The organism is Pseudomonas sp. CFBP 13727 (assembly GCF_014841915.1).
In the GTDB taxonomy this organism is placed as follows: domain Bacteria; phylum Pseudomonadota; class Gammaproteobacteria; order Pseudomonadales; family Pseudomonadaceae; genus Aquipseudomonas; species Aquipseudomonas baltica.
In genome coordinates, this window is record NZ_JACYUT010000001.1 from 1,608,569 (window position 1) to 1,666,239 (window position 57,671).

Here is a 57,671-nt window from a genome sequence, read left to right on the forward strand (position 1 = left end):
ACAAGGGAGGCGGAGTATTTGCTGGTCCACGTGTTGCGTAGCGTTTTCGTTACAGCCGTTGCCGATCCTTGATGGGGGTAATTTGCCTGGAGCCCTTGCAGCCTGTGACTTTGGGAAATCTGGCAACCATCTTGCTAAGTAACCCTCATTGCTGAACCCCAAATCATTGCGGAGTTTCCATGAGCGAGTTGCGTTTCACCGTCGAACACGAATGGCTGCGCCTCGAAGCCGACGGTAGCGTCACGGTCGGTATCACCCCATTTGCCCAGAATGCTTTGGGCGACGTGGTTTTCGTGCAGTTGCCCGAACTGGCCCGCCATGCGCGCGATGCCGAGGTTTCGGTGCTGGAATCGGTGAAGGCCGCCAGCAGCATCAACATGCCGCTGGATGGCGAGATCGTCGAAGTCAACGCGGCACTCGATGCGGCTCCGGAACTGGTCAACCAGGACCCACTGGCCCAGGGCTGGTTCTTCCGGTTCATTCCCGACGACCTCGAACAGGTTCGCGCCTTGCTCGACCAGACCGCCTACGACAACCTGATCGCCGCCCAAGGCTGAGGACCCACCATGACTCGCGCCATTGCATTGCACACCGACAATGAATTCATCGCTCGCCACATCGGCCCAGGCCCGGCCGACGAGCAGGCCATGCTCGATTTTCTGGGTTTCGACAGCCTCGATGCCCTGAGCGCCAGCGTCATCCCCGAAAGCATCAAGGGCACCAGCGTGCTCGGTCTCTCTGCCGGGCAGAGCGAAGCCGATGCCCTGGCCGCGATCAAGGCCATCGCCCAGCAGAACCAACTGTTCAAGAACTACATCGGCCAGGGCTACTACAACACCCACACGCCGGCGCCGATCCTGCGCAACCTGTTGGAGAACCCCGCCTGGTACACGGCCTACACGCCGTATCAGCCGGAGATTTCCCAAGGCCGTCTGGAGGCGCTGCTCAACTTCCAGACCCTGATCAGCGACCTGACCGGACTGCCCATCGCCAATGCCTCGCTGCTCGATGAAGCGACCGCCGCCGCCGAGGCCATGACCTTCTGCAAACGGCTGAGCAAGAACAAGAACAGCCAGCGCTTCTTCGCCTCCAGCCATTGCCATCCACAGACCCTGGCCGTGCTGATCACCCGCGCCGAGCCGCTGGGTATCGAAGTGGTCATCGGCGACGAGCATGAGCTTGCCGACACCGACGGCTTTTTCGGCGCCCTGCTGCAGTATCCCGCCAGCAACGGCGACATTTTCGACTACCGTGAACTGGTCGAGCGCTTTCATGCCGACAATGCCCTGGTAGCCGTGGCGGCTGACCTGCTCGCCCTGACGCTGCTCAGCCCTCCTGGCGAATTCGGTGCCGACGTCGCCATCGGCAGCGCCCAGCGTTTCGGCGTGCCACTGGGTTTTGGTGGCCCACACGCGGCGTACTTTTCCACCCGTGACAGCTTCAAGCGCGACATGCCTGGGCGTTTGGTCGGCGTGTCGGTGGATCGCCATGGCAAGAGTGCGCTGCGCCTGGCCATGCAGACCCGCGAACAGCACATCCGTCGCGAGAAGGCCACCAGCAACATCTGCACGGCCCAGGTGCTGCTGGCCAACATCGCCAGCATGTACGCGGTCTACCATGGCCCGGCCGGCCTGATCCAGATCGCGCGACGCACCCACCAGCTCACCGCCATTCTGGCACGTGGCCTGACCCAATTGGACGTGCGCGTGGAGCAGCAACACTTCTTCGACACCCTGACCCTGGCCACTGGCAGCGCGACCGAGCGCCTGCACGAGCAGGCCCGGGCTGCGGGCATCAACCTGCGCGAAGTCGACGCGCAGCGCGTGGGCATCTCGCTGGACGAAACCACCCGCCAGGCCGACGTGGAAGCCTTGTGGCAGCTGTTCCACAACGCAAGCACGCAGGTAGTATTCCGGACCCTGGCCGATGAGGTCGGCGATCAACTGCCCGAGCCGCTGCTGCGCCAGTCGGCGATCCTGCAGCATCCGGTGTTCAATCGCTATCACTCGGAAACCGAGCTGATGCGCTACCTGCGCCGCCTGGCCGACAAGGACCTGGCCCTGGATCGCACCATGATCCCACTGGGCTCCTGCACCATGAAGCTCAATGCCGCCAGCGAAATGATCCCGGTGACCTGGGCTGAGTTCGGTCAGTTGCACCCCTTCGCGCCGGCTGCGCAGAGCCAGGGCTACCAGCTGCTCACCGACGAATTGGAGAGCATGCTGTGCGCTGCCACCGGCTACGATTCCGTGTCACTGCAACCCAACGCCGGCTCCCAGGGTGAATACGCCGGCCTGCTGGCCATTCGTGCCTACCATCAGAGCCGTGGCGAAGCGCACCGCGACATCTGCCTGATTCCATCCTCGGCGCACGGCACCAATCCGGCGACCGCGCACATGGCCGGGATGCGCGTGGTGGTCACCGCCTGCGATGCACGCGGCAACGTCGACATCGAAGACCTGCGCGCCAAGGCCATCGAGCACGGTGACAAGCTCGCCGCACTGATGATCACCTACCCGTCCACCCACGGCGTGTTCGAGGAGGGCATCCGCGAGATCTGCGCGATCATTCATGACCACGGTGGCCAGGTGTACATCGATGGCGCCAACATGAACGCCATGGTCGGCCTGTGCGCTCCAGGCAAGTTCGGCGGCGACGTGTCCCACCTGAACCTGCACAAGACGTTCTGCATTCCCCATGGCGGTGGCGGCCCAGGTGTCGGGCCGATTGGCGTGAAAGCGCACCTCGCGCCGTTCCTGCCCGGCCATGCCGCGCTGGAGCGCAAACAGGGTGCGGTCTGCGCGGCGCCGTTCGGCAGCGCCAGCATCCTACCGATCACCTGGATGTACATTCGCATGATGGGCGGCGACGGTCTCAAGCGTGCGTCCCAGGTGGCCATCCTCAACGCCAACTACATTGCCCGGCGCCTGGAACAGCACTACCCGATCCTCTATGCCGGCAGCAACGGACTGGTGGCCCACGAGTGCATCCTCGACGTACGCCCGCTCAAGGACAGCAGCGGCATCAGCGTCGACGACGTCGCCAAGCGCCTGATCGACTTCGGCTTCCATGCCCCGACCATGTCGTTCCCGGTGGCAGGTACCTTGATGATCGAACCGACCGAAAGCGAGTCGCTGGAAGAACTCGATCGGTTCTGCAACGCCATGATCCAGATCCGCGAAGAGATTCGCGCCGTCGAGGAAGGCCGTCTGGATCGCGAAGACAACCCGCTGAAAAACGCGCCGCACACCGCCGCCGAACTGGTCGGTGAGTGGAGCCACGCCTACAGCCGCGAACAGGCTGTCTACCCGCTGCCGACGCTGCAGGAAAACAAGTACTGGCCACCTGTAGGTAGGGTCGACAACGTTTTCGGCGATCGCAACCTGGTGTGCGCCTGCCCTTCCATCGAAGCCTATCAGCAAGCGTGACGACTGCGGCGCGCGGCGTTGATCGCTGCGCGCCCTGCCTCGCAAGGAACAAACAATGTCCGATGCCACTTTGCAAAAAACACCCCTGCACGCGCTGCACCTGGAACTGGGCGCGCGCATGGTGCCGTTCGCCGGTTACGACATGCCGGTGCAGTATCCGCTGGGCGTGATGAAGGAGCACCGCCACACCCGTGCCCAGGCCGGGTTGTTCGACGTGTCGCACATGGGCCAGATTCGCCTGACCGGCGCCGATGCCGCCAAGGCACTGGAGACGCTGGTGCCGGTGGACATCATCGACCTGCCCGTGGGCATGCAGCGCTATGCCATGTTCACCAATGAACAAGGCGGCATTCTCGACGATCTGATGGTGGCGAACCTGGGCAACGACACCTTGCTGCTGGTGGTCAACGCCGCCTGCAAGGATCAGGACCTTGCCCATCTGCAACGCCATCTGCACGGTCACTGCGAAATCGAGGCGTTGTTCGACGCACGTGCGCTTTTGGCACTGCAGGGGCCAGCAGCGGTAACGGTGCTGGCACGCCTGGCGCCGGAAGTCGCAGACATGACCTTCATGCAGTTCGCCAACGTGAAGCTGCTGGGCGTTGAGTGCTACGTGAGTCGCTCGGGCTACACCGGCGAAGACGGCTTCGAGATTTCCGTGCCCAGCGGCGAGGCAGAAGCGCTTGCGCGTGCCCTGCTGGCCGAGCCTGAAGTGGAACCGATCGGCCTGGGTGCACGCGATTCGCTGCGCCTGGAAGCGGGCCTGTGCCTGTATGGCCATGACATGGACAGCGAGACATCGCCGATTGCGGCCAGTTTGCTGTGGGCCATCTCCAAGGCGCGCCGTGCCGAGGGTGCGCGCGCCGGTGGCTTCCCAGGTGCTGACATCATCTTTGCCCAGCAAAGCGAAGGCGTTGCACGCAAGCGCGTCGGCCTGCTGCCGCAGGATCGCACTCCAGTGCGCGAAGGTGCGTCGATCATCAACGCTCAAGGAGTGGAAGTCGGCCGCGTGTGCAGCGGCGGGTTCGGCCCGACACTGGACGCGCCGGTTGCCATGGGCTACGTCGACGCCAGCGCCGCTGCCTTGGATAACGAACTGCAGGCCATCGTGCGTGGCAAGCCTGTGCCCTTGAAAGTTGCCAAGATGCCCTTCGTTGCTCAACGCTATTATCGTGGGTGAATGAAAGACCGGATATCCCTGCGAGTGCGCAAACAGTCGCTGCTGGTAGATAAAAACTATGACGCGTCTATAAAGCGTCATGGTTCCACCGCACTTCGGCCTATGATTGCCACCGCTTGAATCCATTGGCGTCAAGGGAATACAGCGTCGTGCACGATCGTGGAGCAACGCGGCGGATACGGCCTGAAATGCGGCAAAAAAAGCTCGAAATGCGCAGGTTGCGAGGGCTTGTTTTTCTCGCTGAAGTTAGCGTAAAGTTTCTCCACTGTGTTTGCATGGGTCGCTTGGATCGTGACCTGGGCAGTAGCTCTGATCATTGCTACAACCCGTTCGACGTCTCTTACTTTCCTGCAAATCAGCCCAGTGATCTTTCATGTGAAAGACGCTGTTAATAATTCTAGGTTTCAAGGAAATTAAGCTATGTCGAATCGTCAAAGCGGTACCGTCAAGTGGTTCAACGACGAAAAAGGTTTTGGTTTCATCACCCCTGAGAGCGGCCCGGACCTGTTCGTACACTTCCGCGCCATTCAGGGCAACGGCTTCAAAAGCCTGAAGGAAGGCCAGAAGGTCACCTTCGTTGCCGTGCAGGGCCAGAAAGGCCTGCAGGCTGACGAGGTTCAAGCCGAGGCTTGATTCGAGCGTCGCCGAAAAGCCCCAGCGCTGATAGCCTGGGGCTTTTTTGTGGCCGCTCGGCCGACGTGACCGGCCAATTCTGCCCAAGGATCTTCGATGGCGCCCATTGCAGCGCACAACCTGCAGCCGATACCGGCGAGCCTGGCTCGGCGCCTGGCCGCAGCGACCTACGACCTGATCCTGTGTCTGGCGCTGCTGATGGCTGCCGCCGCGCTGTACAAGCTGGCCCAGATGGGTTGGTACGGTGAGGCCCGTCTGCGCGTCCTTTCCGAGGCGGGTGCGCTGGATCGCGATCCATGGCTGTCGCTGCTGCTGACGAGCCTGTCGTTCGCCTTCTTCGCTCGTTTCTGGACCCATGGCGGACAGACCCTGGGTATGCAGGCCTGGGGCATTCGCGTGCAGAACGTCGACGGCAGCACCGTCAGCCTCGGCCAGGCGCTGCTGCGCTTCGTGCTGGCACTGCTGTCCTGGCTGTGCCTGGGGCTCGGTTGGTGGTGGATGCTGATGGAGCGCCGCCAGCGCACCTGGCACGACCTGGGTTCACGTAGCCAGGTCGTGCGGGTTACCAAAGAAAAAACCGGCCACTGAGGGCCGGTTCGAAGTTGATCGCCAGGCGCTAGCCGGCGCGTCGCAGCAGCCAGAGTCCCGCCACCGCGCAGATCGCCGCAGGCAACACCACCGCCAGTAGCGGCGGAAAGCCGAACACCAGGCTCGAAGGCCCGAGCAGGTCCTGGGCAATGCGGAACACGAAGCCCACCAGCACACCGGTGAACACGCGCTGGCCCAGGGTGACCGAGCGCAATGGACCGAAGATGAAGGAGATGGCCATCAACACCAATGCCGCCGTTACCAGCGGCTGCAGCACCTTGACCCAGAACGCCAGCCAGTACTGACCGTTGTTGAGGCCCTGGTCGGCCAGGTAGTGGATGTACCCCCACAGCCCGGAGATGGACAACGCTTCGGGTGCGACGATGACGGTGCTGAGCAACTGAGGTGTCAGGGAAACATCCCAGCGCTCCTCGGGAGCCTTGACCACTTCACTGCGATCGGCGTGAAACAGCGTGGTGGTGACCTCGCTCAACTGCCAGTGATCGCCGTCGTATTGCGCCTTGCGGGCAAAGCTGGCGCTGAGCATGTGGCGCTGATCATCGAAACGGTAGCGCGTCACCCCGTACAGCAGGCCGCGTGGCTGCACCGTGTTGATGTGGATGAACTCGTCACCCTGGCGGTGCCACATGCCGTGCTTGCCGCTTTGCGCATCGCCACTGCCCAGGGCCAGCGAGCGCTCGGCCTGAGCCTTGTTCTCTGCCGGCGGGGCGACGTATTCGCCCACCAGTACGCCGACCACCATCAGCACCAGCATCGGCTTCATCACGGCCCAGACGATGCGCCCCACCGAGACGCCCGCCGCACGCATGATGGTCAACTCGCTGCTGCTGGCCAGGCTGCCGAGGCCGATCAGGCAGCCGATCAGGGCCGCCATCGGCAGCATGTCGTAGACCCGCCGCGGCGCGGTCAGGGCAACGTACTTGCCGGCATCGAGCAAGGTGTAGCTGTAGCTGATGTCGCCCATTTCGTCGATGAAGGCGAACAGCGAAGCCAGCCCGAGAATGATGCCCAGCACCGCGAGGATGGCGACCGCCACGCTCTTGCCGATGTAGCGATCAAGCTTGACCATGGGTCACCCCCTTGGCGCGACGGCTGGCACGGGCCAGCTTCATCGGTTCCCAGTACATCAGCAGCAGGCCGATGGCCAGGAACAGCACGTGCACCCACCACATGCCCAGCGCTGCAGGCAGGCGGCCTTTTTCCATGGCGCTACGCGCGGCGATGAGCAGAGTCAGGTAGGCCATGTACAGGAGGATCGCCGGCAGCAGTTTGAGGAAGCGTCCCTGGCGCGGGTTGACCCGTGACAACGGGACCGCCATCAAGGTCACGATGAATACCAGCACCGGCAGTGACAGGCGCCACTGCAGCTCGGCGCGCGGCCGTGGATCGGTGCTGCCCCACAGCTCGCCGGTGGGGATGGCTTCGCGGTCGGTGATGTCGCTGCTCACGTCGGGCTTGGGCAGAAGCACGCCATAGGTGTCGTACTGGATGGCGCGGTAGTTGGCCTCGCCCGGATTGCCGTCGTAGCGGAAGCCGTTTTCCAGGATCAGGTAGCGGTTGCCGTCGGCGCGCACTTCCTGGCGGCCCTTTTCAGCCACCAGCACGGAGATCCCGCGGTCCTTGGCCTTGTCCTGGGACATGCGCTTCTCGGAAATGAACACGCCGCTGAGATCGACGCGGTTTTCCGAGAGGCTCTGGGTGTAGGTGACCCGCGTGCCATCGCGCAACGCCTGGAAGCGACCGGGCACCAGGGTGTCGAATTCGGTCATGGCGTCCTGCTGGTTGATGATCGTGGCGACCTGGGCAACGCCCTGCGGAGCCAGGCTCAGGCTCAACCACGCCACCAGCAGGGCGACCAGCGTCGCCGGAGCCAGGGTGATGGCCAACAGGCGCTGCTGGCTCATGCCGGTGGCGGAAAGCACGGTCATCTCGCTTTCCAGGTACAGCCGCCCATACGCCAGCAGGATGCCCAGGAACAGGCCCAGCGGCAGGATCAGTTGCAGGAAGCCCGGCAGGCGGAAGCCCATGATCATGAACAGCACGCCGGGGTCCAGGATGCCGGACGCCGCCTGGGCCAGATACTTGATGAAGCGCCCGCTCATGATGATCACCAGGAGCACGGCACTCACGGCGCTCATTGTGATCATGACCTCACGGGACAGATAACGGAAAACGATCAAACCAGACACTCCAGGGTCGTCGCGCGCAGGCAGCCCGACAGGGGAACGTAGCAGCCAGGACAGGGGCCGGCCCGCGTGAGCGGGCCAGGTAAAAAGTCGCCGCATTATCCTGTGAAAGGCTGTGCCTGTCACTTAACAGCGGCATCGGGTGGACAATTACCGCCATGCAAAGGTTGCGAGCGGGCTGGGGCTGGGGTCAAACTGGCTGCTTTCGCGCGAACCGTCTTGCGCAAGCATCGACCTAGAATCAGGGGTTCTGGATATGGAATTGGTTGTAAAGAGCGTTGCTGCCGAATCAGTTAAAACCGCGACCCTGGTCGTCGCCATTGGCGAAGAACGCGCCCTGGGCGCCATTGCCAGCAAGATCGACGGCCTGAGCGGCGGCTTGATCAGCGCTGCACTCAAGCGCGGCGACATCGCCGGGCGTGCGGGCCAGACCCTGTTGCTGCCGGGCGTGCCAGCGCTCAAGGCCGAGCGCCTGCTGCTGGTGGGCAGCGGCAAGGACGACGAACTGGCCGACCGCCCGTGGCGCAAACTGGCCAGCGCTGCCTACGGCGTACTGAAGAACCTGGGCGGCAGCGATGCCGTGTTTGCCTTCGACGAACTGACCGTCAAGGGCCGCGATGCCTATGGCAGAACGCGCCTGTTGGCAGAAACCCTGCTCGATGGCGAGTACGTGTTCGATCGCTTCAAAAGCAAGAAGGCCGATCCACGTGCCTTGCAGAAGATCACCCTGCTGACCCAGAAATCCAGCCAGGCCGACGTCGAACGCGCCGTTGCCCACGCCAAGGCGATTGCCAGTGGCATGAGCTTCACCAAGGATCTGGGCAACCTGCCACCCAACCTGTGCCACCCCAGCTTCCTGGCCGAAGCCGCGAAGAGCCTGAGCAAGGCGCACAAGAACCTCAAGGTCGAGATTCACGACGAGAAGAAGCTCAAGGAACTGGGCATGGGTGCGTTCCTGGCCGTCGCCCAGGGCAGTGCGCAGCCACCGCGGTTGATCGTGCTCAACTATCAAGGCGCGAAGAAATCCGAGCAGCCGTACGTGCTGGTCGGCAAGGGCATCACCTTCGACACCGGCGGCATCAGCATCAAGCCAGCCGCCGGCATGGACGAGATGAAGTACGACATGTGCGGTGCTGCCAGCGTGTTCGGCACCCTGCGCGCCGTGCTGGAGCTGGAGCTGCCGATCAACCTGGTGTGCCTGATGGCCTGCGCCGAGAACATGCCCAGTGATCGCGCGACGCGCCCTGGCGACATCGTCGAAACCATGAGCGGGCAGACCGTGGAAATTCTCAACACCGACGCCGAAGGCCGTCTGGTGCTGTGCGACGCGCTGACCTACGCAGAGCGCTTCAACCCGCGCGCGGTGATCGACATCGCAACCTTGACCGGTGCTTGCGTTGTGGCTCTGGGTGGCCATACCACGGGCCTGATGAGCAATAACGAGGCCTTGGTCGGCCAACTGCTGGAAGCCGGCAAGCAGGCCGACGACCGCTGCTGGCAGCTGCCGCTGTTCGAGGAGTACCAGGAGCAACTGGACAGCCCGTTCGCCGACATCGCCAACATCGGCGGGCCGAAGGGCGGCGCCATCACCGCGGGCTGCTTCTTGTCCCGTTTCACCAAGGCCTACGAGTGGGCGCACCTGGACATTGCCGGCACGGCATGGGTCAGTGGCGGCAAGGACAAGGGCGCCACCGGTCGTCCGGTGCCTCTGCTCACCCAGTACCTGCTGGACCGCGCCGGGGTGTAATGCCTCAAGTCCGCGTCGGTCTTTTCGCGGGCAGAGCCCCGCTCCCACACAAGCATGCTTCCTGTGGGAGGGGGCTCTGCCCGCGAAGAGGGCGACTCGGTCTCAAGCACCAGGAACACACCATGCCCCAAGTCGACTTCTACGTTCTGCCCACTCCCCTGCCCGCGGCTCGCCTGGATTTCGCCTGCAAGTTGGCCGAGAAAGCCTGGCGGTTGGGTCACCGGGTGTACGTTCATTGCACCGACGCTGCCCAGCGCGAGGCACTGGACGCACGCCTGTGGAGTTTCAAGGGTGAAAGCTTCGTGCCCCACAGCCTTGAAGAGGATGGCCCTCACGCGCCCGTCACATTGGGCATCGCAGCCCAGGCGGCAGGCCATGACGATCTCCTGATCAATCTGGCCTTGAACGTTCCAGGCTTTGCCAGCCAGTTCGCGCGCGTCGCCGAAATCGTCGTCGAAGACCCTGCTATTCGTCAGGCCGCCCGGGAGAGTTTTCGTTTCTACCGTGAACAAGGCTATTCTCTGCAAGACCACCGCTTATCGCGACTTTGAGCCCAAGATGGACAACAACACCAAGCCTTTGCCCAAATCCGTACACCTGCTGGACGACCTCGAGTCGATTCGCAAGCTGCTCGGCGACGACACTCTGCAACCACCGTTGCTGACCGACGCCGTGGTTCGCAGCGAGCCCGAGGTGCCGTTGCTGTTCGAACTGCACGACGAACCCGTGGCCACTGCACCGGCGGCCCTGCCGTCGGAACCGGCAGCGGCACCCAGCCCGGCGCAGAATCGCCAGGATACCTTGCTGCACCTGGACGCCGAACTGCGCGCCGCGGCCCAGTTGATCATGCAGGATGTGATCGACGACTTCGCGCCTCACATCGAAACCGAAATCAAGCGCCGCCTCGAAGCGCGCATGGAAAGGTTGCTCAACCAGGGCTGATACCCTCCCCCGCGCCTTCGTGGCCACGGACCGCTCGCCTACCACCGTAGGAGCGGTCATCGGCCGCGAAACAGGCGCTACGGTGTGTCAGACATACCTGGTCGCGCCTTTCGCGGCCACCGACCGCTCCTACAGGGTGCGCGTCCCTCCCATAGCCGCCATATCCCCGCTATACTTCCCGGCTTTCTTTGAATAAATGCCTTATAGGGTCCCGCCGCGCATGGATAAGACCTACCAGCCGCACGCTATCGAAACTTCCTGGTACCAGACCTGGGAGGCCGAGAACTATTTCGCCCCGCAAGGTGCCGGCGACTCCTACACCATCATGATTCCGCCGCCGAACGTGACTGGCAGCCTGCACATGGGCCATGGCTTCAACAACGCCATCATGGACGCGCTGATCCGTTTTCGTCGCATGCAGGGCCGCAACACCCTGTGGCAGCCTGGCACCGACCACGCTGGCATCGCTACGCAGATGCTGGTCGAGCGTCAGATCGAAGCCCAGGGGCTGAATCGCCATGATCTGGGCCGGGAAAAATTCCTGGAAAAGATCTGGGAATGGAAAGACCAGTCCGGTGGCAACATCAGCCGCCAGATTCGCCGCCTCGGCTCATCGGTCGATTGGAGCCGCGAACGCTTCACCATGGATGACGGCCTGTCCGAAGCGGTCAAGGAAGCGTTCGTGCGCCTGCACGAAGACGGCCTGATCTACCGCGGCAAGCGCCTGGTCAACTGGGACACCAAGCTGCACACGGCGATCTCCGACCTGGAAGTGGAAAACCACGACGAAAAGGGTTTCCTCTGGAACCTCAAGTACCCGCTGGCAGACGGCGCCAGAACTGCCGAGGGCAATGACTTCCTGATCGTCGCCACCACGCGTCCGGAAACCATGCTCGGTGACGCCGCCGTCGCGGTGAACCCGAACGACGAGCGCTACCAGGCCTTGATCGGCAAGTTCGTCGAACTGCCATTGGTGGGCCGTCGCATTCCGATCATCGCGGATGACTATTGCGACCCTGAGTTCGGTACCGGTTGCGTGAAAATCACCCCGGCCCACGATTTCAACGACTACGAAGTCGGCAAGCGCCACAACCTGCCGCTGCTCAACATCTTCGACAAGAATGCCCAGGTGCTGGCCAGTGCCCAGGTGTTCAACCTCGACGGGACCCTGAACGACAGCGTGGACGGCACCTTGCCCGGCGAATACGCCGGCCTGGACCGCTTCGAGGCACGCAAGCAGATCGTCGCCGCGTTCGACGCCGCCGGCCTGCTGGTCAGTGTCGACGACCACGCTTTGAAAGTGCCGAAGGGTGATCGCTCCGGTACGGTCATCGAGCCTTGGCTGACGGACCAGTGGTACGTGTCCACCAAACCTTTGGCGGAGCCAGCCATCGCTGCCGTGGAAGACGGACGCATCCAGTTCGTACCCAAGCAGTACGAAAACATGTATTTCTCCTGGATGCGTGACATCCAGGACTGGTGCATCAGCCGCCAGCTCTGGTGGGGCCATCGCATTCCAGCCTGGTACGACGAGTCCGGCAAGGTCTATGTCGGCCGCAGCGAAGCCGAAGTGCGCAGCAAGCACGGCTTGGGCGCCGACGTGACGCTCAACCAGGACAACGACGTACTGGATACCTGGTTCAGCTCGGGCCTGTGGACCTTCTCCACCCTGGGCTGGCCGGAACAGACCGAATTCCTGAAGAAATTCCACAGCACCGACGTGCTGGTCACCGGTTTCGACATCATCTTCTTCTGGGTCGCCCGGATGATCATGTTGACCATGCACCTGGTCAAGGACGAAAACGGTACGCCGCAGGTGCCGTTCAAGACCGTCTACGTACATGGCCTGGTGCGTGACGGCCAAGGCCAGAAGATGTCCAAGTCCAAGGGCAACGTGCTTGACCCGCTGGACATCATCGACGGTATCGAGCTCGAAGCCCTGGTGGAAAAACGCACCAGCGGCCTGATGCAGCCCAAACTGGCGAAGAAGATCGAAAAGCAGACCCGCGACGAGTTCGAAGGCGGCATTGCCAGCTACGGCACCGACGCCTTGCGCTTCACCTTCTGTTCGCTGGCGTCCACCGGTCGCGACATCAAGTTCGACATGGGCCGCGTCGAAGGCTATCGCAACTTCTGCAACAAGATCTGGAACGCGGCGCGCTACGTGCTCGACAAGGGCGAGGATTGCGGCCAGAACGGCGAAGCCTACGAGCTGTCGCTGGCCGATCGCTGGATCATCTCGCAACTGCAGCGCACCGAAGCCGAAGTGACCCGGCACCTCGACCAGTTCCGTTTCGACCTGGCCGCCCAGGCGCTCTACGAGTTCATCTGGAACCAGTATTGCGACTGGTACCTGGAGCTGTCCAAGCCTGTGCTGTGGGACGAAAACGCTCCGATCGAGCGTCAGCGCGGTACTCGCCGCACCTTGGTGCGCGTGCTTGAAGTGGCCCTGCGCCTGGCGCATCCGTTCATGCCGTTCATCACCGAAGAAATCTGGCAGCGCCTGGCGCCGCTCGCCGGTGTGCAGGGCAAGACGATCATGCTGCAGCCTTGGCCGGTGGCCAACGAAAGCCGCATCGATACGGCGGCCGAAGACGACATCGAGTGGCTCAAGGGCCTGATGCTGGGCGTGCGCAACATTCGTGGAGAGATGAACATCGGTCCAGGCAAGCCGCTGGCCCTGTTCCTCAAGAACACCGGCAGCCAGGACCAGCGTCGCCTGCAGGAGAACGATGCCTTGCTGCGCAAGCTTGCCAAGCTGGAATCCATCACTGTGCTTGCCGATGGCCAGGAGGCGCCTCTCAGTGCCACCGCGCTGGTCGGCGAGATGGAAGTGCTGGTGCCCATGGCAGGCCTGATCGACAAGGACGCCGAACTGGCGCGTCTGGACAAGGAGATCCAGCGTCTGAATGGTGAAGTGGCACGCGTGGGCGGCAAGTTGTCCAATGCGGCCTTCGTCGACAAGGCGCCTCCCGCCGTCATCGACAAAGAGCGCGCCAAACTGGCCGAAGCCGAACAGGCATTGACCAAGCTGGCCGAACAGCACGCGCGGATCGCCAGCCTGTAATTCGTCTTGCGGGCCTCATCACGGGCGCTGCTCGCCCCCACAGAGATCTATGCAACCCAGTAGATCCCTGTGGGAGCGGGCTCTGCCCGCGAAGAGGCCGGCAGCCTCACCGGTAACCTCCCCATGTCCACCCCGCAAAAACCCACCCTGCACCCGCGCAATCGCCACCAGGGCCGCTACGATTTCCCGCAACTGATCAAGGCCCACCCGGACCTCGCCCGGTTCGTCATTCTCAACCCGTATGGCAAGCAAAGCATCGACTTCGCCGACCCGGCAGCGGTGAAGGTATTCAATCGGGCCCTGCTCGGAGCGTTGTACGGCATTCGGCACTGGGATATTCCGGCGGGTTACCTCTGCCCGCCCATCCCCGGGCGCGCCGATTATCTGCATCGCCTGGCGGACCTGCTGGCCGAAAGCAACGGAGCAGAGATTCCCAGAGGCACTGCGGTCAAGGCACTGGATGTAGGTGTGGGCGCCAACTGCATCTATCCATTGCTGGGGCACAGTGACTATCGCTGGCAGTTCGTGGGGTCCGACATAGACCCGGTGGCGTTGGCTTCGGCCAATACCATCGTCCAGGCGAACAAGCTGGGCAAGGCCATCACTCTGCGCCTGCAGGGCCAGCCACGGCAGATTCTGCAGGGACTGATAGGCGCCGAGGAACGGTTCGCCGTGACCCTGTGCAACCCACCGTTCCATGCTTCGCTGGAGGATGCCACGCGTGGTAGCCAGCGCAAATGGCGTGCACTGGGCAAGGCCGATCCCAAGCGCAAGCTGCCGGTGCTGAACTTCGGTGGGCAGAACAACGAGCTGTGGTGTGAAGGGGGCGAGATTCGCTTCGTGACCCAGTTGATCAACGAAAGCGTGGCGCTGGGCAAGCAGGTGTTGTGGTTTTCTACGCTGGTGTCCAAGGCTTCCAACCTTGCGGCCATCCAGGCGACCCTGGGCAAGGTCCAGGCGGCGCAGGTACGCGTGGTGAAAATGGGTCAGGGCCAGAAGCAAAGCCGCTTCGTCGCCTGGACCTTCCTGCCCGAACAGGCGCGTAACAGCTGGTTTACCTCACTACAAACATCGTAGGAGCGGCCATCGGCCGCGAAACAGGCGCTGCGGTGTATCAGGCGTACCGCGGCGCGCCCTTCGCGGGCAGAGCCCGCTCCCACAGGGTTGGGTACATTCCGCGGGCACAAAAAAACCGCGCCCGGGTTGACCCGCGGCACGGTTCGTCGAGCCGTTACAATTACTTGTTGACGGAATCGGTCAGCACTTTGGCTGGGACGAACTTGACGACTTTCTTGGCAGCGATTTCGATGGCAGCGCCGGTCGAAGGGTTACGGCCGGTACGGGCAGGACGCTCGGTGATCTTCAGCTTGCCGATACCAGGCAAGGTGATCTCGTTGCCATTTTCCAATTGATCGGCAACGATCTGGCCCAGCTGCTCGATAGCGTTGCGCGCGGTGGTTTTCGGCGCGTCGATAGCTTCAGCGATATCGGCGATCAGTTGGTCTTTGGTTAATGCCATGGTGGTGTACCTTCCCTATCAAATTCAATTGGATTGCAAAGTGCAGCGTAAGTCGGAGCCGGGCGTGCGACGTCCGCCGGGGCTCACGTTTCGGTCATGCCAATCGCCATTGTAGATACCCAGAATGGCGTTTGGTTCGACTCGAAAGCCGCTCTCTGCGGGGCTTCACGGCCTTGTGGGCCGCAAGACCGGGCAAAACTAGCACAGAGCCAGACAAATATCCGCCACAAGCGGTCCTTTTATTCAGCTTTATCATGGGTTTGGCCGAAAAGTAGACGATTTCGTCGTTTCAGCGCACGCGCCCGTCACCAGCAAGCCGTAAAACCCCTATCTACGTTACACTTCGCCCCTTTGCCGCACGGCCCGCCACGTCCACCGTGCCCGTCAAACAGACCAGCCGAGAAGCCCATGCCGATCCGTCACTGCATCGTCCATTTGATCGACAAGAAACCCGACGGCACACCCGCCGTGCTTCACGCGCGCGACAGCGAGCTGGCCGAGTCCAGCGCCATCGAACATCTGCTTGCCGACCTCAATGAAAGCTACAACGCCAAGCAGGGCAAGGCCTGGGGCTTCTTCCATGCCGAGTCCGGCGCGCACCCTTTCAGCGGCTGGCTCAAGGACTACCTGGACGAGGGTCGCGACTTCACCCAGTTCAGCCGCACGGCCGTCGAGCACCTGCAGAAACTGATGGAAGAATCGAATCTGTCCACAGGCGGGCATGTGCTGTTCGCGCACTACCAACAGGGCATGACCGATTACCTGGCCATTGCGCTGCTGCACCACAGCGAAGGCGTGGCGGTGACCTCCGAGCTCGACGTCACACCGTCGCGGCACCTGGACCTGGGGCAGTTGCATCTGGCGGCCCGCATCAACCTGTCGGAGTGGCAGAACAACAAGCAGTCGCGGCAGTACATCTCGTTCATCAAGGGCAAGAACGGCAAGAAGGTCTCAGAATATTTCCGCGACTTCATCGGCTGCCAGGAGGGCGTCGACGGTCCGGGAGAAACGCGGACATTGCTCAAGGCCTTCAGTGACTTCGTCGAAAGCGAAGACCTGCCCGAAGAGTCCGCACGGGAGAAAACCCAGACCTTGGTGGACTACGCCACCAGTCAGAGCAAGATGGGCGAGCCGGTGACGTTGAAGGAGTTGTCGGGCTTGATCGATGAAGAGCGCCCGCAGGCCTTCTATGACCATATCCGCAACAAGGATTACGGTTTGTCGCCCGAGATCCCGGCGGACAAGCGCACCCTCAACCAGTTTCGCCGCTTCACCGGGCGCGCCGAGGGGCTGTCGATCAGTTTCGAAGCCCATTTGCTGGGTTCCAAGATCGAATACGATGAAGAGGCCGGCACCTTGATCATCAAGGGCCTGCCCTCCCAACTGACCGATCAACTCAAACGCCGCAAGGACTGACCTGACCCTACAGCGGTGCGCCTGCACCCCGTAGGAGCGGTCACCGGCCGCGAAGCAGGCGCCGCGGTGTAACGCGCTGAACGTAAGGCCGTTACTGCTTCGCGAGGGCAAAACCGACGCGTGGGAAATGCACATGCACCACGCCGGCGCGCTCGTCTTCGCGCCTGATGATCAATTCCTCGGCCCCGGCAAACAACAACTCTCCCCGCACGGGATCGACGCCATAGTCCACTGCCGCCACGCTTACCTGATCACCAGCCTTGAACCCATTGGGGTCTTCGAACGTTTCCGTAGGCAAGGCGGCTGGAGTAGCAGCCTTGGCTATCGCCAGCGCCTCATCGGCACTCAGGTCACTGTAGGTGCCGTGGCCAAAGCCCAGCACGCGGCCCAGCCAGGCATGAATGGCGGGATAGATATCCACCAGCGGTGCAGTGACCGGCGTGCCCTTGAGAAACCACAACAGGTGGGCCATGGAGAAATCTGCCAGAGTAGGTTCGCCAAACAGGTAGTCGCCTTCTGCGTCCTGCAGTTGCTGTTCCAGGCGCGTCATGAACGTCGGCCACTGGTGCTTGGCCTGCTCGACCGACAAACGAGTGGCCGTACCACCCTGGAACAGCGCCATGCGATCGGCGATGAACGCCTTGGCAGCGTCTTCCGGCAGGCGCGCCAGACGGGCACTGATGGACTCGGGTTGAAATACCAGGCTGACCGCATGCTGGAACAGCACAGAATCGGCCCAGGCGGCGAAGGTGGCGACAGTCAGTTCCTGGCCTTGGGGCAACAGCGACGGGAAGGCTTTTTCCTGGTCCAGACGGCGAGCGATCAGGGCCGTGTCGCAATACACATCGGCGCCCACCTGCAACACCGGGGTCTTGCGGTAGCCACCGGTCAACGCCGTCAGATCGGGTTTGGGCATGATCGGCGAGATCAGTACCGAGCGCCATGCGAGCCCTTTGAAGCCGAGCATCAGGCGGGCCTTTTCGGCGAACGGCGAGGTCGGATAGTGATGCAGGATCAAGTCGGACATATCGGCTCCAGCAGGGTGGGAAAGCTCACAGCTTACTCGCCCGCGCGCAGAGCACATACCCCTGTAGCAGCGGCGCAAGCCGCGTCGGCGGTGTATGCGGTGTGCCTGAATGAACGCGCTGCCACCGGACGCGGCTCGCGCCGCTGCTACAGGGATTGCGTGCTCTGTAGCAGCGGCGCAAGCCGCGTCGGCGGTATTCGCGCTGTGCCTGAATGAACACGATACGGCTGGACGCGGCTCGCGCCGCTGCTACAGGGATTGCGTGCTCTGTAGCAGCGGCGCAAGCCGCGTCGGCGGTGTATGCGCTGTGCCTGAATGAGCGCGCTGTCACCGGACGCGGCTCGCGCCGCTGCTACACGGATTGCGTGCTCTGTAGCAGCGGCGCAAGTCGCGTCGGCGGTGTATGCGCTGTGCCTGAATGGACGCGGTGCCACCGGACGCGGCTCGCGCCGCTGCTACAGGGATTGCGTGCTCTGTAGCAGCGGCGCAAGCCGCGTCGGCGGTGTATGCGCTGTGCCTGAATGAACACGATACGGCCGGACGCGGCTCGCGCCGCTGCTACAGGGATTGCGTGCTCTGTAGCAGCGGCGCAAGCCGCGTCGGCGGTGTATGCGCTGTGCCTGAATGAACGCGGTGCCACCGGACGCGGCTCGCGCCGCTGCTACAGGGATTGCGTGCTCTGTAGCAGCGGCGCAAGCCGCGTCGGCGGTGTATGCGCTGTGCCTGAATGGACGCGGTGCCACCGGACGCGGCTCGCGCCGCTGCTACAGGGGGCGGAAAGACGCTACCAGATGCTCCTTGGCAACTTTGCGCAGGCGCTTGATCAGCCGCTCGTGGCGCAGCGCTTCACCTTTGCTGGGCCAGGTTTCGTAGTACACCAATGCCACTGCCGGGCTTGAGAGAAAAAAACGCGCGCCCTTGCCACTCTGGTGCTTGGCGAAACGGCGCTGCGGGTCGTCGCTGATGCCGCAGTAGAGCGAGCCATTCGCCGCGCGGACCAGGTAGACATACCAGGGCTTGGGTGGCGTGATGTCGGTCATTGATTCAGCAACGCCTGTAGGCAAACCCGCGGCATCATTCCACCTTCGTCGCCACCGCACGCACATGCAGCGTACGCCCGGCCCCCATGCCTGCCGCCGTGGCGGCGATGCCAATCACGGCAAACACCCAGCCCACTGCGCTCCAGCCGCCCGTCATGTCGTGCACCAACCCTACCGCGAAGGGCCCCATCGACGCGATGGTGTAGCCCACACCTTGAGCCATGCTCGACAGGTTGGCTGCCACATGGGCGTCTCGTGAACGCAGCACGATCAAGGTCAGCGCCAAGGCGAACACACCGCCCTGCCCCAGCCCGAGCACGATCGCCCAGCCCCATATCCCGCTCAATGGTGCGTAAAGCAGGCCGAACAAACCGGCCAGACTCATCGCCATCACCGCGACAATCGGCAAGCGCTGATCACGACCGCGGGTGGCCAGCCAAGGCACAGTGAGTGCGCTGGGCAACTGCACGATGATCGAGAACGACATGACCAGTCCTGCCTCGGCGGCAGACAAGCCCCGGCCGATCAGGATCGACGGCAGCCAGCCAAAGACGATGTAGGCCAGCGACGACTGCAAGCCCATGAACAGCGTGACCTGCCAGGCCAAGGGATCGCGGAACAAGCCACTGACACGATAGCGGACACGCTGGACGCCGTGCTTTTGCCGCGCCTGGGGCAGCCAGAACACGGCCGCCAGCAATGCAGGCACCATCCAGAACGCCAGACCGATGCGCCAGCTGTCATCGAAATACTGGCTGAGGGGAACGCTGGAACCGGCGGCCAGCGCTGCCCCCAGGCACAGCGCCATGGTGTAGACGCCGGTCATCGTCCCGGCCTGTCGGGCGAAGTCGCGCTTGACGATGCCAGGCAGCAACACGCCGATGATCCCGATGCTGCCGCCGGCCACCAGGCTGCCGATGAACAATCCCCACACCCCTAATTGGCTGCGCAGGGCAATGCCGGCGGCCAGCACGAGCAACACACCCAAGACCACCCGTTCGCTGTCGAAACGCCGTGCCAGCAGAGGCGCCAAGGGTGCGAACAGACCCAGGCACAGAACCGGAAGCGTGGTCAGCAGGCCGGCCGTCGAGCCGCTCAGGCCGAGACTGGCCGAGACCTGCGCGAGCAAAGGCGCCATGCTCGACAAGGCCGGACGCAGGTTCAGCGCCACCAGCACCAGGCCAAGGATCAGCAACCAGGGTTTATGCAACGGCGTCACGACGTCGCTGCTCGAAGCGGTACAGTTGGCAGTAGGCATAAGGGTCCAGAAACGAAAGTGCGGACCATTGCCAGAACGCGAACGCCTGATGGTCTCTTGATACGGCTTTGAACGAGGAAGCGTAGAGCGTATTGCCAGCAATGGCAAATGCCCAGCCAGCAGTGTGCCATCGAAACCACAGCGCACCCTTCGCGGCCACGGACCGCTCCTACACCGTTCCCGCATTCCCCGTAGGAGCGGTCATCGGCCGCGAAGCAGGCGCCGCGGTGTATCCGGCGAACCGCAGCGCACCCTCCGCGGCCACGGACCGCTCCTACACCGTTCCCACATTCCCCGTAGGAGCGGTCATCGGCCGCGAAGCAGGCGCCGCGGTGTATCCGGCGAACCGCAGCGCACCCTCCGCGGCTACGGACCGCTCCTACACCGTTCCCACATTCCCCGTAGGAGCGGTCATCGGCCGCGAAGCAGGCGCCGCGGTGTGTCAGGCCAGTAACGAAAAAACCCGGGCACAGGCCCGGGTTTTTCGTGTGCCGCAAACGGCAATCAGTGCAGGATCTGGCTCAGGAACATCCGGGTCCGGTCGCTCTGCGGGTTGTCGAAGAAGTCGTTCGGCGCGGCCTGTTCGACGATCTCGCCCTTGTCCATGAAGATCACCCGGTTCGCCACGGTGCGCGCGAAGCCCATTTCGTGGGTCACGCAGAGCATGGTCATACCGTCTTCAGCCAGGCCGATCATGGTGTCGAGTACTTCCTTGACCATTTCCGGATCGAGCGCCGAAGTCGGTTCGTCGAACAGCATGATCTTGGGCTTCATGCACAACGCCCGCGCAATGGCCACGCGCTGTTGCTGGCCACCGGACAGCTGGCCGGGGAACTTGTGCGCCTGCTCCGGGATGCGCACGCGCTCCAGGTAATGCATGGCGATTTCCTCGGCCTGGCGCTTGGGCATCTTGCGCACCCACATCGGCGCCAGCGTGCAGTTCTGCAAGATGGTCAGATGAGGAAACAGGTTGAAGTGCTGGAACACCATGCCCACTTCGCGCCGTACCGTCTCGATCTGCTTGAGATCGTTGGTCAGCTCCACGCCGTCGACGATGATGGTGCCCTTCTGATGCTCTTCCAGGCGGTTCAGGCAACGGATGGTGGTCGACTTGCCCGAGCCCGAGGGCCCGCACAGGACGATGCGCTCGCCCTGGGCCACGTTCAGGTTGATGTCCTTGAGCACGTGGAACTGGCCGTACCACTTGTTCACGCCTTGCATCTGGATGATGCCCGGTGCGCCCGCCGGTTTCTTGATCGCTTCACTCATGATTAAGCTCCTAACGCTTGTGGCCAGTGTCCAGCTTGCGCTCCAGATGCATGGAGTAGCGGGACATACCGAAACAGAAGATCCAGAACACCAGGGCCGCGAACACGTAGCCCTCCGTTGCCATGCCCAGCCATGCCGGGTCGGCTGCCGCCTGCTTGACGCTGTTGAGCAGGTCGAACAGGCCGATGATGATCACCAGGCTGGTGTCCTTGAACAATGCAATGAAGGTGTTGACGATGCCCGGGATGACCATCTTCAAGGCCTGCGGCAGGATCACCAGGCCCATGCTGCGCCAGTAGCCCAGCGCCATGGCCGAGGCCGCCTCGTACTGCCCCTTGGGAATCGCCTGCATGCCACCGCGCACCACTTCGGCTACATAGGCGGACTGGAACAGGATGACCCCGATGAGCGCCCGCAGCAACTTGTCGAAGTTCATGCCCTCGGGCAGGAACAGCGGCAGCATGACCGAAGACATGAACAGCACGGTGATCAACGGCACGCCGCGCCAGAACTCGATGAAGGTCACGCAGACCACCTTCACCGCCGGCATCTTCGAACGCCGGCCCAACGCCAGCAGGATCCCCAGCGGCAAGGCGCCAGCGATGCCCACGGTAGCGATCACCAGGGTCAGCATCAGGCCACCCCACTGGCTGGTTGCCACGGTCGGCATGCCGAACGCGCCGCCGTGCAGCAGGAAGTAGGCGATGACCGGGTACAGCACCAGGAAGCCGATGCCATAGACCGCCTTGCGCTTGAACCTCGACATGAACAGCGGCGCCACCCCCAGCACTGCCAGCCACACGGTCAGATCGACGCGCCAGCGCAGTTCGGGCGGGTAATAGCCATACATGAACTGACCGAAACGCTGCTGGATGAACACCCAGCAGGCGCCTTCCTTGGTGCAGTCGGCACGGGTGGTGCCGACCCAGTTCGCGTCGAAGATCGACCAGCTCAACAGCGGCGGCACGATCAGCCAGATCAGGTACAGCGACAGCAGGGTCAGCAGCGTGTTGAGCCAGCTGGAAAACAGGTTCCGGCGCATCCACGCGACAGGTCCGAAGACTTTGCTCGGTGGTGGCTGGTCGGGTTTGAAAATATGGGTCGTCATGCGCTCATCCTCACCGTTCGATCAGCGCAATGCGCTTGTTGTACCAGTTCATCAGCAGGGAAATGCTGATACTGATCGCCAGGTACACGCTCATGGTGATGGCAATGACTTCGATCGCCTGCCCCGTCTGGTTGAGCACGGTACCGGCGAACAGCGAAACCATTTCCGGGTAACCGATACCGGCGGCCAGGGAAGAGTTCTTCGCCAGGTTCAGGTATTGGCTGGTCAGTGGCGGAATGATCACGCGCAGGGCCTGCGGGATGATCACCTTGCGCAGGGTCGGACCGTTGCGCAGCCCCAGCGAGTGGGCCGCTTCGGTCTGGCCGTGGCTGACCGACTTGATGCCCGAGCGCACGATCTCGGCAATGAACGCCGCGGTGTACACGGTCAGGGCCAGGGTCAAGGCCAACAGTTCCGGGATCAATACCCAGCCACCGACGAAGTTGAAGCCCTTGAGCTCGGGTTTTTCCCAATGCACCGGCGTGCCGAAGATCAGCGCGCACAGGGCCGGCAATACGATGATGATCGCCAGGCCCACCCAGAACTTGTGGAACGGCTGGCCGGTGGCCTCGAAGCGCTTGGTGGCCCACTTGGACATCAGTACGACGCCCACGATGGCTACCACCACGCTGATAGCGAATGGCCAAAAGCCTGGCGCGGCCAGCGCGGCCGGCATGTTCAAGCCACGGCTGCTGACGTAGAAGCTGTCCATGAAACCATGTGCCGCGCGCGGACCCGGCAGGGTCAGGAACACCGCGAAATACCAGAACAGGATCTGCAGCAGCGGCGGGATGTTGCGGAACACCTCGATGTAGACGGTCGCCAGCTTGTTGATCATGAAGTTGGGCGACAGTCGCGCCACGCCGATCACGAAGCCCAGCACGGTCGCCAGGATGATGCCGATGATCGACACCAGCAAGGTATTGAGCAGGCCGATCAGGAACACGCGCGCGTAGCTGTCCGATTCGGTGTAGTCGATCAGGTGTTGGGCAATGCCGAAGCCGGCACTGCGTTCAAGGAAGTCGAAGCCGGAAGTGATGCCCCGGTGTTGCAGGTTGGTCTGTGTGTTGTCGAACAGAAACCAGCCCATACCGACCACCGCCACAATGGTGATGATCTGGAAAAGCCACGCACGCACACGTGGATCAGTCAGGGATAACCCCTGCTTGGGTGCGCCGATTTGATTTTGCATGGAAAGCCCCAGGAGAGATGGAGAACAGCGCCCGACGGCAACGTGCCGTCAGGCGCCGGGCCGATCAGCGCACCGGAGGTGCGTACTGGATACCGCCAGCGTTCCAGAGAGCGTTCTGGCCACGATCGATCTTCAGCGGGGTGTTCGCGCCCAGGTTGCGCTCGAACATCTCGCCGTAGTTGCCGACCTGCTTGACGATCTGCACGACCCAATCCTTCGGCAGTTTCAGATCCTTGCCGTATTCGCCATCGGCGCCCAGCAGGCGTGCCACGTCAGGGTTCTTGGTAGCCTTGGCTTCGGCTTCGACGTTCTTCGAAGTCACGCCTGCCTCTTCAGCGTTGAGCTGGGCGAACAGGGTCCACTTGACGATCGCCAGCCAGTCTTCATCACCGCGGCGTACCACTGGGCCCAGCGGCTCCTTGGAGATGGTTTCCGGCAGGACGACGTAATCGTTCGGCGCGGCCAGCTTGCTGCGCTGGGCGAACAGCTGCGACTTGTCGGAGGTCAATACGTCGCAACGGCCGCCTTCCAGGGACTTGGCGCTTTCGTCGGAGGTGTCGAAGGTAATCGGGGTGTACTTCAGGCCATTGCCACGGAAGTAGTCGGACACGTTCAGCTCGGTGGTGGTACCGGCCTGGATGCAGATGGTGGCGCCGTCCAGTTCCTTGGCACTTTTCACGCCCAGCTTGTTGTTCACCAGGAAGCCGATGCCGTCGTAGTAGGTGACGCCGGCGAAGACCATGCCCATGCCCGCATCGCGGGAGCTGGTCCAGGTGGTGTTGCGCGACAGAATGTCGATTTCACCGGACTGCAGCGCAGTGAAGCGCTCCTTGGCATTGAGTTGGCTGAACTTGACCTTGGTAGCATCACCGAACACGGCAGCGGCGACAGCGCGGCAGACGTCGGCGTCGATACCGACGATCTTGCCCGAAGCATCAGGAACGGAGAAACCAGGCAGGCCGTCGGAGACGCCGCACTGTACGAAACCTTTCTTCTGGATGGCGTCCAGAGTGGCACCCGCCTGAGCGAAGCTGCTTACGCCCAGAACGGTCGCAGCGGTCAGTACAGCCAGGGTGGATTTCAACATCTTCATTCAAAACCTCCAGTTGCTCTTGTTGTGTCCGAGCTTGAATTGCGCTGCACCTAAATGAGGCGCTGTCGACCCGTGTCGGCTTGTTGTTGGGTCAAAGCATCAATCGCAATACAAGTGATGAACCCGACCGACCGGATGGCCCGACCGGGATATGCAACGCTTGCCCCCGCTCCCCGCAAGGTTCGACGCAGTGGTCTGCGGCGTCTCTGGTGATCATCGGCAAATTTTTCCGCATCGTCGTTGACTGCTCTGCGTCAGTCCATAACGGTTCTATAGTGTTACCGCCGATGACGATGCTGGTATTACGCCAGTTACATAGCAAGCGTCGTACCATAGTGAATCGCATCAGCGTTTAAATGCACGTCAATAGAAAAACTTGTAGCCTTGCGACATCTTCTTCAGAGATCGCACCATCGCGCCTCGTCGCACTGCACTCAAACAGAGCGGGCGCCCCACAACGGAGCAACCATGACCGACCCCTTGATCATCGAACCCGACAACAGCGTCGACGCCTGTGTCATCTGGCTGCATGGCCTGGGCGCTGACCGATATGACTTCCTGCCCGTGGCGGAAGCCTTGCAGCAACGATTGCAGGGAACACGTTTCGTACTGCCGCAGGCACCCACTCGCGCAGTGACGATCAATGGCGGCTACGCCATGCCCAGCTGGTACAACATCATTGCCATGAGTCCTGCACGGGCCATCGACCAAGGCCAGCTGGAGGCGTCTGCGCAGATGCTTTGCGGGCTGATCGAGGAGCAGCAGGCCAGCGGCATCCCGCCGGAAAGGATCTTCATCGCAGGCTTTTCCCAGGGTGGCGCGGTGGCACTACATACGGCCTATATCACTTGGCAGGGTCCGCTTGGGGGAGTGCTGGCGCTGTCGACCTACGCTCCGACTTTCGACGAGCAGATCGAACTGGCCGCCAGCCAGCAGCGCACGCCGGCGCTGTGCCTGCACGGGCAGAATGACGAAGTGGTGATCAACGCCATGGGCCGCAGCGCCTATGAATACCTCAAACGCTGGGGCGTGGACGCAGCGTGGCAGGAATACCCCATGGGTCACCAAGTGTTACCGCAAGAGATCGCCGACATCGGCGACTGGCTGGCCGAACGGTTGCACTGACACCTTGCACATCCGCAGGCGCGACCTGTGGCCGCGAAGCAGGCGCCGCGGTGTGTCCGGCGAACCGTAGCGCACCCTTCGCGGCCGCGGGCCGCTCCTACGTAGGTTCGCGGTCGACTCGTAGGAGCGGTCATCGGCCGCGAAGCAGGCGCCGCGGTGTGCCCGGCGAACCGCAGCGCACCCTTCGCGGCCGCGGGCCGCTCCTACATAGGTTCGCGGTCGTCTCGTAGGCGCGGTCATCGGCCGCGAAGCAGGCGCCGCGCAGTACCGGCCACACAGCGGTCACCGTACGCCCCCACCACTCTTCTATCGTCGCGCTCGATTCTTGCATTACACTGCCTGACGTTCATTCCTCAACCAATCGATGAGAAGCCTGTGCTCAAAGCACTCAAGAAGATGTTCGGCAAAAGCGAGGCGCAACCCCTTGCAGCCGACACTGGCGCCACCCGCGTCCTACCCGTCGACACCCACGCATCGACCCAGCCGGCCGCCGTTGCGCCAGCCCCCAGCGTCAGCCCCGAACCCGAAGCACCCGCACCGACCGTGATCGCCGATGAAAAGCCTGTGCGGGTCCGTCAGCCCAAACCTGTCGCGCCTGCCTGGAGCCGTACCGATTTTCAGGTGGAAGCGCAGGAAGGCAAGACACGCTTCCACGACTTCGCGCTCACCGACGAGCTGATGCACGCCATCCACGACCTGGGTTTTCCGTACTGCACACCGATCCAGGCCCAGGTGCTGGGCTACACGCTCGAGGGCCGCGACGCCATCGGCCGCGCCCAGACCGGCACCGGCAAGACCGCTGCCTTCCTCGTGTCGATCATCTCCCAACTGCAGCAGACCCCTCCGCCCAAGGAGCGCTTCATGGGCGAGCCGCGAGCGCTGATCATCGCGCCGACCCGTGAGTTGGTGGTGCAGATTGCCAAGGACGCCGCGGACCTGACCAAGTACACCGGCCTGAACGTGATGACGTTCGTCGGCGGCATGGACTTCGACAAGCAGCTCAAGCAGCTCGAAGCACGCCATTGCGACATCCTGGTTGCCACCCCCGGCCGCCTGCTGGACTTCAACCAGCGCGGCGAAGTGCACCTGGACATGGTCGAGGTGATGGTGCTCGATGAGGCCGACCGCATGCTCGACATGGGCTTCATACCCCAGGTGCGCCAGATCATCCGCCAGACGCCACCCAAACAGGAACGCCAGACCCTGCTGTTCTCCGCCACTTTCACCGCAGACGTGATGAACCTCGCCCAGCAGTGGACCACCGACCCGGCCATCGTCGAGATCGAGCCGGAAAACGTGGCCAGCGAAAGCGTCGAGCAGCATGTGTATGCAGTGGCTGGCAGCGACAAATACAAACTGCTCTACAACCTGGTCACCAGCAACGACTGGGAGCGCGTCATCGTGTTTGCCAACCGCAAGGACGAAGTCCGCCGCATCGAAGAGCGCCTGGTGCGCGATGGCGTGAATGCCGCGCAACTGTCTGGTGATGTGCCGCAGCACAAGCGCATCAAAACCCTGGAAGGGTTCCGCGAAGGCAAGATTCGCGTGCTGGTGGCCACCGATGTGGCGGGCCGCGGCATCCACATCGACGGCATCAGCCATGTAATCAATTTCACCTTGCCCGAAGTACCGGACGACTACGTTCACCGCATCGGGCGTACTGGCCGGGCCGGCAGCAGCGGTGTCTCGATCAGCTTCGCCGGCGAAGACGACTCCTATCAGCTCCCTTCGATCGAGGCGTTGCTGGGTCGCAAGATCAACTTCGAAATGCCGTCCGCCGAGCTGCTGAAACCCGTCGAACGCAAGCACCCTTGACCGCTGCAGGAGCGGTCCGCGACCGCGAAAGCCGCACCGCGATTTAGCGGCCTAACCGCGCCGCCCTCTTTGCGGCCGATGGCCGCTCCTACGGATGTACTCAAGCCCCCTGTAGGAGCGGTCCGTGGCCGCGAAAGCCGCACCGCGTTCCAACCTGCCTCAGCGCATGAGCGGACAATCACTCCCAGCGCTGCGCTGCTGCCTCGTCGCTCTCGCGTCCCTGCACCCAGCGCGGGCCATCTTCGGTGTTCTCCTTTTTCCAGAACGGCGCCCGGGTCTTGAGATAGTCCATGACGAAGTCGCACGCCTGGAACGCCGCCTGACGATGGGCGCTGGCCACGCCGACGAACACGATCGGCTCGCCCGGCGCCAACGCGCCCACCCGGTGCAGTATCGCAAGCTTGAGCAACGGCCAGCGCTGCGCCGCCTCGAAGATGATCTTGTCCAAGGCTTTTTCGGTCATGCCCGGATAATGCTCCAGCAACATCCCGCGCACTTCCAGCCCGTCGTTGAAATCGCGCACGTAGCCGACAAAGCTCACCACGGCGCCCACGCCGGTGTTGGCCTGGTGCAGGGCATTGAGTTCAGCGCCGGGGTCGAACGGCTCATGTTGCACGCGAACACTCATCTCAACCTCCGGTCACGGTGGGAAAGAATGCCACTTCATCGCCATCGAACAAAGGTTCGGCCAGCCCGCACATCTCCTGGTTGCGCGCACACATGAGGCCTTTCTCCGCGAGTACCTCGCGGTCGCCGCGCAGGATGAGAAATTCGCGCAACGCGTCGACGCTGGCGAATTCACCCGTTACCACTTCCTCGCCCGTGCCCAGCAGCTCGCGATAGCGGGCGAAATACAACACGGTGTAGTTCATGAAGCGTCCGCCTTGAAATGCCCGCTCTTGCCGCCCTGTTTCTCCAGCAGGCGCACCTGTTCGATGACCATGCCGCGGTCGACCGCCTTGCACATGTCGTAAATGGTCAGGGCCGCCACGCTGGCCGCCGTCAGCGCTTCCATCTCGACCCCGGTCTGCCCGGCCAGCTTGCAGCGAGCGGTGATCAGCACGGCGTCCGCGCCGTCGGCGGCCAGTTCGACCTTGACGCTGGTGAGCATCAGCGGGTGACAGAGCGGAATCAGGTCGCTGGTTTTCTTCGCTGCCTGAATGCCGGCGATGCGCGCCACGGCGAAGACATCGCCCTTGGGATGCTCACCCTCGACGATCATCTGCAGGGTCTGCGGCAGCATGCGGATACGCGCCTGGGCCACCGCTTCGCGGGAACTCATGGCCTTGTCGGTGACGTCGACCATGTTGGCGCGACCTTGGGAATCGAGATGAGTCAGCACTGCCTTGCTCCTGTTCCAGAAGCGACGATTGTAGCCCCGGAACAGCTGCGTTGCACAAAACCTCGAGCGTCGCGTTGTAGGACGGATCCCACAAAGTTTGGGAACCGTCCGACTTTTTGACCGCCCTGCGCCCGGCACAATTCTCCCTCGCGCTGCCAACCGACCCGAAGAACCTCAGCCCAAGGTCGGTTCGACCAGCAGCGCGCACCTGCTGCTCACATCGAAATCAAGGAGTCGTACCCAATGAAATCTTCAGTCCTCGCGCTGCCACTGGCCCTGCTGTTCACCGGCAGTGCCATGGCCGACCAGCGTATCGATCACACCGTGACCGTGACCGCTACCGTGCCCACCGACAAATTCATCGTAGAGCCACTGGGTGGCAACTGGATGAACGAGCCACAGAACATGAGCTTCAAGCCGGTGGACGGCAGCCTGGAGCCGATCCGCAAGCAACTGACCATGAAAAGCACCAGCGGGGCCATCAAGGCCAAACTGCTCAACAGCCCGACCATGACCAGCGGGTCCAACTCCATTGGTCTGAACGTCAAGGTGGGCAACCAGGCCTTGAGCACCAGCTCTGAAATCGTCGCCAACGTAGCCGATGCCGCTGCCGGCACCGTGGTCGACTTTCTGGTGACCGCCGGCGCCAAGCCATCTGCCGGTTACGTTCCGGGTGCCTACCAGGGCACCGTCAACCTGGTCTTCGAAACGCCTGATCCGGTCTGACCTCGTTTCAAACCCCGTGTTCTGAACGTTGCCCCGCCGGGCACCCGTGTGCCCGGCAGGGCGACCTCTGCCTGTGTGACAACCATGACTAGAATCACCCCAACGGTGTTCACCAGCCCTTTGGCGCTGGGCCTGCTGTCCTTGGTGGCACTGTCCCCGACCACCGTGACAGGCAACACGAACATCGCCACTACGGCCCTGTCGAGCCAGGCCCAGGGGTTGCCACGAGAGTTCAACGAGCATTTCTACGACGTGCCGCTGGCCGTGCACGTCGATCTGGATGGACGCGGCCTGGGTGAAGCGCTGATCACCCTGGACCGCCAGGAGCGCGTGCAACTGATCGAGTTCACCGCGGACGAAGAAGGCCGTGCGCCCGATCCGCTGCGCCAGCGATGGGCCGACTACCTGGCCGACCCCGTGCCGCTGGGCAACTGCACGCAGAGCTGCCGCGACGACCTGGTGGCTTTGCACTACAGCCTGTACGACTCGCGCCTGTCCATTCTTACCCGTACGGTGGAACGCACTGCGCAAGACCAACGCTATCACGCCCTGCCCGAGCACGGCAGTCACGGCATGATTCTGCGCAATCAGCTGAACATTTCCGCCGGACGCTTCGAACAAGTCGGGCGCTACGCGCTGCAGGGCCAAGGCAGCCTCGGTGACTGGACCACCCTGGCCCAACTGCAGGCCGATCGCAGTGACGACGACCGCTACGGTACCCGCCATCGTGTCGACCAGCTCTACGCCGAGCGCGTGGATCAGGGCCACTTCTATCGCCTCGGCTATTTCATGCCCGATGCCCAGGGCCTGACCCGCCAGCCGCGCCTGCTGGGCGACACGCCCCTGACCGCCCTGGGTGTCATGTACGGCAGCAGCGACAGCCTGGCCGTGGACAACGCCACCCCCAGCGCCACCCCCATCTATGTCACTCCGAACCGCCCGGGCGTGGTGGAGATCTACCGCAATGGCGTGCTGATCAACAGCCAGCCGGTGCAACCGGGCTTGCAAGCCATCGATACCAAAGTGCTGCCCGGCGGCATTTATGACGTCGAAGTGCGCCTGATCGAGGATGGGCAGACAACCGCCAGCAACGAAGCATTCATCTACAAGCCGTCGAACTGGAGCAACCCCGACCAGCCATGGCGCTACAACCTCTATCTGGGCCAGCGCCGCACCTTGCTCAGCAACTGGGAAGAAGACAGCGATGACAGCCTCAGCAGCGGTGTGCTGCTCAACTACCTGGCGCACTCGCGGGTGGTGCTCGGCAGCTCGTTGCAGCGCGTGGGCGACTACACCCAATACGGGCTTTCCGCCGACTGGGACGCCCTGCAAAGCACCAAGCTGTACGCCAATGTGTATCACACCGATCAACACGGCCAGGGTTACGACCTGCAGGCGCTGTGGAACTACCGTGCCGGCAACCTGGTGCTGAGCCGCAACCAGAGCTGGCAGCGCTACCCACGACTGCGCGGCGAACGCGAGCCGCGACCGGGCCAACAGGTCATCCAGACTTCACTGTCCTGGCAGCACCGAATGGATCGGCGCTTCAGCACCCATACCCGCATCGCCCGCGACGACGGTCTTTACGCCGGCACCTCCGTGGACCTGGGCCTGGTGTACCACGGCAAACTGATGGGCTCGGACGCCAACTGGCGTGCCTCGGTGTTCGACCGTCCCGGCACGCTCGCCACCGACGGCGCCCGCAATCGTGGGGTCAATTTCACCCTGAGCATGAGCCTGGGGCAGGAAGGGCGACGCCTGTCCGCCACCCTGGGTAGCCGCACGGCGCTGGACGGCAGTCGCGATCGCAACGTCTCGGTGACCTACCAGCAAAGCCTGGAGCATCACACCCTGCGCAACGTCGCCGGCACCCTCACCGGCGATCGCTACGGGGCCGCCCTGGCGGCCAATGTGCAGTTCCAGAACAGCATGGTGTACGGCGATGCCTATGTGCAGAACTCGTCCTACGACCACGCCGTCAGTGGCGGCCTGAACCTGGAAAGCACCGTCGCCGTGGGGGCCGGCAAAGCCGCCATCAGTGGTGATTTCCAACCCTACGAAGCCGGCATGATCGTCGACGTCGAATCCGACCTGGACAACCTGCGCGTGCGCGCCGACAGCCTGCAGGGCCCCAGCGCCACACTGCGGCCAGGGCGCAATATCCTGCCGTTGCGCGCCTATCGACCGGGCCAGGTGCTGATGGACTTCGAAGGCCTGGAAGCCCATGCCGCGGTGATCCAGCCGTCGAGCTTCAGTTACCACCTCAACCGTGGCGCAGTGACCTACCAGAAAGTGCGCATCATGCGCACGATGACCGTGCTGGGGCGTCTGCTCGATGCCGGTGGTGCGCCGATCAAGGGTGCCATGGTCATCAATCATGCCAGCCGCAGCCTGAGCGAGGCGGACGGTTTCTTCGCCGTGGAAATGAGCGAATCCACGCCCACCCTGGAGGTGCGCCGCAGTGGCGCACGCCTGTGTTTCCTCAAGCTCGACGAGAAGAACGCCCAGCGTGAAAACGAAGTGTTGATGGTGGGCGATCAACAGTGCAGCCCAGACAACCTCGCGGCAACCGGCACCCATCATGAAGGAGATGCAGGATGAACATGCTTCGCGCCCTGGCAGCCACCTTGCTGCTGGCCCTGCCCTTCACACCCCAGGCTACGGCCAACGAGATAGCCTTCACTGCCCGCATCGACGGCACCCGGTTCGTCAATACGACACCCCGGGCCGACTATTGCGCGCATTTTGGAATGGGCAGTTTCTGCGCGACCTCATGGTCGACCAACCTGCCCATTACCTATCGCAAACGGGTGGATGTGAACTCACCCGATGCGCGCGACAAGGTCTACGTGCGCTTGCCCGCGCGGCGCGCCATTACCCTGCAGAACCAGCTCACTGGCGAAACCGCCACCATGTTCCTGTCCTTCTACCAGTTCAGCCAGCGGGTCAGTTGGGTGCACGAGACGGTCGTCAACGGCGCTCCCAGTGGCTGCGGTGTATTTGGCAGTCTGGGCGGTGGCCCGGGCTATTCGCGGTTTCTCTGGTATGTCATGAACAGCACCAACCCGGCTCCCTGTTTTTCGACCAAGTCTGCCAATCCGAACGTGGAGGACTCGGAATTCACCAACACCGGTATCTCGGTAAGGCCCGAGTTCCCTACGGTGGGCTCACTGGCCCCCGGCGACTGGGAAGGCATTGCCGACTACCGTGTGGGGCTGGGCCAGGACTTCGACTTCGGCAATATCCTGGACGCCAGTACCGATCATTTCCGCGTGCGCATCAGCTTCAAGGTAATGCATGAAATGCGTGTCGACTTTCCGGCCCACGGCACCGAAATCAGGCTTGTTCCCCAAGGCAGCTGGGCCAGTGTGATGAACACCAGCAAGGCGCCGGTGCGGCTGTATCACGACTCACCGCTGCGCCTGTGGGCCGGCAGTGCCTTCAAGGTCTACCTGGCGTGCGAGCACGACACCAATCGAAATCTATGCAGGCTCAAAAACCAGACCACAGATCATTACGTGCCGGTCAACGTCGCCATTTCGCTGCCAGGCGGGTTTGGCTACGCCGGACGACCGGTGGATCGTCTGCCTCTGCTAGACCGTATCGCAAATGCCAAGACCATCGTGCCCACAGGTACCGCCAGCAATGCCCCGGGCACGCTGCATTTCGATGTCAGCAGTGACGATGCTGTCGAGATGCTGCGCTACCCCGGCGCCCGATACAGCGGGTGGGTCACCATCATCTATGACGCCAACCCTTGAGGAGCCTTCCATGAAATACCTCGCGCTACTGCTCGGCCTGACGACGTTCGACGCCTGGGCCGCACCGCAGCTGAACATCGGCAGCCTCTACGAATACTTCGACGGCAACCGCAGCACCTCGCTCAAGCGCATCTACAACAGCGGTGACACGGCAGCGTTCGTCAAGGTCAGCGTGGCCGAGCTGGTCTACGCCGCCGACGGCACCGTGACCGAAGTGCCTCTGGATGGCCTGCCGGCCGAACAGCGCACCCTGATCGCCAGCCCAGCCCGGGTGATCGTGCCGCCCAATGGCATGCAGCAGGTGCGCCTGCTGTACCGGGGCGAACGCCAGGCCGAACGCTACTTTCGCCTGCGTTTCATTCCGGTCCTTCCGGAAACCGGCGACGGCTTCGGCCTCACCAGCGAGCAAGCCCAGCAGTACAATGAGGCGCTGTCGGCCGGGGTGAGCATCCTTGCCGGCTATGGCGCGGTGATGTTCGTCAAGCCGGCGCAGACCACCTACGCCATCGAAGTGCTGCACGAGGCCGAGCGCTTCACGATCCCGAACAAAGGCAACGCCACGGTGGTACTGGATCATTTCAACGACTGCGATCGCAACGGACAGCACTGTGCCCCGCCCACCAAGCATCACATCCGGCCGGGCAAAACGCTGTCGTTCGAAAAGAAAACCGGGCGTTCCTACCGGTTCGTTCTGCAGGAAGGCCCGCGGGAGATCCCTCATGAATTCGAAGGCTAGGCTCACTGTCGGTGCCCAGGCACCGATAGCGAGTCCGTTTGCGCAGGGTTGTTGACCTACAGGTGGCTTTCGGCGTACTCGGCCAGGATCGACCGCGGTACACCCTGCAGGGTGATGTGCACGCCTTGGGGGAAGTCCTTGAAACGCTCCGTCAGATAGGTCAACCCGGAACTGGGGGCCGACAGGTAGGGGGTGTCGATCTGCGCCAGGTTGCCCAGGCAGATCACTTTGGAACCGGCACCGGCACGGGTGATGATGGTTTTCATCTGATGCGGGGTCAGGTTCTGGCACTCGTCGATCAGGATCAGGCTTTGCTGGAAACTGCGGCCTCGAATGTAGTTGAGGGATTTGAACTGCAACGGCACCTTGCTCAGGATGTAGTCGACGCTGCCGTGGGTATTTTCATCCTCCATGTGCAAGGCTTCGAGGTTGTCGGTGATGGCGCCCAGCCAAGGCTCCATCTTTTCCGCCTCGGTACCGGGCAGGAAACCGATTTCCTGGTCGAGCCCCTGCACGCTGCGGGTGGCAATGATGCGCCGGTAGCGCTTGGTCACCATGGTCTGCTCGATGGCCGCGGCAAGGGCCAGGATGGTCTTGCCCGACCCCGCTGCGCCCGAGAGGTTGACCAGATGGATGTCCGGGTCCAGCAGGGCGAACAGGGCCAGCCCCTGGTAGATGTCTCGCGGCTTGAGACCCCAGGCTTCCTGATGCAGCAAGGGCTCCTGGTGCAGGTCGAGGATCATCAGCTCGTCGTCCTTGATGCCCTTGATCCAGCCGACGAAGCCTTGCTCGTCGATGATGAACTCGTTCATGTGCACCGATGGCAGCACTTCGCTCAACTGCACCCGGTGCCAGGTGCGGCCATGGTCCTGGCGCGTCTCGACCTTGCTCACGCGGTCCCAGAACGAGCCGGTCACGTTGTGATAGCCACGCGAAAGCAGCGATACGTCGTCCACCAACTGATCGGTGCTGTAGTCCTCGGCGGCAATCCCGCAGGCGCGCGCCTTGAGGCGCATGTTGATGTCTTTGGTGACCAGAATCACGCTCAGGTCGGGGTGACGTGTGTGCAGGTCGATCAACTGGTTGATGATGATGTTGTCGTTGAGGTTCTGCGGCAGCAGGTTCGAGGGCTCGGGACGCTTGTCCATCAGAATGGACAGAAAGCCCTTGGTGTTGCCGCTGACGCGCATGATCGGCACGCCGGATTCGACCACGGCCGGCGATGCATCGCCCAGGGTCTTGTCGATCAGGCGGATGGCCTGCCGGCATTCGGCAGCGACGGTCTGCTTGCCATCCTTGAGTTTGTCCAGTTCCTCCAGCACGGTCATGGGAATGGCGACACGGTGTTCTTCGAAATTCAGCAGAGCGTTTGGATCGTGGATCAGTACGTTGGTATCGAGCACATAAAGGATTGGCTGATTGGAAGAGGTGCTGCGTCCTTGTTCATCCATACTCGGTCACCTTTTTGGGAGCCTGACAACGCAATACCTGGACGGTGCTGCGCCGCGAAAAGGCCGCCGGATTCCCACATCAAGGAGCAGGACCTGCGCACAGGTGGAGAGTCTGTCGAAGACGCCACCTGTGATGCAGGGTTCGGCGGTCTGTCTTCGTAATACCGCAAAACCCATTAAGGAAAAAAGCACTTTACGGTTTTTTGAAGTTTATTTTTCAGCGGTGCGAATAACGCTTGGCGGGTGGCGCGGACGCCGTTAGAGTCAGAAGTTGACCCGCCCCTCCTCGCTTGCGCAATTTTCCCCAAAAACCTGCCAACCCCCCGTAAATACTGGCGTTTGCCGACTAGGCCTATTGCACATCCGCACAGGCCTGCCAGTTGATACCGGTCTGGGCGGTTTCCCGCATCAGCCAGGGCAGCGCGGTCTGCGCCTTGGCCAGGTTGTCGTGGAACACCACGATTCCGCGTCGCCACAGCAGCATCAGGCTCAGCGCCCGCTCGCCAGCCTGCATGGCCGTCAGGCGGCTGTCATCGTCCATCGAATCGATGTTCCACAGCGCCACTTTCAGCCCCGCTCCGGCAAAGAATGCAGCGCTGTCGGCACGACGCTGGCCATACGGCGGGCGAAACCAGGGCACGTAGCTGTCGGGCAGGTCGGTCTGCAGCAGGGCGATGCTGCGCAGTATCGAGTCCTGCCATTTGTCCCATTGGCCATGGGACACGTATTGCCAACCCAGGGTCGCCACGCACTGCCCGGCATACAGCGCCTGCAGCTGGGCCACCGAGGTCTTTTCGGCACGCGCCTGCAGGCTTTGTCCGGGCACGAAGAAGGTGGCGCTCCAATCCTGCGCTCGCAGGTACCCGGTCAACGCATCGGTGGAGCCATCGACCGGGCTCGGGCCGCCATCGAAGGTCAGCAGGAACGTCCGGTCGGCAAAGCCGTTGCCATCGAACTCCTGCTCCGACAACAGTTGCACCTCGCTGGTGGTCTGCGGTGAAACCGCGGCCAGACGCAACAGTTCGTTTAGATAGGCCTCGCTGAACACCTGGCCCGGCACGGCGAACCCGGAGTAGAAGGATTCGGGATCGATTCCCAGGTCGGCCGCCTGGGCGCGCAGGTCGCCTTCGCTGTCGATGGCATAGCAGAACGAGGCATCCTGTTCGCAGCTTTGCTGGGCGAGGTCGAAATTGGCCCAGAGCCGCTGCCAGAGCCGCTGGCGCAAGTCGTTGATCGCCAGCAGGTTGATCTGACGCAGGCCCAGGCGCGTGTTCAGCTGTGCTTCGTCCTGGCTTTCACTGGCCAGCAACGAGCGTGCAAACAGCAGGATGTGCGCGCGCGACGCCACGTCGAACAGCACTGGCGAATCGATGCGTTCCGGCCAGTGACTGCGGTCGAGAGTCGCCACCGGCGGCGCAGCGACGGCGGCCTGTACGGCGCATACAACGGTGGCCAGCATCCATGATACCCAACGCAACGGCGATCTCCTCGATGACAGGGTGCGCCGGGCACTATACCGCTGTCGCGGCGCAGCGCGCAGCTCTATGCAGCCACGGGCCTTCCCCCACTTCGTTTCTATGATTACAGTAGGCAATCAACGGCGGCTCAGGAATCACCACATGCTTCGCTTGGCCCTCGCCGCACTGACGCTCGTCACGCCCATGGCGTTCGCCGCCGGCACGCTCAGCATCTACAACTGGCCCGACTACATCGCCCCCGACACCCTGCCCAATTTCCAGCGCCAGACCGGCATCGAAACCCAATACAGCTCCTTCGACAGCAACGAAACCCTGGAAAAACGCCTGCGCGAAGCGCCCGGCAAGTACGACGTGATCTTCCCTTCCAACCACTTCATGAACCGCCACATCAGCGCCGGCAACCTCACGCCGCTGGACCGCACTCGCCTGCCGAACTGGAAGTACCTGAACCCCGCGCTGCTGCGCGCCCTGGAAACCAACGACCCCGGCAACCGCTACGGCTTTCCGTACCTGTGGGGCGTCAGCGGCATCGGCTACAACGTCAAGCAGGTAAAGGCGGCGCTCGGCGACGATGCCCCAGTGGATTCCTGGGACCTGGTGTTCAAACCGGAAAACATCGCTCGCCTGCAGAAATGCGGGGTCGCCATCCTCGATATCGGTCCCGAACTGCTGCCCATGGCCCTCAACTACCTGGGCCTGCCTTCGCACAGCCAGAACCCTGCCGACTACGACAAGGCCCGCGCGCTGCTGCTGAGCATCAAGCCCTACGTACGCTATTTCGATTCGGTGGAGTACAGCCATCAACTGGCCGAAGGCAAGCTGTGCGCGGTAGTGGGTTTTTCCGGGGACGTACTGCAGGCGCAGACCCAGGCCAGACAGGCGGGCCAGGGCGTGGAGATCGAGTTCACGTTGCCGCGCGAGGGCTCGACCATGTGGTTCGACATGGTCGCCATCCCCGCCAATGCGCCGAACGAGGATGCTGCGTACACCTTTCTCAACTACCTGCTCGAACCCAAGGTCATGGCCGACATCACCAACAGCGTGCACTACGCCAATGGCAACGAGGGCGCCGATGAATGGGTCAACCCTGCGCTCAAGGGTGATCGGCGGATCTATCCCAGCGCCGAGGTCATGAGCAAGCTGTTCCTGCTGCAACCCATGCCCGCCGATATCGAGCAGCTACGTACCCGGACCTGGAACCAGATCCGTCACTGAGGCCCGGATCGGATCGATCAATGGTGCTCGCGGGTGGCGCGGAATTTCACGTCTGGCCAGCGTTCTTCCATCAGCGCCAGGTTGACCCGGGTCGGGGCCAGATACGTCAGGTGCCCACCGCCATCGAGGGCCAGGTTTTCCGCAGCCTTGTTGCTGAATTCCTCAAGCTTCTTCTTGTCGGCGCACTCGATCCAGCGGGCGGACCATACGGTGATCGGCTCGTAGGCACATTCCACCTTGTATTCCTCTTTGAGCCGGCTGGCGACCACGTCGAACTGCAGCACGCCGACCGCACCCAGGATAATGTCGTTGCTGCGCTCGGGGAAGAACACCTGGGTGGCGCCCTCCTCGGCCAGCTGCTGCAAGCCCTGACGCAACTGCTTGGACTTGAGCGGATCCTTGAGCCGCACTCGACGGAACAGCTCCGGGGCGAAGTGCGGAATGCCGGTGAAACCCAGGCTTTCACCCTCGCTGAAGGTGTCGCCGATCTGGATCGTGCCGTGGTTGTGCAGGCCAATGATGTCGCCGGCGAAGGCTTCTTCCAGCTGCTCGCGCTCGGAGGAGAAGAACGTCAGGGCGTCGCCGATGCGCAGGTCCTTGCCGGTGCGCACGTGGCGCATCTTCATGCCTTTCTCGTAACGGCCCGAGCAAATGCGCATGAAGGCAATACGGTCACGGTGCTTGGGGTCCATGTTTGCCTGGATCTTGAACACGAAGCCGGTGAATTTCTCTTCCACCGGTTCCACGGTCCGCTCGTTCGCCACTCGCGGCAAAGGGCGTGGCGCCCAGTTCACGACGGCGTCGAGCACATGGTCGACACCGAAGTTGCCCAGCGCCGTACCGAAGAACACCGGCGTCAATTGACCGTTCAGAAACTCGTCCTGATTGAACTCATGGCAGGCACCCTGCACCAATTCCAGCTGTTCCACGAAGCGGTCGTATTCGTCGGCCAGGTGCGCGCGCGCCTCGTCGGAGTCCAGCTTCTCGATGATTTTCACATCGGTGCGCTCGTGGCCATGGCCTGGCGTGTAAACGATGATGTAGTCGTCCGCCAGGTGATAGACGCCCTTGAAGTCGCGATAGCAGCCGATCGGCCAGGTGATCGGCGCCGCCTTGATCTTGAGCACCGCCTCGATCTCGTCGAGCAGCTCGATCGGGTCGCGAATGTCACGGTCCAGCTTGTTGATGAAACTGACGATCGGCGTGTCGCGCAGGCGGCAGACATCCATCAGGGCAATGGTCCGCGGTTCGACGCCTTTACCGCCGTCGAGCACCATCAGCGCCGAGTCCACTGCGGTCAGGGTGCGGTAGGTGTCTTCCGAGAAGTCTTCGTGGCCCGGGGTGTCGAGCAGGTTGACCATGTGCTCGCGGTAGGGAAACTGCATCACGGAAGTCGTGATGGAGATCCCGCGCTGTTTCTCCATTTCCATCCAGTCGGAGGTCGCGTGACGGTCGGACTTGCGCGACTTCACCGTACCGGCCACGGCAATCGCCTTGCCCATCAGCAAGAGCTTCTCGGTGATGGTGGTCTTACCCGCATCCGGGTGGGAAATGATGGCGAAAGTGCGGCGCTTCGCGACTTCGGCGGCCTGTTGGGTCATGGGGGATCGCCTGGCGAGGGAATGAAAAAGGGCGCGGATTATAGCCCAGTTCCAAGCGTTGAGGCCACTGTGCGCCACACCGGTTGCGGCCAGGTCTGGGCGCAGGGCTGTGCAATATCTACCACCGCGCAGCGCTGCAGCGCAGGCAACGTATCGCCTCCATCGCAGGGCTCGACACGTCGAAGCCCGCAGCGGTGCCTATTGCCCCTGGAGCTGCCAATGACGACCCCACCACTGCCCTGGTTTCACAGCCGCGCGCTGGCACAACGCTTCATGCGCCACCTTAGCGACTCATCCCACTCACTCCTGACGCCTGAAGGGACTCAATGGTTGCGCCAACTTGCCAAGCCCGAGCGCGATCACCAACCTCAGGCACAAGACGAAATGCGCGTGGACGGGTTGAGCATCATCACCGCGCAAGGAACTGCCGTCGAATTACCCTTGAGCCTGTTGATCAGTACGACGCAGCACGATTGGGTGGCCCACTACCACCCAATCTGCGGCTTGAAGTTGTTCGATGATCGGCGTCGTTTGAAGCGTTACCTGCTGGATCGGTTGGCCAGCCCTGATAACGATCCGGGGCTGAGCTACCTGCTTTCGCAGGCAGAACGTCGGCTGATGCGCCTTGGCGAACTCCACGAGATGCAGGTCACGCTCATGGAAGGGTCGGTGTTCGATACCTTGATGCTGGACATTCAGCATCGTCTGAGTGAGCAGCTACGCGAGTGGCGTCAGTTGTTACTGGATCAACCAAGCTCAGAGGAGCTGGTGAGCAGTGGATCAGAGGCCGCCATGGCCAGTCTGCTCGCCCACTACTGGCGTGAAGGAGCCCCCCGATCAGAGCTACCCGCCGAACGGCTGACCCGCCACTTGCGCACGCAGCTGATCACTGATCTTGCCCGTACGCAATGGGACGGCACGCTGCCAGCCGTTGAGCATGATCAACTCTGGGCTTGGCTGAAGGGCCAAGTCCAGCCATCGCCTCGTACCGGCTTCATCCTCCATGGATCAACTGCCGAGGGCCGCCAGCAGCCGTTGATCAATACCCTGGTACTGGCCAACGAGCGCGCGGCGGCTGCATGCTACCTGTTCAGCGCCACGAGCGGGCTGGTGCGTTACACCGACCGCTCGGCACTCCTGGCAGCACTGACCGATCTGGGGCAGCGTGCCCAATGGCTGCCCTGCGTACCCAACGCACAACAGCCGACGTTCAAGACACTGCCTATCATTGATATTGAGTTGGTAGCCGAGCCCCCCTCCTCTTTCGGTCTGGCGAGCTACACCCGACGTCTGCTGCAAGTACAGCACTCGATATTGTCCAACAGCCCACCTGCTGCATTCATGGGAGACCGCCACACGCTCTGCGAGCAAGCCCTGGGCCTGCATCAGCGCCTGGCGCCAAGCCTGCAGAGGCTCGCCGCGCCGTTCGCTGCCGACCCACGGGACAGCCCAGCCAGCTTGATGCGCCTCACCGGCGCAGCGCAAACCGACCTGCAAAAACCGCAGCGCGTGGTAAATCATCTGACCGAGCTGCAAATCCAGTACGCCGGCTATCTCAAGCGCGGCCCTGACTTGCGTGTGGCCGCACTTCAAGCCCTGGAGCTGCAATTGGCGTGCATTCTGCCAAATGGACCTCCTGCCCGTTCGCTTTACCTCATGGACTTGGAACGGCCCACTGCCGCAACGTCATGGGTCGCCAGTATCTGGGCAAACGAACCACTCGCCGCCGTTGCTGGCAGGCGTTGGCAGGTGTTCACGGTGGTTGCCGAAGGCACACGTCAGGTTCTGAATCAGCTGCCATGCCTGCTGATCGAGCACATCACCAGCCAAGCTCGGCGCAGCCTCTACCGCGAGCTGAAAACTGCACTGAGTCACCGTGAAGCCACCGGGCAGGCCTACCAACGCTCGTTGCGGCGCTGGTTGTTCGGTTTCGAATGGGCGCTACTCAAGCAGAGTCGATCAGCGACCTCGCCGCTGGTCGAAGCGTTTCTGCGCGGTGATTCCGTACAGGCTTGGCAGCACAGAAGCGGTCATCCTGCGCAAGCCAATGCCGATGCAATGATGTTGAGCCAGGCAGCCGATGCCAGCGGAACCATTGTGATCTGGGCTCATGAAACGGGCTTTCAACTCTTCGAGTCTCTGGATGCCGCGCATCGTGACGCCATGCAATGGTCTGAGCAGCCGACCGACCTCGGGCCTGGCCTGAGCAACTGGACAGCCTTTGCGGGCGATGCACTGAATACATTGAACAGCCTGGAAAGCCAGGCCCGACAACGAAGTAAGCTGCAAGCCTTCGACCAACTGCGCAACCAAGCATGGCCCTCCGACTCCTTGCCTGCTCTGCTTCGCGAGGCCATGGCGTTCGACAGCCTGCAACGGCAGATGCAGCGCATGGAAGATATGGCACGTGGCCTGGCCGCCAAAGCTGCCCTGCCTGCCTGGTTGCAGCGGGCGGCAGTCGACGACCAGCAGCACTACCTGCGCGTGCTGGGGTTGAATCTGCTGGCCAGCCCGGCCGAAGACGACTATCTGTTCGGCGTTCCTGATATCAGCAGTTATGCCCGCGGCGTGCTGCAGCACCATCTGGACAAAGACTTCACTGCAAAACGCTTCGACCCCGAAGCGATCTTCATCACCACGGCGCGATACGTGCCTGCCTTGGTACCCTCGGGTGAAATTCCTTCCAGCCTTCCCGCCGCCTCGGTCGTGCGGCGACAAAGCCTGATCGAATACGCCTTGAATCACTTCCGGGACTGGGACGACGCCATCGCCCGCATCGAACTGGGTGAGGGCCATGTGGCGCCCGCCGTGTTGAATGCCGACTACTGCCGCCGATTGGTACGGGAGGTGAATCTAGGCTCGCACTATCAGGCCCTGCTCAAACAGACCTTCGACCCCTCAGACCTCGATTACCCTCGCCGGCTAAATTTGTACGCCCGCCAGCTACCGGCGCAGTTGCTGGAGTGCGCCTGGCGAGCCCGGCTCAAGCACAACCTGCCCATGCAGGCGGTCGAACTGATCACTCGCGTGGTCTGCATGCCGGACCCCATCTTGCGACAGCCGCTGAACGGCCATGTCGTGTTGCTGACCCCGCTGCAATTGATCCCCAAGCCGGGAATGAAACCAGACACGTTGCCCGGCTGCTATCTGTTCAGGGCCGGTGAAGACGGCCCGCTGGTGCTGTACCTGCCCTATGAAGCCACCCATACCCTTCAAGCCTTCGACAGTGGTACGGCCCTGCTTGCCGCCCTTGCCAGCGACACTGCCCTGCAGGCGCGACTGCTCGCGCGCATGCCTGTCAGCCTGCGCCCGCGCTATGCCCATGGCGGCTTCAGCGAGCCGCACCTGGGCCGCGTTGGGGACACCGACTTCACCCTGACGCAGAGCACCTCGACAGGCCCGGAGCTGGCCTGCAACCCTATTGCCGGTAACGCACTGCGGTACCTATTCGTCGAGAACGGCCTTTATCTGCAGGCTCTCGCCGCCACTCAACTGGTTACCACGGAGCAAGTTCGCTGGCAGGCGCTGATCAATGTGATGAGCCTGGTCTGGGAGCAACTGAGCATGTTCCTGCCGGGCAAGGTCGGGCTTGCCGTGGCCGCCTGGCAAGCCGAACTGGCTGTGCTGAACATCGCCCAGAACGTGCAGCACAACAGCTGGGGGCAAACACTGGCGCAGTTGACCTGCGTGCTTGTACAGGGATTGGCGATCAGTCAGGGGATGACGCAGCGTGCACTTCAAGACAACGTACGCGAGCGCTTCTGGCAAACCGTGCGCAGCGCCCCGGAGTACGGCCTGTCACTCGCGCGCTACGAGGCCCCCATCGAAACGCTGCGCACGTTCGTTTTTCAGCCGTCCACGTGCACTTACCTGAACATCCGCGACCAGACGCACTACATCGGCCTCAACGGCAAGGCATATCGCGCTCGCCAGGAACAGGATCGTTGGTACCTGGTCGGGCAGCGCGACGATGAACTAGGCCCTAGGTTGCTGCTGGATACCGAGCAGGCTTGGGTAATCGATCCTGGGCAGAACCTTGCAATCAGTGCTGGCGGCGTACCGAGCAGGCTGGGCAGCCAACTGGTGCGTTGGACGCTGACCCGTGATGAAATCGTCATCCATGCCGTGGGCTGCCGGCAGATCCGCCAATTGCGCCCGCACCGCGCCAGCGTCCTGCACCGGGCCCACCGCGATGCCTTGGGTTATCTGGGCAATGCGTTGGACAGCCTGCGAAGAGCACGGCTGGTCGGTAGCGTGAAAACCCATACCCTGGAAGTGCTCAAGCAGTTCTTCGGCGTCTCTCAGGTCACGGACTCATTGATCGCGCGGGTCCAAGGCGTACTGGAAAAAATGGCCCGGGTCATGGCATCGCACGCCTACTCGCCAGTAACCTCGAGACGCTACGTGATGGCAAGCCGCTTGAGCGCGCAGTCAGCCGTGGGCATTGCCTTCGTGTCCGTACAGGATCCACAAGGTCAGATGTTTCTGACAGATGAATTCTTCGATTTTGAGACGGCACGTCTCCTGCCACTCGATCCGAAATACACCATCGCTGAAACGAACGCCCTGAGCAAGGCGATGGTCCTGCTGCATGAGTTCACCCATATTGCATGCAACACCCGGGACATCCACTATATCGAAGCGGCGATGCCCTATGCCGATCGGTTGCAGCCAGGCGTGAGGCGTGCGTGGCTGGAGCGTCAGCACGACGAATCGTTCTCGCACCTCACCCCCAAGCGTAAGTTGTTCATTGTCCGCGACGACACGACCGGGCAGGTGCGCGACATCCTCAACGAAGACCGCAAGGGGCGCGCCCTGATCCTGCGCCTGGCGGGCTCACCCAATCTGGACGACGCACGCCAGCGGTTTCTGATCGACGCTGACATTCGTTCAAAGATCCTGCTGAAGAATGCCGACTCGGTGACGCTGTTGATCTATCGTCTGGGAAATCGCAAAACCCCCTGACGCGGCTCGCGCCGCTGCTACAAACACCGCGAACCCCTGTAGCAGCGGCGCAAGCCGCGTCAAATGCCTCGGGTAACTCCCCCTCGAACGCCATCTCATGCAAGCCTTATGGTCATAAAAGGTGGCCAAATGCTGCCTCACTGTGGGAACCTCTCGCCGCACGGAGACGTCCACTCCCTGATTCGTTGAGTCGTCAGGGGCTGCAAAATCAGCAAGTTAGCCTGACGAGGCTGCGCTTATGGCTCGCACCGCGCGAGCTGCTATTCGCGTCCTACCTGGGCCGATCGCTCGCCCGAGCGCTCATCGCAGGCCCGGTAGGCGCCGACTGAAAAAAGGAGTCCGCCTGTGGCTAATCGCTATGGCAAAGGGCTGTTAGGGGGCGCTATTATCGTTGCCGTCCTGGCCCTGCTGGTCCACTGGATCGGCATAAGTACCATCGAGCACTACCGCGAAGATCTGATTTTCTACCTGCAAGCGCACCTGATCCTGGTGCTGGTCTCGATGTTTGCCGCACTGCTGGTGGGCATCCCCGCCGGTATCGCGTTGAGTCGACCCAGCATGGTCAAGCGTGCCGAACGCTTCATGCAGATCTTCAACATTGGCAACACCATTCCACCCCTGGCAGTACTCGCCATCGCCCTCGGCATCCTTGGCATCGGCAGTGGTCCTGCAATCTTCGCGCTGTTCCTTGCCTCCCTGTTGCCCATCGTGCGCAACACCTACGAGGGCTTGAAAAACGTTCAGGGCTCGCTCAAGGAAGCCGCCACCGGCATCGGCATGACGCCGCGCCAGGTGCTGTTCAAGGTCGAGTTGCCCAACGCCGTGCCGATCATGGTCGGCGGGGTACGCGTGGCGCTGGCGATCAACGTCGGCACCGCGCCCCTGGCGTTCCTGATCGGCGCCAATAGCCTGGGCAGCCTGATCTTCCCCGGCATCGCCTTGAACAATCAGCCACAACTGTTGCTGGGCGCTGCCTGCACCGCGCTGCTGGCATTGATCCTGGACGGCATCGTGACCCTGGTCAGCCGCCTGTGGTTCGAACGTGGGCTGACTCGCTGAGCGAAGGAATGAATTCAATGAAGAAGTTAAGCATCGTACTGGGCCTGGCCCTGTTGTGCGCCGGCGTCGTGCACGCCGCAGACAGACCGGTGATCCGCCTCGGCGCCCGGGTGTTCACAGAGCAGACCGTACTGGCGGCCATCACCGCGCAGTACCTGGGCAGCAAAGGCTATGACGTACGCGTCACCGGTGGCCTGGGCAGCAACCTGGCGCGCAGCGCCCAGGAAAGCGGTCAGCTGGACATGCTCTGGGAATACACCGGGGTGTCTCTGGTGTCCTACAACCACATCGACGAAAAACTCGACAGCGCCGCCACCTACGCGCGGGTCAAGCAACTGGACGCCCAGAAAGGCCTGGTGTGGCTGACGCCCTCGCGGTTCAGCAACACCTATGCCCTGGCGCTGCCTGAAGAAGTGGCCAAGGCCTATCCTCAGGTCAACACCATCAGCCAGCTGAACCAGGTGCTGATCGACGAGCCGAAGAAAGGCCATATCCTGGCCCTGGACACCGAGTTCGCCAACCGGTCGGACGGCCTGGTGGGACTGACCCAAACCTACGACCTGAAATTCACCCGCCGTGACATTCGCCAGATGGACGCCGGCCTGGTCTACACCGCGCTGCGCAATGGGCAGGTGTTCACCGGTCTGGTCTACACAACCGACGGGCGTCTGAACGCCTTCAAGCTCAAGCTGCTTGAAGACGACCTCGAGTACTTCCCCGACTACACCGCCGCACCGGTGGTCCGTCAGCAGCTGCTCGATGCCCATCCGCAACTGGCTGCGCAGCTCAAGCCCCTGGCCGAAATGCTCGACGATGCCACCATGCGCGAACTCAATGCGCAGGTCGACGTCGAGCACCGCAGCCCGACGGTGGTAGCGGCGGAGTTTCTCAAGGCCCATCCGATCACCGACCAAGCCCAGGAGAAGCCATGAGTTTCCTCGACACCTTCTCCCACCTCGACTGGCCGTTGGTGCTGCAACTGACCTGGCAGCACATCACTCTGGTCGGCATTGCGGTCAGCCTGGCCATCGTCTTCGGCGTGCCGATCGGCATCCTGATGACGCGCTTTCCGGCACTGGCGGGGCCTCTGCAGGCCTGCGCCACGGTGCTGCTGACCATTCCCTCGATCGCCCTGTTCGGGCTGCTGCTGCCGTTCTACTCCAAGTTCGGCCAAGGCCTGGGGCCGCTACCGGCCATCACTGCGGTGTTTCTCTATTCGCTGTTGCCGATCCTGCGCAACACCTACCTGGCACTGACCGGCGTCGAGCCCGGCATCCGTGAAGCCGCCAAAGGTATCGGCATGACCTTCGGCCAGCGCCTGCGCATGGTCGAGCTGCCCATCGCGGTACCGGTCATCCTCGCCGGCGTGCGCACCGCCGTGGTGATGAACATCGGCGTCATGACCATTGCTGCCACCATCGGCGCCGGCGGCCTGGGCGTTCTCATCCTCACCTCCATCAGCCGCAGCGATATGTCGATGCTCATCGTCGGCGCCGTGCTGGTCAGTGTCCTGGCGATCATCGCCGACCTGCTCCTGCAATGGCTGCAACGCGCCCTGACCCCCAAAGGATTATTGAAATGATCGAACTTCAGAACCTGACCAAGACCTTCCACAGCAACGGCAAGGAAGTCAAAGCCGTCGACGCGGTAAGCCTGACCGTCAACGAAGGCGAGATCTGCGTATTCCTCGGGCCGTCGGGCTGTGGCAAGAGCACCACGCTGAAAATGATCAACCGATTGATCATGCCGACCTCCGGCAAAGTCCTGATCAACGGCGAAGACACCACAGGCCTGGACGAGGTCACCCTGCGTCGCAACATCGGCTATGTCATCCAGCAGATCGGCCTGTTCCCCAACATGACCATCGAGGAGAACATCACCGTGGTCCCGCGCCTGCTCGGCTGGGACAAGAAGCGCTGCGCCGAGCGTGCCCGCGAACTCATGAGCATGATCAAGCTGGAGCCCAAGCAATACCTGCACCGCTATCCGCGCGAACTCTCGGGCGGCCAGCAACAGCGCATCGGCGTGATCCGTGCCCTGGCCGCCGAAGCGCCGCTGCTGCTGATGGACGAGCCGTTCGGCGCGGTCGATCCGATCAACCGCGAAATGATCCAGAACGAGTTCTTCGAAATGCAGCGGGCCTTGAACAAGACCGTGATCATGGTCAGCCATGACATCGACGAGGCCATCAAGCTGGGCGACAAGATCGCCATCTTCCGCGCCGGCAAGCTGCTGCAGATCGACCATCCCGACACGCTGCTGGCCCATCCGGTGGACGACTTCGTCAGCAACTTCGTCGGCCAGGACAGCACGCTCAAGCGCCTGCTGCTGGTCAAGGCCGAAGACGCCGCCGACAATGCGCCTTCGGTGAGCCCGGAAACGCCGGTGGCCGATGCGCTGGAATTGATGGACGAACACGACCGCCGCTACGTCGTGGTGACCGATGCGCAGAACAAGGCCATGGGTTATGTTCGCCGACGCGACCTGCATCGCCAGGCCGGCAGCTGCGTCGACTTCCTGCGCGAGTTCAACGCCACGGCTGCCTATGACGAGCACCTGCGCATCCTCTTGTCGCGCATGTACGAGTTCAACCGCTCGTGGCTGCCGGTGCTGGACGCCGAGAACGTATTCCTCGGCGAGGTGACCCAGGAATCGATCGCCGCCTACCTCAGCTCAGGCCGTTCGCGTGGCATGAAAACCAGCATCGTCTCCCCGGCCGAAACCGCCCAGGCCTGACGCGCGCCCTCGCGTAGGAGCGGTCCGCGGCCGCGAAAGCCGTCCCGCGGTCCATCAGACAGACCGCATCGACTGCTTCGCGGCCAATGACCGCTCCTACGAACTGCACACGCACTCACCCGTAGGAGCGGTCCTTCGCCCTACCCCAGATTGAACCGCGCCGTATTCTCGCTCAGCACTCGGCTCCCCTGCCCCAGTCGATCCGCCGCCTGGTTCACCGCCCGCGCGCCATCGAGCAGACGCACCGCCGCCTGGTCCACCTGCTGAATGTTGCTGCTCACCTCATCTGCCGTGGCCGCCTGCTCTTCCACCGCCGTAGCGATCTGCGCCAAGGTATCGGTCACCCCTTGCACCGCCCCGGCAATCTCACCCAGGCGTTCACCCAGGCCCATAACCGACTGCGCATCGACCTGCGCCTGGCCACACGCGGCCTGCATCAGTTCCACGGCCTGCTTGACCGTCGAGCGCAGGCTTTCCACCGTACCGGCAATCTGCCCAGTCGAAGCCTGGGTGCGCTGTGACAGGCTGCGTACCTCGTCGGCCACCACTGCAAACCCGCGCCCCTGCTCGCCCGCCCGCGCCGCCTCGATGGCCGCATTGAGCGCCAGCAGATTGGTCTGTTCGGCAATGCCGCGAATCGCATCCACCACCAACTGAATCTGCTGGCCCTGCTCGCTGACCCGGCCCAGGGCCTGCGCCGTGTCGTTCAAGCGCTGGTTGAGCTGCTGAATACTGGCCGTCGTGCGCTGGCTGTCACGGCTGCTGTCCTCGGCGATCTGCCGGGTCTGCTGGGCGCTGCCCGAAGCCAGTTCGCAACTGCGCGCCACGCCCTGCGAGGTGGCCGCAAGCTCGGTGGCGGCCGCAGCGATCTGACTGATCTGCTGTTGCTGCGCCTCGACCTCGTCGAGCGTGCCGCTGGATTGGCTGTTGAGCGTCACCACCGCCTGGCTCAGTTGCACGGTTTCGTGGTTGACGCCCAGCAGGCTGCCACGCAACTGCACCACGGCAGCATTGAGCGCCGTACTGATCGCCGCCAGCTCATCGCGCCCCTGCACCGCCACCTGCACACTCAGGTCACCGTCGCGCAGCGATTGCGCCAAGGTGGTAATGCCACTGGCGCTGCGGCGGATCGATGCTTGCAGGCACACGAACAGGTACAGCGCCGCCAACAGCAGCAGGGCGAACACCGTCGCGCCCGGAATCAGCTGGCGAACGGCCTGGTCATGATAATGATCCAGGCGCACCTCCAACGACATCAGCGACTCGTGACGCAAGCCGTTCAGGGCGCCGAGCATGCTGTCCACACTGCTTTCGAACTGGGCCGCAGACAGCTTGATGTCGCCGCCGAACAGATTGTCATCCAGACGCTTCAACTCACCGTCCAATGTACCCAGTGCCTGCTGATACTGCTCGTCCCAGCCACGCAGTTGCTGCGGCAGGCGTTGCTGCAGCGTGCCACCGGCTTTCACCAGCTGCTCGCGCGCATCATTGATACGGCTGCGCAGGTCACGCATCTGCAAACGACTCTGCAGGCTGAATTGCCCGGCGACCAGGGAGGACTGGCCAATGCTACCCAGACGCCCCACACGCTCGATCAGATCAGGGGCTTGCTGAGTGGCGATCTGCATCAACAGATAGCTTTCGCGCCACGGATCGACGATCAACCCGCTGGCCATGGCAATCTGTTCGCGCAGCACCTGCACCGACGTCAGCGCCGTCGTGAAACGATCGTATCCATCGGGCCACCAGCCCACCTGGCGCAGGCTTGCCAAGTCGAGACCCTTGGTCGCGGTTTGCACCGTTTGCATTCGCTCCAGAGTGTCGGCAGGGGCCTTCTCGTGTGCCAGCTCAGCGGCCAGTTTATCGAGCGATGCCTGAATCCCCGGTGCGGCCGCCTCCAACGCCGCGATCGCGGCCTGGGCCTGGGGCGTCGGCTGACGCTGGATATCCACCGCCTTCCAGCGCGCGGCACGATTGCGCTGCGCCGAGAGTTGCGCATCCAGGCTGTCGAGCGCCAGTAACTGATGCACGCCGCTGCGCTCGGCATCGATCACCGCCAGCCGGTCGCGAAAATCCTCGCCCAGCAACCACAGGCTGCCGACCAGCGGCAGCATGAACAAGAGAAACAGCAGCTGAAACTTGCGGGCGAAACCATAGCGACCCAGCAACCGGATACCCGGCGACAACAAAGCATGCATGTCCGACAACTCCACGGAGAATGCAGGTACCTACGGAAACGTGGCGCCAGCAAAATGCCACTGCAGCAAGATTCAGACCAACCAACTTTCTCAGCCTTTGCCCGCAGCGTCGAGCACGCCCCATCGGCTGCGGCTTCGCTTTGGTGCATCTGCCCACCTATGCACGCCTCCAATGAGTGCAGCGGTTGTGTAACCGGAAGTGGCAACCGCACCGCAACGCATTACCCAGGGCGCATGCGCAGCGGGGTTCGTCGACATGGCCCGGAACCTGCTACAGGCAAACCGCAAAAGCTGACCAAGCAGTTATGTTTCAGCACACGGCCAACGCTCGATCGGGCTTGCTCGCTACACACACCGTCGCCGCACGATCCACGGCGCCCATCGCCCCAGGGGAGCAACATGCTGGACTCATTTTTCAAGCTGAAAGCGCACAACACCACCGTGCGCACGGAAATCCTCGCCGGGGTCACCACGTTCCTGGCCATGGCCTACATCCTGTTCGTCAACCCCAGCATTCTTGGCGAAACCGGCATGGACAAGGGCGCGCTGTTCGTGGCCACCTGCCTGGCCGCCGCCATCGGCTCGGCGATCATGGGCCTGATCGCCAACTACCCGATTGCCCTGGCACCGGGCATGGGCCTCAATGCGTTCTTCACCTACACCGTGGTCCTGCACCTGGGCCATAGCTGGCAGGTTGCACTGGGTGCGGTCTTCATATCAGCGGTGTGTTTCTTCCTGCTGTCGATCTTCCGCATCCGTGAATGGATCATCAACAGCATTCCCCTGCCGCTGCGGTCGGCCATCGCTGCGGGCATCGGCCTGTTCCTCGCACTCATTGCGCTGCAAAACGCCAAGATCGTGGTTGCCAACCCGGCCACTCTGGTCGGCATGGGTGATCTGTCGAAACCCGAACCGGTACTGGCGATCCTCGGCTTCTTCATCATCGTCGCACTCGAGGCACTCAAGGTCCGTGGCTCGGTGCTGATCGGCATCCTGCTGATCACCGTGGTGTCGATCCTGCTTGGAGTAACCCCGTTCGGGGGTGTGGTATCAATGCCGCCGTCACTGGCGCCGACCTTCCTGCAACTCGATATCAAGGGCGCATTCGATGTGGGCCTGATCAGCGTGATCTTCGCCTTCCTGTTCGTCGATCTGTTCGACAACTCCGGCACCTTGATCGGCGTGGCCAAGCGCGCCGGCCTGATGGGCAAGGATGGCCACATGCCGAAAATGGGCCGCGCCCTGATCGCCGACAGCACCGCAGCGCTGGCTGGCTCGTTGCTCGGCACTTCGACCACCACCAGCTATATCGAATCGGCCGCCGGCGTCAGCGCTGGCGGCCGTACCGGCCTGACCGCCATCGTGGTCGCCGTGCTGTTCCTGCTCGCGCTGTTCTTCGCGCCCCTGGCCGGCAGCGTTCCGGCATTCGCCACCGCGCCCGCCCTGCTGTTCGTAGCCGTGCTGATGGCATCTGGGCTGGCAGAGGTCGACTGGGACGACATCACCGTCGCCGCCCCGGTCCTGGTGACTGCCCTGGCAATGCCGCTCACCTACTCGATCGCCAACGGCATCGCCTTCGGCTTCATTACCTGGACAGCAGTGAAACTGCTGAGTGGCCGGTGGCGCGAACTCAATTCGGCACTGGTCGTGTTGTCGATCATCTTCGTCATCAAGCTGGGCTGGTTCGGTGGCTGATCGCCGCGCCGCGCGCACCCTCGCACGCCGCGCGCAGCCTAAGCGTTTGATCGCACGCATAAATATTTTGCAAAGGGGTGTTGACACAATTTCGTTTCAGGCGAATAATGCGCGCCACTTGGCTACATAGCTCAGTTGGTTAGAGCATAGCATTCATAATGCTGGGGTCCGGGGTTCAAGTCCCTGTGTAGCCACCAAGTACGATCCACAGATGTCTACAGCAGTCTGTGAGTCACCTCAAGAAGCCCGCCTCGTGCGGGCTTTCTTGTTTCTGGCGTCTGGCGGCTGGCAGGCCCGGCGGATTACCAGCGATACGCCACGGTCCCCAGCACCGTGCGCTCATCACCCCAATAGCAGCGACCGGCATTGTTGCAGCCCGACACGTATTCCTTGTCGAACACGTTCTTCGCGTTCACGTCCACCGACCAATGCTTGTCGATGTCATACCCTATCAAGGCGTCAACCAGCGTCACATCGCCCGCCTTCAGCTTGCCGTACAGTGTCGGCGCGGTGTAGGCAAAGGTACTGTCGAAATAGCGCACGCCGCCGCCCAGGCGTAAACCGCTCAGCGCACCTTCCAGGAAGCGATACGTCATCCAGGTTGACGCCTGATTGCGCGGAATGCCCGTCAGTTGACGATCCTCGAACAATGACCCCGGCGCATCCTTGGTAACTCGCGCATCGGTGTAGGTGTACGACGCGACCAAGCTCAGATTACGCGTTACATCACTATTGACCTCAAGCTCGACGCCTTTGGACTCGCTCTTGCCAACTTGCTGGCTGAAACCGTTGCTGCCTGCGACTACGTCGCGAGATTTGGTCAAATCGAAAACCGCAGCGCTGAAGGTGGTATTCCAGCCCGCGGGCTCGAACTTCAGACCCACTTCATACTGTTCGCTGAGGATCGGATCGAGCAGATCGCCGTTGGGCTGCGACGATTGCTGTACAGGCGTGAATGCAGTGGAATAGCTGACGTAGGGAGAGATACCGTTTTCGAACTGGTACATCACGCCCGTCTGCCAGCTGAACCGATGATCCCAACCGTCAAGATCCGTCGCCGCTACCGCTGCGCTGCCTGGACGGGCCGCGCTGGCACGGTTGCGGTATTGGCTCTGTACCCAGTCCTGACGCCCGCCCAGCAGGAAAATCCAATTATCGTACTTGCTTTGCAACTGCCCATACGCACCGTACATGTGCTGATCGAGCTGGGAATTCTGCACGTATTGCGAGGCATTGGGTTGCACCGGCGAGAACACCGGCCTGAATACATTGTAAGTACCGCCCAGGCCTGCGTTCCAATCCTGATTGAACGAGGTACGGTCGTAACTGGCGCCCAGCAATACCGTGTTATCCAGCGCCCCCGAAGTGAAGTGCCCTTCGAATTGGTTGTCCACCGAATATGTGATCGACTTGTTGTCGCGATCATACGCAGTGCTGCTCAATGTACTTCCGAAGCCAGCCTGATTCAGATTGTTCGGCCAGGTTTCATGACGGTTCAAACGTGATTCCATGTAGCGCGAGTTCTGCCGGAACTGCCAGACGTCGTTGATCTGATGGCTGAACTCGTAACCCAGGGTCCAGGTTTCGCGCTCGAAGTCGTCCCAGCTTGGGTTGCCGTTGAACTGGTCCTTGCCGATCTTGCCATTGACGTTGTTGAGCAGCGTTCCCGCAGCCGGATAGCCCAGCAGCAGTTTGGTGCGGTCGCGCTGGTAGCTGGACAGCAGGGTCAGTGCCGTGTCCTGGTTGAAGTTGAAAGTCATCGACGGCGCGATGTAGAGGCGGTCGTCCGGCACCGAGTCGACTTGCGTATCGGCATTGCGGCCCAGCATCACCATTCGTCCCAGGATACGGTTATCGTCCGTCAACGGGCCGGATACATCGATCCCAAGCTGGCGCCTGTTATTGCTGCCATAGGTGAATTTCGCTTCGCCTTGCGCAGTTTCGGTCGGCTTCTTGCTCACCAGATTGACCAATCCGCCGGGCGCATTCTCACCATAGAGAATCGAGCTGGGGCCTCGAAAGATTTCGGTACGTTCCAGGCCATAGGGCTCGGTGGTGGTGTCGTAGCGATTGCCTTGCAGGCGTAGACCATCCTTCAGCAACCCGTAGCCATAGTCCGTGGCGTTGTAACCTCGGATGGAAAACAGATCACCGGCCAGGCCGTCACCGACAGCAAAAGGTGGAGCGAAGATACCCGGTACGTAACCAAGAATGTCGGTCAGGGTCTGCGAGCCCTGGTCTTGAATGCGTTGGCGTGTCACCACCGAAACCGAACGCGGAGTCTCGGACAAAGGTGTGCTGGTTTTGGTACCCGCAGTGCTGTTGCGTACCTGGTAGCCCACTGTCTGCTGGCTTTCCGGTGCTTGTTCGGTAATGACCAGGTCTTGCAATTGCAGCGCTGTGCCCTTACTCACAGGCCTGGCCGGTGCTTCCTCGGCAGAGACCATCGCCTGCCAACCAAATGTGGCAACAACCAAAGCCAAAGAATTCATGCCGAGATTCATCTTGTTATTGCAAGCCATCTACCTTCCCCTCCCCTGAAGATCCCGCGAAAGCCAGCCCATTTTGTAACGGTATATCTCGGGGCGGAAATTAACATAGAGTGATTTGCATTAACATTATTGTTATCGAATAAAAAGCGCCCCAAACAACTTGAGGGGTAGGGGTGCGCTTTTTTTCGCGCACCCACTTTCGCCCATCTCTAAATTGCTACCATGACCGTCATTTCCCACCCGGAGGTCTACATGCGCGCAACCGTGCTGGTGCTGGTCGAAACCATCAACGACTACGTGTCGATTCTCGAAGATCAAGGCTACGAGCTGATCATGGCGCCCTCACCGGCAGCCCGCGCAGAGGCCATCGAGCAACACGCTGATCGCATCGATGCGGTGCTCACACGCGGGCCACTGGGTCTGACGGCAGATGAAATGGCAGCGCTGCCCAAACTGCGCATCATCTGTGTGCTCGGTGCGGGTTACGAGAACGTTGACCTGCCAGCCGCCAAGGCACACGGCCTGACCGTGACCAATGGGGCCGGAGTCAATGCATCGTCGGTGGCAGATCACACCCTGGCGCTGCTGCTGGCACTGATGCGCGACATCCCCGGCGCCGATGCGTCGGTGCGCCGAGGCGAATGGGCCAAGACCATGCGCCCGTCGGTGGCGGGCAAGCGTCTGGGCATCATCGGGCTGGGCGCTGTTGGCTTGGCAATCGCCAAACGGGCCGCGTTGGGCTTCGACATGAGCGTGAAGTACCACAATCGGAGCCCACGCGCCGGTGTGGACTATGGGTACTGTTCCAGCCCGGTGGAGCTGGCTGCAACCAGCGACATTCTGGTGGTTGCCACGCCAGGGGGCGCGCAGACTCGCGCCATCGTCGACGCCGGCGTACTGGAAGCGCTTGGCCCTCAGGGTTATCTGGTGAATATCGCTCGTGGCAGCGTCGTGTCGACGCCCGACCTATTGAACGCCCTGCAGACGCAAGCCATCGCGGGTGCTGCGCTGGACGTCTTCGACGACGAGCCCAACGTACCCGATGCGTTGAAAACGCTGCGTAACGTAGTCCTGACGCCTCACGTGGCCGGCCTGTCGCCGGAAGCCACACAAGACACAGTGAAGATGGTCGAACGCAACCTGAGCGCGTTCTTCGCCGGCGAGCCTGTGCTGACACCGGTCCAGCTCTGAAACGTGTGGGAGCGGAGCGGGCGGCGAGCCCGCTGCTCCCCAGCCTCATACAGTGATCAGATCACCCCACAGGCCATCCGCGCCGCACCACCGCCCAACGGCGCCGGTGAATCGGCGTGGTTGTCACCACCGGCGTGCACCATCAGTGCATGCCCTTCCACTTCGCTGAGCTTTTTCAAACGCGGGGCCAGCACGGGATACGTTGCGGTACCGTCGGCGTTCACGTAGATCGCCGGCAAGTCACCCAAGTGTCCCTTCGCATCGTAAGGTCCCAGGTGCTTGCCGGTCTTCTGTGGATCGAAGTGCCCGCCTGCCGCTTCCGCCGCCGACATCTTGCCGTCTTTCATCGCCGACGCGCAGCTGCCGTTGGCATGCACATGGAATCCATGCACGCCTGCGGGCAGCGACTTCAGCTGCGGAGTGAACTGCAGGCCATAGGCCGTTTCCTCGATCATCACCGTGCCGATCGGCTGGGGTGCGCCCTCGGCGCTCACCAGGTTGATCTGGACTTCCTTGGATGCCGCATTGGCGCTACCGATCGACATCGCTGCCATCAGTGCCAGCCAGCCATAAGACTTCATGGTGCCTCCCTCGCTTCGCGTTTGATTACCGAAAAGGCCACGACCCAAGCCGTTGCCCATCCGATTCAGAACCCGAATGCGGCTCACTCGTTCCTGGCCATCAATCCAGCGCGCGCAAACGATACTGTGGTGGCAACTGATCGAAGCCACTGATGGTCACATCCAGGCTCTTCCAGCGGCCGTCCTTGATGCCATAGATACAGCCATGCACCGACAGCTCCTGGCCACGGTGCCAGGCGTTCTGGACAATACTGGTGTGCCCCACGTTGGCCACCTGCTGAATCACGTTGAGTTCGCACAATCGGTCGACCTGCTCTTCTTCGGTAGGCAGGGTCGCCAGCGTTTTGCGGTGCTCGTAATACAGGTCGCGAATGGTCCGCAGCCAGCCATCGATCAGCCCCAGCTGACGATCCTGCATCGCCGCACGAACACCGCCGCAGCCATAGTGACCGGTGACCAGAATGTGTTTGACCTTGAGCACGTCGACCGCGTACTGAATCACCGACATGCAGTTCAGATCGGTGTGCAGCACCACGTTGGCAACGTTACGGTGGACGAACAGATCGCCCGGCAACATGCCGACGATCTCGTTGGCCGGCACGCGCGCGTCCGAGCACCCGATCCAGAGGAATTCAGGTGTCTGCTGGCGTGCCAGTTTGGCGAAGAACTCCGGATCCTCTTCCTTGATCGCCTCGGCCCACCGCGCGTTGTTGTCGATCAGTTCCTGTAGGTCATGCATGTTCAGCCCTCGAGAATCGTTTGGATTATGACTGGCCATGGCTGCACAAGG

At 62.3% G+C, this 57,671-nt stretch carries 45 protein-coding genes and 1 tRNA gene; 26 read left to right on the forward strand and 20 right to left on the reverse strand.

Annotated elements, in window-relative coordinates:
- Positions 1–179 precede the first annotated feature (179 nt).
- The 5 genes from gcvH to IFT76_RS07220 all read left to right on the forward strand — a co-directional run bounded on the left by gcvH (position 180) and on the right by IFT76_RS07220 (position 5,829).
- Positions 180–557, forward strand: coding sequence for a glycine cleavage system protein GcvH (gene gcvH, locus IFT76_RS07200; protein WP_122479614.1), 378 nt, complete (start codon positions 180–182; stop codon positions 555–557).
- Positions 558–566: 9 nt separating this feature from the next.
- Complete coding sequence (gene gcvP / locus IFT76_RS07205) at positions 567–3,428, forward strand: aminomethyl-transferring glycine dehydrogenase (protein WP_192057716.1); 2,862 nt, start codon at positions 567–569, stop codon at positions 3,426–3,428.
- Between the two features lie 55 nt (positions 3,429–3,483).
- The gene (gene gcvT, locus IFT76_RS07210; RefSeq protein ID WP_192057717.1) at positions 3,484–4,608 is read left to right on the forward strand and encodes a glycine cleavage system aminomethyltransferase GcvT; all 1,125 of its coding nucleotides are present in this window, start codon (positions 3,484–3,486) and stop codon (positions 4,606–4,608) included.
- Positions 4,609–5,028: 420 nt separating this feature from the next.
- Positions 5,029–5,241, forward strand: a complete 213-nt coding sequence (locus tag IFT76_RS07215) for a cold-shock protein (RefSeq protein ID WP_122479618.1) — start codon at positions 5,029–5,031, stop codon at positions 5,239–5,241.
- A gap of 96 nt (positions 5,242–5,337) precedes the next feature.
- Complete coding sequence (locus tag IFT76_RS07220; protein ID WP_192053500.1) at positions 5,338–5,829, forward strand: RDD family protein; 492 nt, start codon at positions 5,338–5,340, stop codon at positions 5,827–5,829.
- A 28-nt stretch (positions 5,830–5,857) separates the two neighbouring features.
- Here IFT76_RS07220 and lptG read toward each other — a convergent pair whose 3' ends face one another.
- Positions 5,858–6,919 (reverse strand): LPS export ABC transporter permease LptG, encoded by a 1,062-nt coding sequence (gene lptG, locus IFT76_RS07225; RefSeq protein WP_192057718.1) that lies wholly within the window; start codon positions 6,917–6,919, stop codon positions 5,858–5,860.
- Positions 6,906–8,030 (reverse strand): LPS export ABC transporter permease LptF, encoded by a 1,125-nt coding sequence (gene lptF / locus IFT76_RS07230; protein WP_122479621.1) that lies wholly within the window; start codon positions 8,028–8,030, stop codon positions 6,906–6,908. The genes lptG and lptF overlap by 14 nt, the downstream gene beginning before the upstream one ends.
- Before the next feature lie 262 nt (positions 8,031–8,292).
- Between lptF and IFT76_RS07235 the strand changes: the two genes are divergently transcribed.
- The 5 genes from IFT76_RS07235 (at position 8,293) to rlmF (ending at position 14,869) form a co-directional block, all read left to right on the forward strand.
- Positions 8,293–9,783, forward strand: coding sequence for a leucyl aminopeptidase (locus tag IFT76_RS07235; RefSeq protein WP_122479622.1), 1,491 nt, complete (start codon positions 8,293–8,295; stop codon positions 9,781–9,783).
- 122 nt (positions 9,784–9,905) lie between these two features.
- Positions 9,906–10,334: a DNA polymerase III subunit chi gene (locus tag IFT76_RS07240; RefSeq protein ID WP_192057719.1), complete on the forward strand. Its 429-nt coding sequence runs from the start codon at positions 9,906–9,908 to the stop codon at positions 10,332–10,334.
- A 7-nt stretch (positions 10,335–10,341) separates the two neighbouring features.
- Entirely contained in the window at positions 10,342–10,725 is a 384-nt protein-coding gene (locus IFT76_RS07245) for a DNA polymerase III subunit chi (protein ID WP_122796079.1), read from the forward strand.
- Between the two features lie 220 nt (positions 10,726–10,945).
- Positions 10,946–13,792 carry a valine--tRNA ligase gene (locus IFT76_RS07250; protein WP_122479625.1) on the forward strand — a complete coding sequence of 949 codons (2,847 nt, stop codon included), beginning with the start codon at positions 10,946–10,948 and terminating at the stop codon, positions 13,790–13,792.
- 123 nt (positions 13,793–13,915) lie between these two features.
- Positions 13,916–14,869, forward strand: coding sequence for a 23S rRNA (adenine(1618)-N(6))-methyltransferase RlmF (gene rlmF, locus IFT76_RS07255; RefSeq protein WP_192057720.1), 954 nt, complete (start codon positions 13,916–13,918; stop codon positions 14,867–14,869).
- Positions 14,870–15,029: 160 nt separating this feature from the next.
- Here rlmF and IFT76_RS07260 read toward each other — a convergent pair whose 3' ends face one another.
- The gene (locus IFT76_RS07260; RefSeq protein WP_122479627.1) at positions 15,030–15,311 is read right to left on the reverse strand and encodes an HU family DNA-binding protein; all 282 of its coding nucleotides are present in this window, start codon (positions 15,309–15,311) and stop codon (positions 15,030–15,032) included.
- A gap of 408 nt (positions 15,312–15,719) precedes the next feature.
- Between IFT76_RS07260 and yejK the strand changes: the two genes are divergently transcribed.
- Positions 15,720–16,727, forward strand: a complete 1,008-nt coding sequence (gene yejK, locus IFT76_RS07265; RefSeq protein ID WP_192057721.1) for a nucleoid-associated protein YejK — start codon at positions 15,720–15,722, stop codon at positions 16,725–16,727.
- A 91-nt stretch (positions 16,728–16,818) separates the two neighbouring features.
- On the opposite strand, the gene IFT76_RS07270 is transcribed toward yejK, so the two are convergent.
- From IFT76_RS07270 to IFT76_RS07300, 7 genes are all read right to left on the reverse strand, one after another.
- Positions 16,819–17,754: a glutathione S-transferase family protein gene (locus IFT76_RS07270; RefSeq protein WP_192057722.1), complete on the reverse strand. Its 936-nt coding sequence runs from the start codon at positions 17,752–17,754 to the stop codon at positions 16,819–16,821.
- Positions 17,755–18,518: 764 nt separating this feature from the next.
- Positions 18,519–18,794, reverse strand: a complete 276-nt coding sequence (locus tag IFT76_RS07275) for a GIY-YIG nuclease family protein (protein ID WP_192053484.1) — start codon at positions 18,792–18,794, stop codon at positions 18,519–18,521.
- 34 nt (positions 18,795–18,828) lie between these two features.
- The gene (locus IFT76_RS07280; RefSeq protein ID WP_192057723.1) at positions 18,829–20,052 is read right to left on the reverse strand and encodes an MFS transporter; all 1,224 of its coding nucleotides are present in this window, start codon (positions 20,050–20,052) and stop codon (positions 18,829–18,831) included.
- A gap of 504 nt (positions 20,053–20,556) precedes the next feature.
- Positions 20,557–21,321, reverse strand: coding sequence for an amino acid ABC transporter ATP-binding protein (locus IFT76_RS07285; RefSeq protein WP_043186354.1), 765 nt, complete (start codon positions 21,319–21,321; stop codon positions 20,557–20,559).
- Between the two features lie 10 nt (positions 21,322–21,331).
- Entirely contained in the window at positions 21,332–22,429 is a 1,098-nt protein-coding gene (locus tag IFT76_RS07290) for an amino acid ABC transporter permease (RefSeq protein WP_043186351.1), read from the reverse strand.
- Between the two features lie 10 nt (positions 22,430–22,439).
- Complete coding sequence (locus IFT76_RS07295; RefSeq protein ID WP_122479632.1) at positions 22,440–23,621, reverse strand: amino acid ABC transporter permease; 1,182 nt, start codon at positions 23,619–23,621, stop codon at positions 22,440–22,442.
- A 64-nt stretch (positions 23,622–23,685) separates the two neighbouring features.
- Positions 23,686–24,714, reverse strand: a complete 1,029-nt coding sequence (locus IFT76_RS07300; protein ID WP_122479633.1) for an amino acid ABC transporter substrate-binding protein — start codon at positions 24,712–24,714, stop codon at positions 23,686–23,688.
- Between the two features lie 468 nt (positions 24,715–25,182).
- Between IFT76_RS07300 and IFT76_RS07305 the strand changes: the two genes are divergently transcribed.
- Together IFT76_RS07305 and rhlB are read left to right on the forward strand one after the other, a co-directional pair.
- Entirely contained in the window at positions 25,183–25,839 is a 657-nt protein-coding gene (locus IFT76_RS07305; protein WP_192057724.1) for an alpha/beta hydrolase, read from the forward strand.
- A 375-nt stretch (positions 25,840–26,214) separates the two neighbouring features.
- Positions 26,215–27,654, forward strand: a complete 1,440-nt coding sequence (rhlB, locus tag IFT76_RS07310; RefSeq protein WP_192057725.1) for an ATP-dependent RNA helicase RhlB — start codon at positions 26,215–26,217, stop codon at positions 27,652–27,654.
- 178 nt (positions 27,655–27,832) lie between these two features.
- Here rhlB and moaE read toward each other — a convergent pair whose 3' ends face one another.
- The 3 genes from moaE to moaC are packed head-to-tail and all read right to left on the reverse strand — an operon-like array spanning position 27,833 to position 28,996.
- Positions 27,833–28,282, reverse strand: a complete 450-nt coding sequence (moaE, locus tag IFT76_RS07315; RefSeq protein ID WP_122479636.1) for a molybdopterin synthase catalytic subunit MoaE — start codon at positions 28,280–28,282, stop codon at positions 27,833–27,835.
- A 1-nt stretch (position 28,283) separates the two neighbouring features.
- Positions 28,284–28,526: a MoaD/ThiS family protein gene (locus tag IFT76_RS07320; protein WP_185794119.1), complete on the reverse strand. Its 243-nt coding sequence runs from the start codon at positions 28,524–28,526 to the stop codon at positions 28,284–28,286.
- Entirely contained in the window at positions 28,523–28,996 is a 474-nt protein-coding gene (gene moaC / locus IFT76_RS07325) for a cyclic pyranopterin monophosphate synthase MoaC (RefSeq protein ID WP_192057726.1), read from the reverse strand. The genes IFT76_RS07320 and moaC overlap by 4 nt, the downstream gene beginning before the upstream one ends.
- Positions 28,997–29,239: 243 nt before the next feature.
- Between moaC and IFT76_RS07330 the strand changes: the two genes are divergently transcribed.
- From IFT76_RS07330 to IFT76_RS07345, 4 genes are all read left to right on the forward strand, one after another.
- On the forward strand, positions 29,240–29,722 hold the full coding sequence (locus IFT76_RS07330; RefSeq protein ID WP_122479639.1) for a CS1 type fimbrial major subunit: 483 nt from the start codon (positions 29,240–29,242) through the stop codon (positions 29,720–29,722).
- An 84-nt stretch (positions 29,723–29,806) separates the two neighbouring features.
- Complete coding sequence (locus IFT76_RS07335) at positions 29,807–32,323, forward strand: TcfC E-set like domain-containing protein (protein ID WP_192057727.1); 2,517 nt, start codon at positions 29,807–29,809, stop codon at positions 32,321–32,323.
- Positions 32,320–33,483, forward strand: coding sequence for a hypothetical protein (locus IFT76_RS07340; protein ID WP_192057728.1), 1,164 nt, complete (start codon positions 32,320–32,322; stop codon positions 33,481–33,483). The genes IFT76_RS07335 and IFT76_RS07340 overlap by 4 nt, the downstream gene beginning before the upstream one ends.
- A 10-nt stretch (positions 33,484–33,493) precedes the next feature.
- A complete protein-coding gene (locus tag IFT76_RS07345; RefSeq protein ID WP_192057729.1) occupies positions 33,494–34,219 on the forward strand; it encodes a molecular chaperone in 726 nt (241 codons plus the stop codon).
- Between the two features lie 56 nt (positions 34,220–34,275).
- Here IFT76_RS07345 and IFT76_RS07350 read toward each other — a convergent pair whose 3' ends face one another.
- Positions 34,276–35,670, reverse strand: coding sequence for a PhoH family protein (locus IFT76_RS07350; protein WP_122479643.1), 1,395 nt, complete (start codon positions 35,668–35,670; stop codon positions 34,276–34,278).
- Positions 35,671–36,022: 352 nt separating this feature from the next.
- Complete coding sequence (locus IFT76_RS07355) at positions 36,023–37,129, reverse strand: polysaccharide deacetylase family protein (RefSeq protein ID WP_192057796.1); 1,107 nt, start codon at positions 37,127–37,129, stop codon at positions 36,023–36,025.
- Positions 37,130–37,289: 160 nt separating this feature from the next.
- On the opposite strand from IFT76_RS07355, the gene IFT76_RS07360 reads away from it, so the two are divergent.
- Positions 37,290–38,363 (forward strand): polyamine ABC transporter substrate-binding protein, encoded by a 1,074-nt coding sequence (locus IFT76_RS07360; RefSeq protein WP_192057730.1) that lies wholly within the window; start codon positions 37,290–37,292, stop codon positions 38,361–38,363.
- A 17-nt stretch (positions 38,364–38,380) separates the two neighbouring features.
- Here IFT76_RS07360 and IFT76_RS07365 read toward each other — a convergent pair whose 3' ends face one another.
- Entirely contained in the window at positions 38,381–39,964 is a 1,584-nt protein-coding gene (locus IFT76_RS07365; RefSeq protein WP_122479646.1) for a peptide chain release factor 3, read from the reverse strand.
- 219 nt (positions 39,965–40,183) lie between these two features.
- Here IFT76_RS07365 and IFT76_RS07370 point away from each other — a divergent pair, with 219 nt between their 5' ends.
- The 5 genes from IFT76_RS07370 (at position 40,184) to IFT76_RS07390 (ending at position 48,724) form a co-directional block, all read left to right on the forward strand.
- On the forward strand, positions 40,184–44,929 hold the full coding sequence (locus tag IFT76_RS07370) for a dermonecrotic toxin domain-containing protein (protein ID WP_192057731.1): 4,746 nt from the start codon (positions 40,184–40,186) through the stop codon (positions 44,927–44,929).
- Between the two features lie 345 nt (positions 44,930–45,274).
- Positions 45,275–45,988 carry an ABC transporter permease subunit gene (locus IFT76_RS07375; protein WP_192057732.1) on the forward strand — a complete coding sequence of 238 codons (714 nt, stop codon included), beginning with the start codon at positions 45,275–45,277 and terminating at the stop codon, positions 45,986–45,988.
- A gap of 17 nt (positions 45,989–46,005) precedes the next feature.
- Entirely contained in the window at positions 46,006–46,920 is a 915-nt protein-coding gene (locus tag IFT76_RS07380; RefSeq protein WP_122479649.1) for a glycine betaine ABC transporter substrate-binding protein, read from the forward strand.
- Positions 46,917–47,570 (forward strand): ABC transporter permease, encoded by a 654-nt coding sequence (locus IFT76_RS07385; RefSeq protein ID WP_122479650.1) that lies wholly within the window; start codon positions 46,917–46,919, stop codon positions 47,568–47,570. The genes IFT76_RS07380 and IFT76_RS07385 overlap by 4 nt, the downstream gene beginning before the upstream one ends.
- Positions 47,567–48,724, forward strand: coding sequence for an osmoprotectant ABC transporter ATP-binding protein OsmV (locus tag IFT76_RS07390; protein WP_122479651.1), 1,158 nt, complete (start codon positions 47,567–47,569; stop codon positions 48,722–48,724). Before IFT76_RS07385 ends, IFT76_RS07390 begins: the two co-directional genes overlap by 4 nt.
- Positions 48,725–48,864: 140 nt before the next feature.
- Here the strand turns inward: IFT76_RS07390 and IFT76_RS07395 are convergent, their stop codons facing one another.
- Positions 48,865–50,922: a methyl-accepting chemotaxis protein gene (locus tag IFT76_RS07395; protein WP_192057733.1), complete on the reverse strand. Its 2,058-nt coding sequence runs from the start codon at positions 50,920–50,922 to the stop codon at positions 48,865–48,867.
- A 399-nt stretch (positions 50,923–51,321) separates the two neighbouring features.
- On the opposite strand from IFT76_RS07395, the gene IFT76_RS07400 reads away from it, so the two are divergent.
- Together IFT76_RS07400 and IFT76_RS07405 are read left to right on the forward strand one after the other, a co-directional pair.
- Positions 51,322–52,617, forward strand: coding sequence for an NCS2 family permease (locus IFT76_RS07400; protein ID WP_122713565.1), 1,296 nt, complete (start codon positions 51,322–51,324; stop codon positions 52,615–52,617).
- A 120-nt stretch (positions 52,618–52,737) separates the two neighbouring features.
- Positions 52,738–52,814: transfer RNA gene (locus IFT76_RS07405), tRNA-Met, on the forward strand.
- A gap of 105 nt (positions 52,815–52,919) precedes the next feature.
- Here the strand turns inward: IFT76_RS07405 and IFT76_RS07410 are convergent.
- Positions 52,920–55,139 carry a TonB-dependent siderophore receptor gene (locus IFT76_RS07410; protein ID WP_192057734.1) on the reverse strand — a complete coding sequence of 740 codons (2,220 nt, stop codon included), beginning with the start codon at positions 55,137–55,139 and terminating at the stop codon, positions 52,920–52,922.
- A gap of 222 nt (positions 55,140–55,361) precedes the next feature.
- On the opposite strand from IFT76_RS07410, the gene IFT76_RS07415 reads away from it, so the two are divergent.
- The gene (locus IFT76_RS07415; RefSeq protein WP_192057797.1) at positions 55,362–56,300 is read left to right on the forward strand and encodes a 2-hydroxyacid dehydrogenase; all 939 of its coding nucleotides are present in this window, start codon (positions 55,362–55,364) and stop codon (positions 56,298–56,300) included.
- 56 nt (positions 56,301–56,356) lie between these two features.
- Here IFT76_RS07415 and sodC read toward each other — a convergent pair whose 3' ends face one another.
- Positions 56,357–56,881: a superoxide dismutase family protein gene (sodC, locus tag IFT76_RS07420; RefSeq protein WP_122479656.1), complete on the reverse strand. Its 525-nt coding sequence runs from the start codon at positions 56,879–56,881 to the stop codon at positions 56,357–56,359.
- 100 nt (positions 56,882–56,981) lie between these two features.
- Entirely contained in the window at positions 56,982–57,620 is a 639-nt protein-coding gene (gene can, locus IFT76_RS07425) for a carbonate dehydratase (protein ID WP_122479657.1), read from the reverse strand.
- Positions 57,621–57,671: the final 51 nt, after the last annotated feature.

Bases quoted from the DNA above. Each gene is read 5' to 3' on its own strand.
- gcvH (WP_122479614.1), top strand. From the start codon at position 180: ATGAGCGAGTTGCGTTTCACCGTCGAACACGAATGGCTGCGCCTCGAA.
- gcvP (WP_192057716.1), top strand. From the start codon at position 567: ATGACTCGCGCCATTGCATTGCACACCGACAATGAATTCATCGCTCGC.
- gcvT (WP_192057717.1), top strand. From the start codon at position 3,484: ATGTCCGATGCCACTTTGCAAAAAACACCCCTGCACGCGCTGCACCTG.
- IFT76_RS07215 (WP_122479618.1), top strand. From the start codon at position 5,029: ATGTCGAATCGTCAAAGCGGTACCGTCAAGTGGTTCAACGACGAAAAA.
- IFT76_RS07220 (WP_192053500.1), top strand. From the start codon at position 5,338: ATGGCGCCCATTGCAGCGCACAACCTGCAGCCGATACCGGCGAGCCTG.
- lptG (WP_192057718.1), bottom strand. From the start codon at position 6,919: ATGGTCAAGCTTGATCGCTACATCGGCAAGAGCGTGGCGGTCGCCATC.
- IFT76_RS07235 (WP_122479622.1), top strand. From the start codon at position 8,293: ATGGAATTGGTTGTAAAGAGCGTTGCTGCCGAATCAGTTAAAACCGCG.
- IFT76_RS07240 (WP_192057719.1), top strand. From the start codon at position 9,906: ATGCCCCAAGTCGACTTCTACGTTCTGCCCACTCCCCTGCCCGCGGCT.
- IFT76_RS07245 (WP_122796079.1), top strand. From the start codon at position 10,342: ATGGACAACAACACCAAGCCTTTGCCCAAATCCGTACACCTGCTGGAC.
- IFT76_RS07250 (WP_122479625.1), top strand. From the start codon at position 10,946: ATGGATAAGACCTACCAGCCGCACGCTATCGAAACTTCCTGGTACCAG.
- rlmF (WP_192057720.1), top strand. From the start codon at position 13,916: ATGTCCACCCCGCAAAAACCCACCCTGCACCCGCGCAATCGCCACCAG.
- IFT76_RS07260 (WP_122479627.1), bottom strand. From the start codon at position 15,311: ATGGCATTAACCAAAGACCAACTGATCGCCGATATCGCTGAAGCTATC.
- yejK (WP_192057721.1), top strand. From the start codon at position 15,720: ATGCCGATCCGTCACTGCATCGTCCATTTGATCGACAAGAAACCCGAC.
- IFT76_RS07270 (WP_192057722.1), bottom strand. From the start codon at position 17,754: ATGTCCGACTTGATCCTGCATCACTATCCGACCTCGCCGTTCGCCGAA.
- IFT76_RS07275 (WP_192053484.1), bottom strand. From the start codon at position 18,794: ATGACCGACATCACGCCACCCAAGCCCTGGTATGTCTACCTGGTCCGC.
- IFT76_RS07280 (WP_192057723.1), bottom strand. From the start codon at position 20,052: ATGCCTACTGCCAACTGTACCGCTTCGAGCAGCGACGTCGTGACGCCG.
- IFT76_RS07285 (WP_043186354.1), bottom strand. From the start codon at position 21,321: ATGAGTGAAGCGATCAAGAAACCGGCGGGCGCACCGGGCATCATCCAG.
- IFT76_RS07290 (WP_043186351.1), bottom strand. From the start codon at position 22,429: ATGACGACCCATATTTTCAAACCCGACCAGCCACCACCGAGCAAAGTC.
- IFT76_RS07295 (WP_122479632.1), bottom strand. From the start codon at position 23,621: ATGCAAAATCAAATCGGCGCACCCAAGCAGGGGTTATCCCTGACTGAT.
- IFT76_RS07300 (WP_122479633.1), bottom strand. From the start codon at position 24,714: ATGAAGATGTTGAAATCCACCCTGGCTGTACTGACCGCTGCGACCGTT.
- IFT76_RS07305 (WP_192057724.1), top strand. From the start codon at position 25,183: ATGACCGACCCCTTGATCATCGAACCCGACAACAGCGTCGACGCCTGT.
- moaE (WP_122479636.1), bottom strand. From the start codon at position 28,282: ATGAGTGTTCGCGTGCAACATGAGCCGTTCGACCCCGGCGCTGAACTC.
- IFT76_RS07320 (WP_185794119.1), bottom strand. From the start codon at position 28,526: ATGAACTACACCGTGTTGTATTTCGCCCGCTATCGCGAGCTGCTGGGC.
- IFT76_RS07330 (WP_122479639.1), top strand. From the start codon at position 29,240: ATGAAATCTTCAGTCCTCGCGCTGCCACTGGCCCTGCTGTTCACCGGC.
- IFT76_RS07335 (WP_192057727.1), top strand. From the start codon at position 29,807: ATGACTAGAATCACCCCAACGGTGTTCACCAGCCCTTTGGCGCTGGGC.
- IFT76_RS07340 (WP_192057728.1), top strand. From the start codon at position 32,320: ATGAACATGCTTCGCGCCCTGGCAGCCACCTTGCTGCTGGCCCTGCCC.
- IFT76_RS07345 (WP_192057729.1), top strand. From the start codon at position 33,494: ATGAAATACCTCGCGCTACTGCTCGGCCTGACGACGTTCGACGCCTGG.
- IFT76_RS07350 (WP_122479643.1), bottom strand. From the start codon at position 35,670: ATGGATGAACAAGGACGCAGCACCTCTTCCAATCAGCCAATCCTTTAT.
- IFT76_RS07355 (WP_192057796.1), bottom strand. From the start codon at position 37,129: ATGCTGGCCACCGTTGTATGCGCCGTACAGGCCGCCGTCGCTGCGCCG.
- IFT76_RS07360 (WP_192057730.1), top strand. From the start codon at position 37,290: ATGCTTCGCTTGGCCCTCGCCGCACTGACGCTCGTCACGCCCATGGCG.
- IFT76_RS07365 (WP_122479646.1), bottom strand. From the start codon at position 39,964: ATGACCCAACAGGCCGCCGAAGTCGCGAAGCGCCGCACTTTCGCCATC.
- IFT76_RS07370 (WP_192057731.1), top strand. From the start codon at position 40,184: ATGACGACCCCACCACTGCCCTGGTTTCACAGCCGCGCGCTGGCACAA.
- IFT76_RS07380 (WP_122479649.1), top strand. From the start codon at position 46,006: ATGAAGAAGTTAAGCATCGTACTGGGCCTGGCCCTGTTGTGCGCCGGC.
- IFT76_RS07385 (WP_122479650.1), top strand. From the start codon at position 46,917: ATGAGTTTCCTCGACACCTTCTCCCACCTCGACTGGCCGTTGGTGCTG.
- IFT76_RS07390 (WP_122479651.1), top strand. From the start codon at position 47,567: ATGATCGAACTTCAGAACCTGACCAAGACCTTCCACAGCAACGGCAAG.
- IFT76_RS07395 (WP_192057733.1), bottom strand. From the start codon at position 50,922: ATGCATGCTTTGTTGTCGCCGGGTATCCGGTTGCTGGGTCGCTATGGT.
- IFT76_RS07400 (WP_122713565.1), top strand. From the start codon at position 51,322: ATGCTGGACTCATTTTTCAAGCTGAAAGCGCACAACACCACCGTGCGC.
- IFT76_RS07410 (WP_192057734.1), bottom strand. From the start codon at position 55,139: ATGGCTTGCAATAACAAGATGAATCTCGGCATGAATTCTTTGGCTTTG.
- IFT76_RS07415 (WP_192057797.1), top strand. From the start codon at position 55,362: ATGCGCGCAACCGTGCTGGTGCTGGTCGAAACCATCAACGACTACGTG.
- sodC (WP_122479656.1), bottom strand. From the start codon at position 56,881: ATGAAGTCTTATGGCTGGCTGGCACTGATGGCAGCGATGTCGATCGGT.
- can (WP_122479657.1), bottom strand. From the start codon at position 57,620: ATGCATGACCTACAGGAACTGATCGACAACAACGCGCGGTGGGCCGAG.